Below are 57,061 nucleotides of genomic sequence, written 5' to 3'. Positions count from 1 at the left end.
CGGCACCAGCACGCTGGCGACAAAGATGATCATGGCGATGGGAAAGTCGCCCTCCTGGAGAAACAGCAGCACGCCACCGATAATGGTCGAAGGCGTGGTATCACCGAGCGAGGTGGTGATCATGATGGGGTAGAGGTTGGCCGGCAGGTACATCACCACAGAGGCGGCCAGCAGGGCCAGGGTTACCTGATTACCGGCGTGATAAGGGTGCAGCGGCTCGTCGCAACGCTGGCAGCGGCCCTTGCCGCTTTCCGGCAGACGATTGACCAGGCCGCAGGTGTGACAACCGCTGAGGCCCTGCTCGGCGGCGGCAAGGCCAACTTTGGAACCGGCGGGAGCCTGGGGTTCTTTATCGAGCGAAAACCACAGCCAGTCGCTGTCCACCGACTGGGTCGTCAGCAGCAGCAGCAGCGCATAGGCACAGAAGGACCAGAACGACAGCCCCAGCTCGACGTGGGCCATGCCCATGATCTTGATAAGGCTGACCAAGGTGCCGATCACGAACACATCCGCCATCATCCAGGGAGTCACATGGCGCAGGGTGCGGGCCAGCTGTCGGCTGCGGGGCAGGGGGTGTTGCAAGATAAGCCCCAGGCACAGCCAGGACAGACTCAGCAGATAGATGGCAGGCAGCACTATCACCGTCAGCAGCACGCAGAGGGCCACCAGTGGCTGATGCTGGCCAATGAGGGTCGAGGCGGTTTCGGTCAGCTCGATGCGGTTGCCGATGCCGCTGATATCGAAGCTGATAAAGGGAAAGGCCACCGACAACGCCAGGGTGATCAGGGTGGCAATGGCCAGGGCCAGGCTGCGTTCGGCCGGATTGGCATGACGGCGAACCAGAGTATGGCCGCAGCGCGGACAATCGGCTTTTTCACCCGATTTAAGTGAAGGTAACGCCAGTAGCAGGTCGCATTCGTGGCAGACACGCAAGCGCCGCCGCGACACGGTGGGCCGAGCGTGTCGATGAGCGACTGATGCCGATATGGTACTGTTTTCTTCAGGCAATGAGGGTTCGGCCAATGAGGACAATGCCTCCAGAATGCTACCAATGAGTGCTTGATACTACGACAGTTTTCTACCCTGCTCCAGCAAAGGATCGCGGCGTCCGTCACTTGTGGCGCATGGCTACACAACGATAACGTAACGAAAAAGGCCCCGCGATGCGGGGCCTTTGGGTCTGCGTTTGCTATCAAACCATCGGTCTATTAAACAATGGCAGCCAGGGCGTCACACAGGGCGTCGATGTTCGACTTGGTGATGCCGGCCACGCTGATGCGGCCGGAGCCGACGATGTAGATGCCGAATTCGTCCTTCAGGCGGGCAACTTGCTCCTTGTTCAGACCGGAGAAAGAGAACATGCCGTTCTGACGGGCAATAAAGCTGAAGTCCTTGTTCACGCCGCGGCTGGACAACTTCTCTACGAACAGGGTGCGCATTTCCTGAATGCGGTCGCGCATTTCGGCCAGCTCTGCCAGCCAGTCCTGATACAGCTCGGGATCGTTGGCGATGATGGCTACGACGTTGGCACCGTGAGAGGGCGGGTTGGAGTAGTTGGCGCGGATAATGCCTTTCACCTGGCTGAACGAGGTGTTGGCGGTATCCACGTCTTTGGCAACCAGGGTGAAGGCACCCACGCGCTCGTTGTACAGGCCGAAGTTCTTGGAGAAGGAGCTGGCAATCAGAAGCTCGATATTGTGCTCGGCAAACACCCGCAGGCCGTAGGCGTCTTCTTCGATTCCCTTGGCAAAACCCTGGTAGGCGAAGTCGAACAGCGGCAGCCAGCCTTTCTCGGCAGACAGCTTGGCCAGTTGTTCCCACTGGGCTTCGGTAGGGTCGATACCGGTCGGGTTGTGGCAGCAGCCGTGCAGCAGTACCACGTCACCCGCTTTGGCATGGGCCAGATCGGCCAGCATGGCGTCAAAGTCCAGATCCTTGGCATCGGCGTTATAGTAGCCGTACTCTTTCACTTCCAGACCGGCAGCGGTAAACACGGCTCTGTGGTTGGCCCAGGTGGGGTTGGAGATCCAGATGGTGTTGGTCTCGAGCTGGCGGGCGATAAACTCACCGGCAATGCGCAGGGCACCTGTGCCACCCGGCGCCTGGGCGGTGCGGGCACGCTGGCTGGCAATAATGGAAGAGTCTGCACCGAACAGCAGTTGTTGCACCACGCGGCCATAGGCCTCGATGCCTTCTATGCTGAGATAGTTTTTGGTGGTTTGCTCTTGCACCAGGCGGGCTTCGGCTTTTTTAACGCAGCGCAGTACCGGAGTCTGGCCGGCTTCGTCTTTATAGATGCCCACGCCCAGGTTGATTTTGTCGGTACGGGGATCTTTGCGGAAAGCATCGGTCAGGCCCAGGATGGGGTCGGCCGGTGCAGCAGTGACCTTCTCAAACATAGTCTTGTTAAATCCTTGTAGTAAAGAGTGTCTTCGGGTCGCAGAGGGCGACAGCCCCTAGTTATATCATCTGTGCCCTCATTAAAAAACGGCTTTTACTGTGGTATCTGGACTGACCTTTTCAGAGCTGGGTGCACCAGCAGCCAGTAACTGCCAAGCGCCACCCAGGTACAGAGCGTCATTACCGTTGCCATGGGCAGCGCCGAGGACACATGACTGGCGTTGACCGCGAAGGTGGCCACGGCCCCAAGGCCGAAGCGGCAGGTGCCCGCCAGGGCGGAGGCGGTGCCGGCTGTCTCGGGAAAATGACTGAGCAGGCCGGCCATGGCATTGGCGCCGATCAGACTTACCTGGGCGATCAGCAACGTGACCGGCAGGGCTATGCCCCAAAGGCCGCCAAAGCCGGTGCTGGCGTTGAAGATAAGGCCGATGGCGGCAATGGCCGCCAGGGTGAGACCGATTCTGAGCAGGCGATCACTGCCCAGGGTTTTGACCAGGCGGCTGTTGGCGAAGCTGAGCACCATCATCAGCAGAATATTCATGCCGAACAGCAGGCCGTAGTGTTGGGCCGGCACGTCGAACAGCTCGATATACACCAGCGGCGAGCCGGAGATAAAGGAGAACATGGAGGCGGTGGTGAGGGCGCCGCACAGTATATAGCCCTGTGCAGCCCGGTGGCGAAGTACCTTGGCGTAGTTGTGTAATACCGGCAACAAGCGAAAGGGCTGGCGCAGCTCGGGCTTGAGAGTTTCGGGTATCTTGAGGGCCAGCGCCACCGTTACCGCCAGGCCGATGGCGGCGAGCAGAACAAAGATGCTGTGCCAGCTCGCGACCAGCAGCAGATAGCCGCCCAGCAGGGGAGCGAGCAGCGGAGCCAGGGTCATCACGAGTATTACCATCGACATTACCTTGGCGAACATGTCCCGCTCGAACATGTCCCTTAGCAGGGCGTTAAGCACCACGGATCCCGCCGCGCCGCCGATGGCCTGCAGCAGACGAAAGGCCATTAGTGTTTCGATATCATCGGCGTTGGCACAACCCAGGCTTGCCAGGGTGAACAGCAGCAGCCCTCCGATCATCACCGGCTTGCGGCCTACCGCATCGGCCAGGGGGCCGTAAAACAGCTGTCCCCCTGCAAAGCCCGCCAGAAACACGCTGATGGTGAGCTGAGCCTGCGCCACTGGCACGCCAAAGTCGTGCGCTATGGTCGGCAGGCTGGGCAGATACATGTCTATGGCCAGGGGGGTGAGGCCGGCGAGGCAGGCCAGCAACAGCAACAATGAAAGGGGCAGACCCATGGATTGATCCAGATATAGTCAGGGGAGGCGATTTAAACATGATAATGATTATCATGCAAAAACCGGCGCCGATAGATGGCGCCTGGATCACAGATAAGCATCTGATTCATAGGGGAGATTTCAATCGACCCACCCTGCTGGTAGATACCATCAGTCGGCATATCCCGCTAAACACCACGGTTCCGTACCCTGTAGGATGTATGAGGAACGAATCCCAATGCACTGCTCCCCTTTGGCTACGGCACCACAGACATAAGGGTGGGGTTCTCAGGGCTGGGATTCACTGAATGCGTATCAAGACTCCGGCCGATAAGGATAGATATGCAGGCGGGGGATCAGCGGCTCGTCGGTGATGCGAGCGGCCCGGCGCTTGCGGGTAGTGGAGGGCGGGTAGTTACCGAGCGCGGTGACCGCCGGCAGCTCGTCCTGGCATAGCAGCAGCGGCAGGTGTGCCTTGACCTGTTGCTGGCGCGGGGTGAGCTCTTCGCTCCAGCGTACATTGACCATGGGATGGGTCTTGACCGGTCGACGCAGGCGCAGCTCGACGCCAGGCGGCAGCCGCTTCACGTCGTAGATTTCCCGGTCGACACACTGGATCCAGGTTTCGGCATCCGTCAACGGCGGGGGGGAGAGTCGGGCGTCGCTGAGCTGCTTGACGAGTTTGTCTTTATCTATTTTCTGGATGATCTGCTTGTTGGCCCAGGTAAAGCCCAGCCGCGACACAGAATGCGGCAGCAGCACCAGATGGCGGTAAACCTGCAGGGTAATGAGGCCGGGCAGGGTGTCGTGCACCAGGGCAAACTTCTTGTCGCGCCCCTCGGCCTCCTGCACTTGCGCCCGAAACTCTCCCTTGAGCCGGTTGATGTCTTCGGTCAGCGCCTGCAGTTCCGGCTTGAGGGCCGTTGGCAGCACCAGATAACCCGGCAGGCGAAAGCTGGCCTTGGTTGAGCAGCCGGGTCGGATATACCACTGACGATAACCGTCGAGCGCGGCCGTTATTGCCGCCGCATCGTCGAGCCGGGACACTTCGATTTGCGTGACCGGCTCGTGCTCGTTGCCGCTGGCCACATCGGGCAGGGGGAAGCAGCAGGCGTTGACCGGCACCGCGTCGGCCGCCTGTGTGATCAGACCAGACAAGGCCGCCATGGCGGATTCGAGTTCACAAAAGGTATGACGCAGTCGGGCCGCAGGAGTAAACATAATATTATGCCAACATACAAATGAAGTATTTGAATGTAGCAGTCGGCAAGGCCCGGCGCAACAGTTTGGCTTTGCAGGGCAAATATCGGTAGGTAGGTTTTTACTCTTGGAGGTTTTGCTCTTCACATTAAGTGAGGTTTCAAAGGAGATATATCGCCTTTATTTTACATAATGCATGCATGTGCGCATTTGTGTTTTTTTGCTCCCTCCCCTTAGCCTCGATATCACCGGGATAACAGCGAGGTGAAACGCAAGGGGAGGGGTTACTGTATTGGGTGTCCCGATAGCCGCCACTTCAGTTGGCGCCTACGGAGCTTAGGTATCGTCGTTTTTCGTAGGGTCGAATTTATTCGACCAAGAGGGCGGCAGGCAGGTCAGAATTATCTTTTTGGCCCGACTTCAGTCGGGAGATGTGTGCGTTTGAAGATTTATTTGCCCCACTAAAGTGGTCCTGCATAGGCGTTTGTGCCTGCTGCTGCAGGAGTGAGGTGAGCAGAGCCGATCACTCCCTACATTCGGCTCATGGCTAGCTTCAATTCATTGTCTTCAATTCGTCATCGAATCTTTACCCGATGTTCATCTTTGGCTTCTACAGTGGCTCTTTTGTTATCGAAGCAGAGAATGATATGAAACGACGCGACTTTCTTCAGGGTATGGCGGTACTGGGCGGGGGTCTGCTGCTGAGCAAAACGCCGGCCATGGCGGCCAGCGGCCGGCCGCAGCAGAAAAGCGGCATTCAGGTTGGCGATGTGCTCGCCAACAGCGCCATAGTGTGGGGCCGCAGCGATCGCCCGGCCCGTATGTGGGTGGAGTGGGACACCGACAACCGCTTTGCCAAGCCCAGGCGGGTGCGCGGACCCTGGGCCTTGTCGCCCAGCGATTTCACCAGCCGGGTAGAGCTGACCGGCCTGCCCGCCGGTCGTCGCATTCATGTGCGGGTAGGCTACAGCGATGCCGGTAATGGCGAGTTATCCGAGTGGGTGAGCGGCAGTTTTATGACGGCGCCCATCGCCGTTGGCCCGGTGCGCTTTCTCTGGTCCGGTGATACCGCCGGGCAGGGGTTTGGTATTAACCCGGAAGTGGGCGGCATGAAAATTTACCGCACCATGGCCGAGCAGGAGCCCGACTTTTTCGTTCACAGCGGCGACACCATCTATGCCGATGGCCCCATTCCCGAGCGCATCGAGGTGGAAGAGGGCAAGGTGTGGAAAAATCTGGTCACGCCCGAGGTCAGCAAGGTGGCCGAAACCCTCAACGAGTTCCGTGGCCGCTATCGCTATAACCTGATGGACGAGAACGTGCGGCTGTTCAACAGCCGGGTGGCCCAGATATGGCAGTGGGACGATCACGAAGTGGTGAACAACTATTCCGCCTCAAAAGACCTCACCGGCGATGCCCGCTACCAGGTGAAAAGCACCACCCTGTTACAGGCCCGCGCCACCCGGGCTTTTTTCGACTATGCGCCCATTCGCCGCAGCGGCCCCGAAGGCAGTGAACAAGTCTATCGCAGCCTGCCGTTCGGCCCGCTGCTGGACCGCTTTGTGCTCGACATGCGCTCTTACCGTGGCCCCAACACTGAAAACCTGCAAACAGAGCCGGGCACAGACACCGCCATTCTGGGAACAACCCAGGTGGACTGGCTGCTGGCGCAACTGAAAGCCTCAACCGCCACCTGGAAGGCGGTGTTCTGCGACATGCCGCTGGGGCTGCAGGTAGCCGACGGTGATACCAAATGGGAGGCGGTGGCCAACGGTGACCACGGCCCGGCAAAGGGCAGGGAGCTGGAAATTGCCCGGCTGCTCAAGGGCATTAAAGACGCCGGCATTAAGAACCTGGTGTGGTTTACCGCCGACGTGCACTACACCGCGGCACACTATTATGACCCGGACAAGGCCAGCTTTAATGACTTTGCGCCGTTCTGGGAATTTGTGTCGGGCCCGCTGAATGCCGGCAGCTTCGGCCCCGGCAAACCAGACGATACCTTTGGCCTGCAGGTGGTGTACGAGAAGTCACCCGCCACACAAAACCTGTCGCCCCTGGCCGGCCTGCAGTTCTTTGGTCAGGTGGACATCGACGCCCAAAGCCGGGCCATGACCGTTACCCTCAAGGATCTCAACAACGAAACCCTGTTTACCAAGGTACTGCAACCCGCCTGATCACCCCGCCAAAAGCATTTGGCCCGCACTGCGGGCCATTTTTATATAGGTCTCAATTGAAATAATCCGCCAGTGCGTCAAAATAAGACGCAAAATTATAGATTTGCAACCAGACCGATCGCCTGCTAGGTCCGGCGGTAGCGTGGGCGCTGTTTAAAACGATGGATTAATGTGATTGATTTTTATCCGTGCCGGCAACCCCCCCACCGGTAATGGGGTGCTTGCACAAACTGACGGACGGGAAAACAAACATCCAGGCCGGTTGCCGAAAGGCATTAGGATATTTTTTGCCAAGGGCGAAGGGGAGCGATGGGCCGACGCCTTTCAGGTTATCTGCCTGCTGGATCGACAAGGCGCTTTCTATCTGCTGGTGCAGCATGCCGTGAAGCCGGTGGCTTAACATGGTTTTTCGGTCTTTATTACCCTTGCCGTTACGCACTGTGACAGAGCCGTCGCTAAAGCCAATATCCTACACACGAAGCCGCAGGCACTCCGTGATTCTCAGTCCACTGCCATAAAGCAAAGAGAAAATCAGCTGGTTGCGTTCATCCAGATGTTTAAGGATTAATGCTACTTCGGCCTGGGTAAGCACGACAGGAAGGCTGCGATATTGAGTGGCTCGGTGAAAATCCAGCTCGCCAAGCTCAATATTCAGCACTTTGTGATACATAAAGGCCAGGGCATTGAGAGCGGTTTTCTGTGTGTTGACGGCAACATGACAATCGGCGGCCAGCCAGGTGAGAAAACTGCGCACCTCCGGCCCACCCATGTCGGCTGGATGTCGAAATCGATGAAACCGAATATACCGTTTGATCCAGTGCAGGTAGGTTTTTTCGGTTCTCATGCTGTAGCCACCCAGGCGCAGCTCCCGGCGAATGCGATTCAAAAAAGGACTGGCAGCCATAGCAGCTCCTTTTTGTTGGTGGCTGTATGTATATACAGCATATTGCAAGCTGTGAAGTTTGCATGCGCGTTATCAACAAAGCTTGCGCGTGTACAGCAGCCAGATGTAGAAAAATGTCGTAAATTGATGGTGTTAGAATGAAATGATTTAGATAACGTGTAAAGTAATGATGATTATGAGCATGCTCATTTTGATCGAGGATTTATTGCTCTAAAAGAGGAAAAAGGTCTTATTATCATTTGTTTATGGATTTTATTGGATGCATGCTCATGAACATATATGCGCATGCTCACTATTAAAATGTTAGGTGTTTAAAGGGTACTCACTCTCTTGTACACTTAGCACTCACTTTAAAAGGGGTTACCCGTGCATCCGATTAAAATAGATCACAGTATATCTAGTCAACTTTTAACTAAAATCTTCTCGGAGTATGTAGATAACCATGATACTCTCTAAGTAATTTAACTCATACTTCGTTTGCTGTAATACGTGATTACGATATACCTACGTTAAAGAAAATAACAAAAGGTACTGTTGGTTTTTATACTATCTCCTATTTTAAAGAGCTTGAAGCTCAAGGTTTTGTTATACAGGAAGGTATTGGTTATAAGTTAACAACTAATGGTTATTTTCAAGGTTATAAACAAAAGCACTATTTCAAATGCTTTTTGAAAACACACTACCCCTGTAATAATCACGACCCTATTAGTGGTGGTAGGTATGCTAAACTACTTAAAATAATAGCTACCCACATGATAACTTGTACAACTATTTCACCTGCATCTGTAGTATTTTTTGGTTGTTTTGGAACCACGTTCATTATCCTTATGGTGTATAAAGCACCTAACAATTCAATTAAAAGGATACGTAACACTCGCTACGCTCCTATCCGTACCTCTTATTGAGGTGTTATGTGGAAATCATGTATTAACCGAAAATTTGACTTAGGAGCAACTAGTGGCAACTGAATATCGTTCTTTTTTCAACATAGGCTTATATGATCCGACACATTTTGATAGGTGGCCTTATGGCCCTAATGAATATGATAGTGCGTTGTATTTATCAGCAAAAAAGAGAAAGTGTGGTTGGGGCAAAGCCGCTGAGTTTAGCTCAATTGATGAAGCGAGAGCATTTTTTAATGACTGGAATAATAGCTCAAAGCTTAAGATGCATATTGTTGAATTTAAGAAACATGTTGAAGTGCCTGACCCTATATATCCTGAGAATCATCCTCACAATTTGCTAAAGCGCATACATCAAGGTGAAAAATATAATGTTTGGCTTACTGCTGAACTGTGGTTCAGAGGTCAAATATCCAATCACTATGTATCTAAGCAAACGCTAAGACGTCATCGCGATATCCTAATAAACTATGGTATTGACATTGCTAATGAGCCTGAGCAAATTTACGAACCACCGAAAATTAAAAGAGATGAGATTTGGTATACAGCATCGCCCGAGTTAAAAACTGTAGATTAGGGGTGCTGATTGTAAATCAGAGCTGTTGTATTATTGTACAGCCACATAACAAAGCATTTAAGAATGATTCTCAACGCTTGGCATTTTCAGTTCTAGGTGGGTTTCGTGTTTATGGCGCAATGGTTTAGGTTTGGTGGTAGCGTTGCTCACACCTTAATGCGGCGTTAGGCTTTCCGATAAGGTTGGAGTTACATTGAAATTATTAAAATACCTGTTGCCAGAAATATTAGGCGTGTTATTTGGCATTGTAGTGCTGGCATTCGCATATCTTATATTTTCGCTAGTTATTAAAGTTTATAGTTCGAGCCAGTTCTTGAATCTATCGCAAGGGGTAGACGCAACTTCAATCAGTATAGGTGTTGCCATATTATTGTTTTTGGCAAAAGAAGTTATTGAGGTTATTCGAAAGCGCAATGCCAGATTTAGGAAAGAAAATGCATTAAAAACGCTTCTTTCCGAAGAGGTTGAGTTGAATCACTGGACTTGGCTGAAAGTTAGAAGCTTAATTGAAGTAGTCAAAGAGGAACCTGAAAGTACAGAATTTTCAATAATAACTTCAACGTCTGGTAAAGAGCTTTTTCAATATGTTCGTGAAGACAATGGCGGCGGTGGTCAGGCATTTCCTCCAGTATATGAAACGTTGATTAACAAACTAATCGTAGATGTTGCTGAGTTGGATAAGGAATTCTATGTTGCAGCTATTGATTATGAAAAAGCCTTAGCTGAACTTAGTCACTTAAGAGCTGGGGCATATGATTTCATCCATGAAACACAGCAAGGTAGGCATTATACTGATGGTTTTACTGAGTATGCATCGGATGAACTGCCTGATATATTTGATTCGATGGAAGCTTTTTATAGAGTCTGTGGTCACACTAAACTCGAGAAGCATCGGTTGAGATAAAAGCCTAACAAAGACATCCAGCTGACTTCACAGCGTCTCCCTTTTTTTGCTAAAGACACAGCAAGAACAGGCTAAACTGCTCCGCGGCTGATGGTAGCGTTATGTGCTTATTCGATCATTGATAATTTCGCACGATAAAATATATAGGATTAACAAAAGAGGCTCTACATGCAAAGACCTAGAATAAATGAATGTACACGCTGTAATGGAATTGGCTATATTGGCAAGTGGAAACACATTGCTAATGGGATCTGTTTTGAGTGTGAAGGTGTGAATGGCTATGTCAGATCTTCACATAAGAAAATAGGGCGAGTGGTGGAAAATAAAGAGAAATATCGCCAAGAAATTATGGCTTCAATTGCTAGCGATGACTCTGTTCTCTCTGGACGTATCGACCTATTGAATGAGCCTAAAATTCTTGATGGTATGGCGACTCTAGCAGAAGAAGGTTTTGATGACGAGATTCTTGCTGATTATGCACATCAAATGTCAAAACGCTAATTACATAAAAACAGGTAATTGGGTATATTAACAAGAGCACATAACAAGCTAATCAACTGGACGCGTAACGGTTGTCATCGTTTTTGCAAAAGGAAAAATATAGCAAAAACAACGCCAACCTACGCGCCAGTTATTAGGGCGTTATGTGTTCGTGTATTCAATAAGGGTCAGTTTGCAATTGTCGCCTTCGTGAAATCCATACATCTCAAGCGCACTCTCAACAAGAGTCTCAACATCATTGCAGCCGTTGTTTCCGTCTATTCCTTCCCAAAACTCGTCGCTGCCTTCTTCTATCACTAATTCAAACTTGTATTTCTTCATAAATTTCCCCATTCGTTCACACATAACAAGACATTCGTGCGGGACGTGTGCCACGCCCCACAATTAAATCGTTAGCTCTCAAAAGGAAGTCCTGTGATTCTTTATAAATACATGTCTTTTGAAGCTGCAATAGCAGTAATCGAAAATCAATCAATAGGATTTTCTTGCTTAGAAGATCTTAATGACCCTTTTGAGTGCACTGCATTTGGCTTTGCGGATGACGAAGATTCGAAGATAACAGCCAATTTAGCTGCATATGCATGTAAGAATAAATTTTCAAGAAATTACGGGGTATTGTCTTTAACGCGACAGCCTCTAAATAGCCTAATGTGGTCTCATTATGGCGATGAGCATCAAGGCGTTGTACTAGGCATTGATGTTGATATTGCAGGATTATCAAACCCCGAAAAATGCGTCATTCCTAGCCAATGCGGTGAAGTAATATATTCAGCTACCAAACCTCATAGGAACCTTTCCATTATCAGTGAGGACTCTCTAAGAACCATCGGAAAGGAGCTGGTATTTGATACCGAAGCATTTAATTTGGTAAAAAGAGCGTTTCTATACAAATCAATTGAATGGGGTTACGAAGAAGAGGTAAGGGTAGTCAAAAACATATCAGAGATACCATTTTGTTATCATTCTGGTCAAGGTCGGCATAATAAATGGACCAAAATCAGTGTTTCTGGTCGACCTCTGTATTGTTTCGATATTCCAGACTCTGCGATAAAAGAAATTTATTTAGGGCGGCATATTTATAAGAATGTGACTAAGAAAAATGCTTTTACCGACCAAGAACTAAAAAATATATTAAAGTCTTGGGGAGGAAAGGATATTAAACTTATGCAATGCCATCCTGATATACATTCATGGCAACTCATTGCAGAGCAATCAATTAACAAAAGCTAACAAATGCGTCAAAATGACGCCTGGCGGCGCATTTTACGCAGGCGTTACAGGGGGCAATCATCCTTTGAGGAGGAACTGCGGCTGCGAAGATATCAGCCCTGATTGCGACCCTATACGCGAATGCTAGAAGGTCCGCCAGTATGGAATATTCGGAGAAAATACTATGAAAACTTACCCAATCGGTACGCCCGGCACCCCCTGGGGCGAGGCGGAGCGCGCCGAGTGGCGGGCGTTGCAGCGCCGCCAACGCAGTTATGAAGCGGACGTATTGATCGTGATCGAGCGGCTGCGTTCGCGCTTTGATGTGCAGAAGTATGGCGAGTTGAATTATGGCGATGAACGTTACCCGTTGATGGCGATACGCAGCCGCGACTGGCGGGATGAGCTGCCGGTGGTGCTGGTAACCGGCGGTGTGCATGGCTATGAAACCAGTGGCGTACACGGTGCGCTGCAGTTTGTGGAACAGCATGCGGCGGATTACGCGGGCCGGGTGAATTTGCTGGTGTCGCCCTGTGTCAGCCCTTGGGCTTTTGAGCGCATTCATCGCTGGAATGCGAATGCGGTGGATCCGAACCGTTCATTCCGCCAGAACAGTCCGGCAGAAGAGTCGGCGGCACTGCTGCAACTGATGGCACCGGTGCGTGAGCGAGTATTGCTGCATATCGATCTGCACGAGACCACAGATACCGATGAAACCGAGTTTCGCCCAGCCCTGGCGGCCCGGGACGGCCAGCCGTTTGAACCTTGCGGCATTCCTGACGGCTTTTATCTGGTGGATGACAGCGAGAGCCCGCAGCCCGGGTTTCAGCAGGCGGTGATTGAGGCGGTAGAGAAAGTCACGCATATCGCGCCTGCGGATGACAACGGTGAGATCATCGGTTCACCCGTGGTGGCCAAAGGCGTGATCCAGTATCCGCTTACTGAGCTGGGTCTGTGCGCCGGCATAACGTCTGCCCGCTACAAGACCACCACCGAGGTCTATCCCGACAGCCCTAATGCCACGCCCGAGCAGTGCAATGCCGCCCAGGTAGCGGCCGTGTGTGCGGCGATGGACTACGCGCTGGCACACCGGTAGAACCGGGTAAATACGGTTTTCTTTTTTACATAAAGTTCGCCTGCACGAAGTTGGTTTAAACTGTTCGCGATCAGCGTTCCGTCGTTTGATGTTGGCTGATGATGATGAGCGCTATCTGCGGCTTTGAATTGTTTGTGAGAGATCGCAAATGGATTCCCGCCTTCGCGAGAATGACAAAGTAAGGGTCGCGGGAATGACGGCAAAGAGTTGCCGGCTTCTCAGGACTTACTTGAGAAGGGCGCGGGATGGTTGGTGCAACGCTTTTGTTGGGATTAGATCCCAACTCCCAAAGGGTAAAGAAAAGGCGGGCTTTTGCCCGCCTTTTGCGTTTATTTGCTGTGTCGTTCCTGCAGCTTGGCGACCACGTCGCTCAGTTGCAGGCCTTCCTGCTGCAGCAGTACCGTCAGGTGATACAGCAAGTCGGCGGACTCGCACACCAGTTCGTCGTGGTCGTGCACGGTGGCGGCCAGGGCGGTTTCTACCCCTTCTTCACCCACCTTCTGGGCGATGCGCTTGGTGCCGCTGGCGTACAGGCTGGCGGTGTAGCTGGACTTGGGATCGGCGCCCTTGCGGCTGGCGATCACCTGCTCCAGCTCGGCCAGAAAGCTCAGGTCAGGCACTTGCTGCTCGTTGAAGCAAGACACATTGCCCAGGTGGCAGGTAGGGCCGACGGGCTCGACAATGGCCAATAAGGTGTCGTTGTCGCAGTCGGTACTGATGTCGCGTAACTGCAGCACATGGCCTGAGCTTTCACCCTTGGTCCACAGCCGGTTCTTGGTGCGGCTGAAAAAGGTGACCTGGCGGGTTTCCAGAGTCTTGGCCAGGGCTTCCCGGTTCATGTAACCCAGCATCAGCACACGGCCGCTGTGGCAGTCTTGCACCACGGCGGGCATGAGGCCGTCGACCTTGTCCCAGTCCAGCTTGCTGGCATCAAACGCTTTACTATCAGTCACGTATTACCACTCCTTGCTGTTTCAGATACTGCTTGAGCTCACCCATGTTGATGATGCCCTTGTGAAAGACCGAAGCGGCCAGGGCGCCGTCTACATCTGCCTCGAGGAAGGCGTCACGGAAGTGTTCCATTTCGCCGGCGCCACCGGAGGCGATCAGCGGCACCTTGCAGATGGCGCGTACCCTGAGCAGCTGCTCTATATCGTAGCCCTGGCGTACGCCGTCCTGGTTCATCACGTTGAGCACGATTTCGCCGGCGCCCCGTTGCTGCACTTCTTCCACCCAATCGAAGGTGCTCCACTTGGTCACCTGGGTGCGGCTTTCGTCGCCAGTGAACTGGTGCACCTGATAAAGCCCGGTGGCTTCATCGAAGTACGAGTCGATGCCTACTACTATGCACTGCACGCCGAAGGTGTCGGCCAGCTCTGTAATCAGCGCAGGATTGGCCAGGGCCGGGGAGTTGATGGAAATCTTGTCGGCACCGAATTCCAGCAGGCGGGCTGCGTCTTCGACAGATTTGATGCCGCCGGCCACGCAAAAGGGAATGTCGATGACTTCCGCTACCCGGCTGACCCAACTTTTATCTACTACGCGGTCCTGACTGCTGGCGGTAATGTCATAAAACACCAGCTCGTCGGCGCCTTCGGCAGCGTAGCGCTGAGCCAGGGGCACTATGTCGCCGATGATTTCGTGGTTGCGAAATTTCACGCCCTTGACTACCTGGCCGTCCTTGACGTCCAGGCAGGGAATTATGCGTCTTGCCAGCATGTAATTGCCTCCGCCACGGTAAATTTACCCTCGAGCAGAGAGCGACCCAGGATCACCCCGGCCACGCCGGTGCCCTTGAGCGCGTCCACATCATCGATGTTGCCGATGCCACCCGAGGCCTGCCACAGAATGGTGGGGTAGCGGGCGGCCAGCTCGCGATAGAGCGCCACGTTGGAGCCGGTGAGGGTGCCGTCTTTGGAGATGTCGGTGCACAGCACATGGCAGAGACCGGCGGGTAGGTAGTGCTCGAGAAGGGCTTCGATGGTGATGCCGCTGTCTTCCTGCCAGCCGGCGATGGCGATTTTCTTCTCGCCAAAGGGCGTGATGTTGATGTCCAGGGCCAGCACGATGCGATCGGGGCCGTACTGCTTGATCCAGCTGGTGACCAGCTCGGGCTTTTTGACCGCGGTGGAGCCAATCACCACCCGCTGGGCGCCGATGTCGAGCAGGTCTTTCACGTCCTGCTCGGTACGGATGCCGCCGCCGATCTGCACCGGTACCGGGGTGTTCTCAATCAGGCTCTTGATAACTTCAAGCTGGCGCCGGCTGCTGTCTTTGGCACCGTCCAGATCCACCAGGTGCAGCTGGGTGGCGCCTTCGGCCACGTAGAGGTCGAACCGCGCTTGCGGCGAGTCGCTGTATTCGGTTTTTTGCTGGTAGTCGCCCTGATACAGACGTACTACCTTGCCACCAATCAGATCTATGGCAGGAATAATCATTTATAGCTCCAGGAAGTTTTTCAGCAGTTGAGCACCGGCGGCGCCGGAACGCTCCGGGTGGAATTGCACGCCAAAAAAATTGGCCTGGCCGATGGCGGCGCTGAAGATCTGGCCATGCTGGCTAGAGGCCAGGGTATATTCGCCGACCGGCACCGCATAGGAATGCACGAAGTAGAAGAAACTGCCTTCGGGGATGTCCTTGAATAGGGGATGACCCGGCATGGGGGTTATCTGGTTCCAGCCCATGTGGGGCAGGCGTATGCCCTCGCTGCTTTCCATGTGGGCGCAGTCGGCGTCGATCTTGCCGAGGCAGTCGACATCGCCTTCTGCCGAGCGATTGACCAGCATCTGCATGCCGAGGCAGATACCCAGCACCGGCTGCTGCAGCTGATTGATGAGATCGATCAGGTTACGCTCTTTCAGGTTCTTCATCGCCTCGCGGGCGGTGCCCACGCCGGGCAGCAGCAGCTTGTCGGCGGCCAGTACCACGTCTGGATCCTTGCTGACGGTGACGTCATAGCCCAGACGTTCGATGGCGTAGCGCACCGACGACAGGTTGGCGCAGCCGGTGTCGATGATGACGACGTTTATGGAATTGCTCACAGTACCCCCTTGCTGGAGGGCAGTTCGTTGCCTTCCACCTTGATGGCCTGGCGCAGGGCGCGGCCGAAGCCCTTGAACACGCTTTCCACCATGTGGTGAGTGTTGTTACCGGTCACCTTGAGGTGAATATTGGCGGCCAGGCTGTCGCTTAAGCTACGGAAGAAGTGAGGCACCATTTCTACCGACATATCGCCGACCTTGTCCTGACGGAAGTCACCTTCGAACTTCATGTAAGGGCGGCCCGAGAGATCCAGGGTGACGGCGGCTTCGCATTCGTCCATCGGCAGTACGAAGCCGAAACGGCCGATGCCGCGCTTGTTGCCGAGCGCCTTGCGCAGCGCTTCGCCCAATGCCAGGGCGGTGTCTTCCACCGTGTGGTGATCGTCTATGTGCAGATCGCCCTCGACCGCCACCTTGAGCTGAAAACCGCCGTGGGTGGCAATTTGATCCAGCATGTGGTCGAAAAAGTGCAGCCCGGAGTGGATCTGGTTGCCGCCCTGGGTATCCAGATCAAGCGCGATGCGAATGTCGGTTTCCTTGGTGGTGCGGGTCACCTCGGCGGTACGGCCGCGGCTTAGCAGGCGCGCTACGATCTGGGGCCAGCCCAGCTTTTCATGACCTACGTCACCGTGACCGTAATGCAGGCCCGGCAGACCCATGTTTTCGGCCAGTCCCATGTCGGTCTGACGATCGCCTATCACCCATGAGTCGGTAAAGTCGATACGGCCGGCCTGCAGATAGTCTTTCACCAGGCCCAGACGCGGTTTGCGGCAGGCGCAGTCGTCGTGCTGAAAGTGCGGGCAGACCAAAACGTCCTGGAAGCTCACGCCCTGAGAGCCGAGAATTTGCATCATCAGGTTGTGGGGGGCGTCAAAGTCGGCTTGCGGAAAGCTGTCGGTGCCCAGGCCGTCCTGATTGGTCACCATCACAAGCCGGTAGCCGGCGTCCTGCAGCTTGAGCAGGGCCGGGATCACGCCGGGCAGAAAGGCCAGCTTGTCGAGCCGGTCAAGTTGTTTGTCCACCGCTGGCTCTTCTACCATGGTGCCGTCGCGATCGATAAATAAGATACGTTCCTTAGTCACTTATTGCTCCTGTTGCAGTATCTGGAGTACCGCGTCCATTTCGGCGCTGTTGCCGATGGTGATTCGAATACAGTCGGAAAGCCCGGGTTTGCTGGCAAAGTCACGCAATATGATACCGGCCTTGCCCATGCGGGCAAAGACATCGCTGCCAGGCGTGAAGCGCACCAGCAGGTAGTTGCCGTTGGGGGCGAACACCTCTTTCACCTGAGCGTTCTGGCGTAACTGCCCGGCAAGCGTCGCCTTGAGGGCATTGATCTCGGCCACCCGCGCACGCATGGTCGCCAGCCCGCTATCGCTCAGGGCCTGGGCGGCAATCTGGGCTACCGGCTCGGGGATAGGGTAGGGGGCGATAACCTTGATCAGCAGGCCGATGACCTCGGGGTTGGCCAGCGTAAAGCCACAGCGAATCCCGGCCAGACCAAAGGCCTTGGACAGGGTGCGGATCAGTACCAGCTGCGGGTAGTCGGCCAGCAATCCGGCCTGAGTGGATTCGGGGCAGAATTCGATATAGGCCTCGTCCACTACCACCAGAGCGCGCTCTTTGGCGGCCTCGAGCAGACGCAGCAGCCCGGTTTTGTCTACCAGATCACCAGTGGGGTTGTTGGGCGAGCACAGGAACACCAGCTTGACGTTGTCGAGCTGTTTTATGATGCCGTCGAAGTCGGGCTGGCGGTCATCACGCAGCGGCACATCTATGATGCCCACGCCGTTGGTCTCGGCGCTGATGGCGTACATACCGTAGGTAGGCGTGCAGATCAGGATTTGGTCCCGACCCGGCTCGCAGAAAGTACGGATCAGCAGCTCTATGCCCTCATCGCCGCCGCGGCTGACCAGTACCTGCTCCGCGGTCACTCCCGCATAGCCCGCATAGCGGTTGATCACCTGGGGCGGCTGGCACTCGGGATAACGGTTCAGGCGTGCACAATCCAGTTGGTATTCACCGCTGTCGGCCGCTTCGTTGGCGTTGAGCCAGATGTGGCCCTGGCCGCCGATACGCCGGGCCGATTGATAAGGGGTCAGGGCCTGCACCTGGGCACGGGCCATTTTGGTGATGCTCATGCTTTCTTCTCCAGTTTGGCCAGCCGCAGGCTGACCGCGTTCTTGTGGGCATCGAGGGTTTCGGTAGCGGCCAGCAGCTCCACCGCCGGGCCGATGGCGCGAAGGCCTTCCGGACTCAGCTCCTGCACGGTAAAGCGGCGCTGATAATCGGCCAGCCCCAGGCTGGAATAGGTGCGGGCATAGCCGTAGGTGGGCAGAGTGTGGTTGGTGCCGCTGGCGTAGTCGCCCACTGATTCCGGGGTCCAGGCGCCGAGGAAGATCGAGCCGGCGTTTTTCAGGCTCGGCAGCAGGGCGCGCGGATCGGCGGTTTGCACTATCAGGTGCTCGGGCGCATAGGCGTTGGAGATGGCGGCAGCCTGTACCAGATCGTCACAGATAAAGGTACGGCTCTCGGCCAGGGCCTGACGGGCGATGTCGGCGCGAGACAGCTGTGCCAGCTGTTGCTCCAGCGCCACGTTGACCTTTTGTGCCAGCTCACGGCTCGGGGTGGCCAGTATTACCTGGGAGTCCGGGCCGTGCTCGGCCTGAGACAGCAGATCCGAGGCGATAAAGTCCGCATCGGCGGTGTCGTCGGCGATCACCAGCACTTCTGAGGGGCCGGCGGGCATGTCGATGGCCGCACCGTTCACATCCGAGGACACTTGGCGCTTGGCCTCGGTGACCCAGGTATTGCCGGGGCCGAAAATCTTGTCCACCTTGGTCACGGTCTCGCTGCCGTAGGCCATGGCCGCCACGGCCTGAGCGCCGCCTAGGGTATAGATGGCGTCCACACCACAGCGGCGGGCGGTATAGATGATGGCGTCGTTGATGGGCGGTGGCGAACACAGCACCACCCGTTCGCATCCGGCCAGACGGGCCGGAATGGCCAGCATCATCACGGTGGATACCAAGGGCGCGCTGCCACCGGGTACATAGAGGCCGACTTTTTCTATCGGCTGAAAGTGCAGTTCGCAGCGCACGCCCGGGCTGGTATCCAGCGCTATGGGTTGCGGCAGCTGTGCCCGGTGAAAGGTCTCGATATTGGTGATGGCCAGCTCGATGGCGGCCTTCAGCTCGTCGCCGACGCGGTCGGCGGCGGTGTCGATTTCCTCTTGTGACAGTTGCAGCGTGCTGCGCTCGGCGCGGTCCAGGGTGCGGGTCAGCTCAATCAGGGCGGCGTCACCGCCCTCGCGTACTTTCTGGATAATGTCGGCCACCTGGGCTTCACGTCCGCCCTGAGCCAAGGCCGGGCGTCGCAGCGCTTCTGCTTGCTCGGTGGTGTTCAGTTGATTCCATTCAAGAATATTCATGGCTTACTCCATCATCTTCTCGATGGGCAGCACCAGAATGGAGGAGGCGCCCAGGGCCTTGAGGCCTTCCATGGTTTCCCAGAACATGTCTTCGCCGCTCACCATGTGAATGGCCACCTGGTTGCTTTCACCGGCCAGCTGCATGATGGTGGGACGCTCGGCGCCGGGCAGCAGATCGATAACGGCTTCCAGCCGATCCTTGGGAGCGTGCAGCATGATGTATTTGCTCTCGCGCGCCTGTTGCAGGCCCTGGATACGGGGCAGCAGACGGTCGATAACCTGTTGTTTGGCGGTCGGCAGGGGGATGGCGCTCTGGATCAGCACTGCCTTGGAGCGGAAGATAACGTCGGTTTCGACCAGGCCGTTGGCTTCCAGAGTGGCACCGGTAGACACCAGATCGCAGATGGCGTCGGCCACGCCGGCACGCGGCGCCACTTCGACCGAGCCGTTCAGCATGACGCTCTTGAACTTGACGCCCTGACGGTCCATGTAGCGCTTGAGCAACCAGGGATAAGAAGTAGCGATACGTTTGCCTTCCAGGCTTTCCGGGCCTTGATAGTCGAACTCCTGAGCCACCGCCAACGACAACCGGCAGCCGCCGAAGTCGAGGCGCTTGAGCACGCTGTAATCGGAACTTTCGCCCTGAGCCTGGCGCTCCATCAGGGTTTCTTCCAACACGTTTTCGCCCACCACGCCGAGGTCAACCACACCGTCCATCACCAGACCGGGAATGTCGTCATCGCGTACCAGCAGTAAATCGATGGGCATGTTTTCGGCGTGGGCGATCAGGCGCTGCTCACGCAGGTTGAGTTTTACGCCGCAGCCCTTGAGCAGCTTCTGGCATTCGGTGCTGAGGCGGCCGGATTTCTGAATGGCGATGCGAAGACGATTTTGATCCAGTGTCATGATGTTGTGTTCCCTGTCTGTAGTCTGATAAATAAACTGTGTAAAAATGAAGCGGTAAAACGAAAAACCCCCGGAGCTATGCTTCCGAGGGTTTATGTATTCTGTCCTGCTGGAAGCCGCCAAGGTATAGGCCTTCCAGAATAAAATTCTGAAAGCCTAGTCGGGATGATGATGATGGTGCTTGGCGTTGTGCAGGAAGTTCATAATAGGGTGGCCTGTGTTTCTTCTAATAGGTCTGCGCCCACCTTAGCAAGCCGATCCGGATTTGCCAACCCCGGATTGCAAGAAACTTCCGGGCCAGTAGGCCGACCGCCGCGAGGCCGGCATTCTGGCTCAGGCGAAACCCTGGTGGACTATAGGGTAAATCTGGTTTCTTGCAGAAAATATAAATATTTATTCACGTTCTGCTGGTGATATATGTTGCGCTCTAGTGGGAAGACTGCATCACATAATCGGCAAACAAGCGGACTTTTTCTACCTCACCCAGCCGCTCCGGGTAGGCCAGATAATAGCCGTTGGCGCTGATCAGGGAATGAGACCAGGGCATGACCAGCTCCCCTCGGGCCAGCTCGTCTTCAATCAGAAAGCGGGGCAGCAGGGCGATGCCGGCTCCTGCCATGGTAGACCGGATCAGCATGTGGAAGGTTTCAAAGCGATTGCCCTGATAACTGTGCTCCGTGGTCAGGCTCTGGGAGGCGAACCAGTCGTGCCAGGCCTGAGGCCGGGTGGACAGGTGCAGCAACCGGTAACGGGTCAGATCCAGCGGTGAGTCCAGCGCCTGGCTGTTAAGCAGCACCGGCGCGCAGACGGGTACCACTTCTTCATCGAACAAGCGGTGACATTCCAGGCCGGGCCAGCTGCCGTGGCCGTAGAAAAAAGCGATATCAATGCCTTCCTTGTCGAGATCGAAGGATTCGACCTTTTCGCAGCAATCCAGGCTGATATGGGGATGACGGTCGAGAAAGGCGGTCAGTCGCGGAGTCAGCCAGCGGCTGCCGAAGGTCGGCAGGGTCGCTATCTTGAGCACATCGAGGTGGCTGTTGTAGGACATGATGTACTGGGACGACATTTCCAGCTGGGTCAGGATCTTGCGCACTTCGCCGATGTAAATAGCGCCTTCCGGCGTCAGACACAGGGAGCGCCGCACCCGCCGAAACAGCTTGCGGTTAAGGAAGGACTCCAGCTGGGCCACCTGCTTGCTGACCGCACTCTGGGTCAGACTGAGCTCGTCGGCCGCGCGGGTAAAACTCAGGTGCCTGGCGGCGGCCTCGAAACACTGCATGGCCGCAATGGAAGGTAGATAGCGCATGAATCCGTTCACCGATAGGAAATAGGTCGGCAGTATACCCGTGTCGTTCCGGAGCAGAAAGGAGGGCAAAGGGATCTGCTCCGCCGACCTTCTGTTTCGGGAATGAAAAAGAGGCAGCAGGGCTGCCTCTTTCCAATGCCTGAGTCAAAACTTGCGACGCAAGCCTGCGCGGGAGGTTAAGCGGTCACGGCTTGTTCTGGTCGCTGGCGCTGCAGCCAGTAGCTGAACGCAATCAGTGCCAGACCGGCGCCGGAGCTGATGGCGCCCGGCATCACCATGGCCAGGCCGGCGGCGAGCAGCAGGGCGCGTTCCGGCAGCGAGCTGGGGCGGATGAAATAGCCAATCAGCGAACTGCTGATGGCCATCATGCCGAGCAGTGCGAACGCCAGCGCCATCGCCAGTTCCGGCAGGTTCACGTCCACCATCACCAGTATCGGGTTATAGACGAACACATAAGGGATGATAAAGGCGCCGATGGCCAGCTTGACCGCGGTGACCCCGGTTTTCATCGGGTTGGCCCGGGCGATACCGGCCCCGGCATAGGCGGCCAGACAAACCGGCGGCGTAATGTCGGCCACTATGCCGAAATAGAACACGAACAGATGCACGGCAATGGGTGCCAGACCAAATTCGTTGATCAACGCCGGTGCCGCTATGGTGGCGGTCACCACGTAGTTGGCGGTGGTGGGCAAGCCCATGCCCAGCACGATACAGGCGACCATGGTGAAGATCAGCGCCAGGATCAGGGTACCGTCGGCCAGGTTGATGATACCGGCGGCAAACTTGGAACCCAGTCCGGTCATGCCCACCACACCGGCAATGATACCGGCGGTGGCGACGGCGGCGATCACCGGCAAGGCCACCCGCGCGCCCTGCTCAAGCAGAGACAACAGCGATTTGGGCGACAGCCGGGTTTCCTTTTTCACCATGCTGACGATCAGGGCGGCGGCAATGCCGAGCAGGGCGGCGCGCTGGGCGGTGAAACCGGCGAGAATGGTGCCGACCACCACCACCAGCGGCAGCAGCATATAACCCTGACGTTTGAGCAGTCCGAGTTTGCTCGGCAGCTGATCCTTGGGAATACCCAGAATGCCCTGTTTCTTGGCTTCGAAGTGGGCGCCGATGAAGATGCCGCTGAAGTAGAGTACGGCGGGAATGATGGCGGCCATCATGATCTCGGCGTAGGAGACACCAATATATTCCACCATGATGAAGGCGGCGGCCCCCATCAGCGGCGGCATGATCTGGCCGCCGGTAGAGGCGGCGGCTTCGCTGGCGGCGGCAAATTCGGGCTTGAAGCCGGCCTTCTTCATCATCGGAATGGTGAAGGAGCCGGACGCTACCGTGTTACCGACCGAGCTGCCGGAAATCATGCCCTGAAAGGCGCTGGCGATCACCGCGGCCTTGGCGCTGCCGCCGGTAAAGCGGCCGGTGCAGGCAAAGGCCAGATCGTTGAAGAACTGACCCACGCCGGTGCGGGTAAGTACCACGCCGAAGAACAGGAACAGGAAGATGAACTTGGCGGATATCTGGATCGGCGTGCCGAAGATGCCGCTTTCCCGGAACCAGAGGCTGACCGACACATCGGTCAGCTCGAAGCCCGGGTGAGACAGAATGCGGGTCGGAATGAAATTGCCGAACAAGGCATAGGCGATGGCGATCGAGGCGACGATGACGATGGGCATGCCTACGGTGCGACGGGTTGCTTCCAGCACGAACAGCACGCCCAGAATGGAAATGAACAGATCAAAGGTCGAGTAGCCGGTAATGCGGCCCTGCAGGATCTCGTTGAAGAACAGAATCTTGTAATAGGCGGCGAAGGTGGCGACGAAGGCCAGAATTACGTCATACCAGGCCACACCATTGCGATTGATACCGTGGCGACTGGCCGGATACAGCAAAAATATCATGCCCAGGGCCAGCCCCAGGTGCACAGCGCCCTGCTTCTGGGTGGGCAGGGTGCCGAAGTAGCCGGTGTAGAGGTGAAAGCTGGTCAGGGCGACCGCAAACAGGGTGACTATCCAGCCCCAGCGGCCGATGTTCTTTCTGAAGGCCGACTCTTTGTCGTATTTCTCGAGCAGCGCTTCCGGTGTTTGAGTGTTATCCATAGCAGATTTCCATTAACCAAATAAAAAGAGGCGGGCACGAATGCCCACCTCAATCCAGACCGGGATCGGTTACTTTGCCTTGATGCTCTCGAAAGAAGAGACTTTATTGCTGGCGCGGCTGACTATCTGAACCACTTCCGGGTAGATCTGGCCGATAAAGGCGGCGTTATCGACCGGTGAGCCTTCAAACTCGGCCTTGCCTTCGAGGGCGTTGCGGGCCGGAACATGCACAGACATCCCCAGGTCCATCTTGTCGTCGCGAATGCTGACCAGGTTTTCGATGGAGGCGCTGGTTTCCACGTTGGTGAAGTTGGCGCCCGGAATGTTGTTGTTCCAGGTGGTGGCAATTTCTCCGCCCAGCGGATAGTAGGTGCCGCCCTGGCTGCCGGTGCCGAGAATAAACTCATGCTTGGCAGTTACATTGCCCAGCTCGGCCACCGGCATATTGACGGTCAGGCCTTTCTCTTCATAGAAACGCTTGGCGCCCGGGTGGATCTTGAGTGCATCGGCACCGTTGAGGGCGTGTTCCAGGGTCAGGAACTTGGCTTGAGAGTGGGTGATCTGGTCGGCCTGATCGTACATGACCTTGGCCAGCTGGTAGCCCATTTCTTCGTTGATGGTGTTGGTATTGCCCATCATGACGGCGAAGGCGGCGATGGTCTGCACGTCGCTGTCCAGGAACTTGTAGCTGTCTTTGGAAATGATAAAGCGGCGGTAATCGCTGCTTTTCTCGATTTGATCGACTACTTCATCGGACAGGCTCAGCATTACCACATCGCCGGAGGAAGCCTGCAGGCTTTCGATACTGCCGGCCGGTAGACCCATGATGCCCATGGAGATATCGATGTTGCCATCCTGCACGCCGTCCAGGGCGTCACCGAAACGTTCCTGATAGGCATTGAAATCCGCGTCTTCAACGCCGTAGGCGCTTAGTACCATACGCGATACTTTCTGGGTGGTGCTGGCGGCGGGACCGATAGCGATATTGGCTTTGCTGCCACCGGCGTCACAACCGCTCAGGGCGGTGGTCAGAGTCAGGGTGGCGGCAACCAGTAATGTCTTTTTCATGGGTTCAATGTCCTTATCAGCCGAGAGTTCTGTCCGCTTCATCGTCAGTGTCAGCCGCTGGCTGTTGATGTCTCGCGTTCCCGGCCTTGCTGTATGGTCTTAAATGAGGGCGAAGCGTCTACCATTTTTTGTTCAAGATCAAACGAAAAATGGTAATAGATTCATTCCTGTTTCTCTGTTTTTCTGGTTCATTGTACCTTTATTGAGCTTATTGCTAGATGTTATTCATAATAATGGTGATCATATTTGGTAGTTTGTATTAAGGCTGGATCATGATGATAGAGAAAGCAGAAGTGTTATATGGATTCTTTCTGTCGCCGTGCGGCATGGTGCATCAACCCGGGCTTGACTAAGGTTAACGGTAAGGTGTTGTTCAAAAAATAACCAACTCAGGGAGGAGACATCACTTCGAAAGGACGAGTCACTCTGCTACTTACTGCCCCGTTCAACGCCTTGAAAACACGGCGCCTCACCCATCGGGTGATGGTTCTGTATCCAGGAATGCAGTGAAGCGAGAGGAGAGTCATCATGACCCATCAAAAAACACTACTGGCCACGGCCATTGTCTGCGCCATGGCCAGCGGGCCCGCATTGGCCCTGACCGATGCACAGGAACTGGATCAGCTCAAACGCCAGCTCGGCACCTTGCTTGAGCGGGTCAGTCAGCTTGAAACCAAAACACAGAATGCCGAAGCACGGGCCCTGGCGGCGGAAACAAAGGCCGAGACCATGAGTACGCACAAAGCACCGGCAGTCATCAGCTCGGGCAATGACAAGATAAGGGTCTCGGTGTCCGGTCATGTGAATAGGGCCCTGCTGGTGGTGGATGACGGCAAGGAAACCGATCTCTACCATGTTGATAACGACAGTTCCTCTACCCGGTTACGGGTGATTGGTGAAGGGGATGTCAGCCCCGAGCTGACCGTGGGGACCGCCATCGAGGTACAGCTGGAGTCCAATTCATCTTTCAATGTCAGCCAGGATAACGAAGCGGTGAGTGGCGACAGTATTTCCGACCGCCGGCTGGAGGTGTATTTCGATCACGACCGGCTCGGCAAGCTGTGGATGGGTAAAGGCTGGACCGCCAGTGAAGACAGCTCCGAAATGGACTTGTCCGGTACCGCTCTGGTCGGTTATTCCTCTACTGCCGATATTGCCGGCGGTATCAAGTTTCGCAATGGCGCCGGTAACCTGAGCACGACCCGAGTGGGTGACGTCTTTATCAACCTGGACGGTCTGAGCCGGAAAAACCGTCTGCGCTACGATACCCCGAGTGTGGCCGGTGTGAAACTGGCGGCCAGTGCGGTGGAAGACAGTGCCTGGGATACGGCGCTGACCTATGCCGCCGAGCATGGTCAGGGTACTGTGGCCGCCGCCGTGGCCTATTCGGATCAGCAAAGTAATGACGGCCAGGTGAACGGCTCGGCTTCCTTCCTGCATAACAGCGGGGTGAGTGTCACCCTGGCTGCGGGGGAGCGGGACAGTGGTGCTCAGGACCCCAACTTTGTCTACGGCAAGCTGGGGTATCAGAACCGGTGGTTTGACGCCGGTAAAACCGCATTTTCTGCCGACTACCATGTGGCCAATCATGCTCAGGTGAGAAGTGACAAGGCCAAGTCCGTCGGGGTACAGATGGTGCAGAATATCGACAGCTGGGCGACCGAGCTTTATGTGGGCTATCGCAACTACGATCTGGAGCGGGCGGGAGACAATCTGGACGATGCGGATGCGTTGATTGCCGGTGCCCGGATCAAGTTTTAGGAGTTGAGATGAAGATAAGCATCATGCTGGTGATACTGCTGTTGCTCGGCGGTTGTAGCGGGACCCCGGTTCAATACCACAGCGAACGGGAAATACCCGAAGGGCCGGGTCTGCTGACTGGCGCCGACGGGGCTTACCTGTACCAAAGGTAAAGGTTGGTTTCCAGCACTCGCCAACGCCGAACAAAGGGCCCGCTCCGCCGACTCGCCGTAAACCCTTCCATGGGGGCTCCACCGCGCCATCCCTGGCGCGGAGGGTCGGACGGAGCAGATCCCTTTGTTCTTCTTTATGCGTAGGTGTCGCCTGTTGGTGCTGTCTTCGGGCAACTCGGTGTTGCCTCTGGAACTCCGCCCCAGATATTAAATGGGATTATAATCAGGCGCCGAGCGCCTCACGTACCTGCTGGATGGAGTCGTCCTGTAGTTTGGTGTAGAGGGCGAACTCGTCCTGCACCGGGCAACCCAGAGCCAGCTCGAAGGCGGCCTGATTGGCATTCTGGGCATAGGCCTGATGCTGGTTGCCCCCCAGGTTGGACTGGAAGATACCGGCGGCGCTGACCGGCAGAAAGTCTTCATAGATGATGGGGGTGGCCTTTACCAGACCGGCCTCGATAAGTGTATCCAGCTCATGCTCATGGCTGGCGCTTTCCCCACCCTTTGCCTGCTGGCGCCCGGCCTCGGTCAGGCCATAGCGGAAATAGCCCAGCTGCTGTGCGCGCAGGCTGTCTTCATCGTCCGGAAAGTCGGCGAAAACCTCCGCCAGCTGGCGCTGATGGGCCTCGTTATCGATCTCGGCCGGCGCCTGGCGCGAGCGATTGAGCAGCTCGTCGTAGAGGGCGCGGCCCTTGGGCGTGAGCGCCATGCCGCGCTGTTCGATTTCACCAAAGCGAGCGGTATGGGTGCCGGTCTGCTCGCCGGCAAAGCGAACCGGCTCCTCCAGTGCGGTAAAGCTGGTCTGGCGCAGCAGTATGGGGCAGCGACGGCGGGGTGGGCCTTCGATCAGCGCCTTGGGGTTGATGCCCACGGCAGGCATTTGCTGCTGCACGCTGTCGATGTCCAGGGTTCTCGGCGTCAGGTGGTTGATATGGGGGCCGCGGAAGCAGACCACGTCGGCGATGAGCCGGTGGGCGTCCTGCAGGGCCTGGTAATTGGCCAGGCTGACGGTGGCCCCCTGGTGCCAGCGGAAGGTCTCCAGCACCTCGGCCACGAAGTGGCGGGCCTGTTCTTCGGTCAGGCCATCCTGAGCTTCGGCCTGGGCGACCAGTAACCTGGCTTGGGCGGTAAAGATATCGCGCCCGGCCAGTATTTCGGCCGCGCGAGCCCGAAGGGCATCATCTTCAATCAGCTCCAGGCGCAGCAACGAGGTGAAAATACGGAATGGATTGCGCCGCAGCGAGGCTTCATCGGTGGGGCGAAAGGCGGTGGAATGCACCGGCACCCCGGCTTCGGACAAGTCGTAATAGCTGACCGGGTACATGCCCATGATGGCGAAGACCCGGCGCAGCATGTTGAGCTCGGCGGCGGTACCCACCCGAATGGCCCCATGGCGTTCCAGACTCAGTCGGTCCAGCTCACCGTTTTCCTGCAATTGCTGTTGCATCGGCGGCTCGGCGGCCAGCACCTGGTCGTTTACCTCGGCCACCAGCTGCATCAGGGTGCCGTACTGGGGCACTTCCTGCTGGTACATGTGAGACATGGATTCGGAAAACAGGGTGCGGATATCGTCCGCGTGCAAAAAAGAGTCGTGCGCCATGATGCTGATGTCCTTTGACCAATGAGATGGTGATACCCAACCTTAATACCACATCAGGAGTGATGACAAACGGCGACTGCTCGCGAATGCATTCCATATTGGAATGCATGGCCGGGTTTATGGTCCGGGCTTGTGGTCGGGAGGGCCGAGTCCGCTCAGTATCGTTGCTGAACGGTGACAGCTCTGTATGCCTCTATGATGTGCTGAACGTCGGTTTCCCGGCCCCGTTGCACTCGTTGATAATGGCCGAGTGTTTTGCTCAGGTACCGGGAGGCGGTATCGGCCTGCTCCGGGCTGTGGGCTTGCCAGATCTGTTCGCCGACGGCACTCACCCTGCTCTGATCTTTCATGTCGTCGATCCGGGTCGAGACCAGCAACAGTTCGTAGAAGCGCCGGTTTTCTTCCAGCAGCCGCTCTTGTTGCAGATGAAAATTCAGCCGGATCAGTTGCTGCCGCAAGGTGAACTGATGATGGACAGGACACAGCAGAAAGTCGATGTCGGCATCCGGATTGGCCCCATGAATGGCGCTTACAAGTTGCACCATCAAGTCGCCACCCACACCGGCGATGATCACCAGCTGCTTGCCATCGTGTCGGGACAGGGGAAGGCTAGCCACGTCGATACAATGGACCTGCCATGCCGACAAAGCAGGTGAGGGCGATGCCGATGCCGATGACTGTGAGGCCATCGCGGGGTAAAAGCGGCGCAACCGGATTTCCAGCTCGACCATCAGCTCGGGCACGATATCGACGAAGTGAATAAAGGGCGCAGCCAGACGGGACAATAAAGAGGCGCCCAATAAACCGTGATCACAGCAACAATCCCAGATGTGGGTATAGCCTGTGGTGACCATGGCTTCGATGTGCTGGAGTCGTTTGCCGATTTTCATGATGAGCGCCTGCGGTACAAAGCGGCGCAGTATATCAGCGTCGGCTGGCCTTGCGTATTGGCCGTGCTCATGGCAATCCCGACGGAGGTATGATAACAAGGTCGGGATAACAACAGATTCATATGGGAGCGTTTATGTTTGAAGTCATGATGATACTGGGGCTGACGCTGGTGGCGGGCATGGCCATGCCGCTCGGGGCCCTGGTCGGCTGCAAGGAGCATATTCATCCGGACTGGCTGGAAAACGAATTTCGCCATTCGGTGGTCGCCTTCGGCGGCGGGGCTCTGCTGTCGGCGGTGGCGCTGGTGCTGGTACCGGAGGGCGCCTCTCATCTCGATATGACGACGGTTGCCTTGTGCTTCTGTGGCGGCGGCCTGACGTTCATGGCGCTGGATGTGTTGCTGTACAAGCTCAATACCCCGGCCAGTCAGCTGGCGGCCATGCTGTCGGACTTTATTCCGGAATCGCTGGCGCTGGGGGCGGCCCTGGCGCTGGGAGGAACAGGCAGCGCCCTGTTACTGGCCGGTTTGATGGCGTTGCAGAATATGCCGGAAGGGTTTAATGCCTACAGGGAGCTCGGCGCAACGTCTCGTTACAGTGGTCGCAAGATTATCACCCTGTTCGCGATGATGGCCTTGCTGGGACCAGTTGCGGGACTGTCCGGTTATATCTGGCTGGCGGACTCACCGACGCTGGTGGCCGGTATCATGCTGTTCGCCGCCGGCGGCATCCTCTATTCGGTGTTTCAGGACATAGCCCCGCAGGCGGTGCTGGAAAAACACTGGGCCCCGCCGATGGGAGCGGTACTGGGTTTCGTGCTGGGCATTATCGGACACATGCTGACAACACATGCGTGATGGGAAATTGGCTTATTGCACCGTACGCATCGGACAAAGGGCCCGCTCCACCGACCCGCTCAATGCGAATGACACTCACAGTTTCAGCCCACTGCGAACATTCACTGGATGTTCGGTCAGGCTGAAACTATTCGTCACGGCGAGACAAGCTCGCCCCCTCTGCGCTCAGCACATGACATCCGACCGCTATGGAGGGCGGGAGTGCCAGCATTGCAGGAACTTTTGCTGGCCCTGTCATGTGATAGTCGGATGAGCAGATCCCTTTGTCCTCCTGACTGCTCTGGCGTGGCCTGTTTGCGCCGTCTGTGTGCCACTAAGTGCTCCAGAAGAGGCAACAGAGAACGGCCCCCACGACCTGGAATTGGTATTACCTCTTGGACGACGACATAACAAAGCCGGATTGGTATTAACCTGGCTCCGATTTTTCCTCTGGGTTCAGCGCCTTGGGCGGCTGTTCTAACAGGTCGGCTTCAAACAGGGTTTCCAGCTCGGTCCGCGCCTGACGGTCGGTCTGGATCACGGCCGCCTCGTCGTCATACACCTTGTGCTGGTCGATCAGCACCTGTTCGTCGTGCTGGCGAAAACGGCGCAGGCGGGCCTCTATCTAGTGTCGCACGACCATGTTGAAAACGAAGTGCTAAAAACAGAATAGTCGGCTGCCGTGTCGCAACCGCTTTTGTTATCATGCCCTTTTCACATACGAGACTTGCCAGCCTTGGATCAAGACGACAGCAGCACGCTTTTTACCGAGCTCTTCACCGAACAAGGGCCGCTGGCCAGGGCTATCGACGGCTTTAAACCTCGTGCAGCTCAGGTAGAGATGGCGACGGCGGTAGGCCAGGCGCTGGATGACAAGATACCGCTGGTGGTAGAGGCAGGCACAGGTACCGGAAAAACCTATGCCTATCTGGCGCCGGTGCTGGCGGCGGGCAAGAAGGTGGTGCTCAGCACCGGCTCGCGCAACCTGCAGGAGCAGTTGTTTCATCGCGACTTGCCGACCTTGGTCAAGGCGATGAATTATCATCATCCGGTGGCCCTGCTGAAGGGCCGGGCCAACTACATCTGTCAGGAGCGGCTGGGGCTGCTGAACGAGAGCGTGCCAACGCTGTCGGCTGAGGGACTGGCCGACTTGCAGCGGGTGCGGCGTTTCGTGCCCATGACCCACAGCGGTGACATCGGCGATATTCCGGGTCTTGCCGAGCGCAGCGAGGTGTTGCCGCTGGTCACCAGTACCAACGACAACTGCCTGGGCCGTGACTGTAGTCATTATCAGGACTGCTATCTGGTCAAGGCCCGTAATCGGGCGATGGAGGCGCAGATAGTGGTGGTGAATCACCACCTGTTCTTCGCCGACATGGCGGTTCGCGACACCGGATTTGGCCAGCTGATCCCCGACGCCGACGCCTACATACTGGATGAGGCCCATCAGTTGCCGGAAATTGCCGGCCAGTATTTCGGTCAGAGTCAGTCCAGCCGCCTGGTGCTTGAGCTGGCGCGGGATCTGCGGCTGGCGCAAAAAGTGGAAGCCAAAGACATGGCCCAGCTGGGCAAGGCAGCGGATCAGCTGGAGTGTCATGCTCAGGACTTGCGGCTGGCCTTCGGTCATGACAGTAGCCGGGGGCAGCTGCGGCCCATGCTGGCCCGATCCGAAGTGGCGCAGGCGCTGGTTCGACTGAACGAGAGCCTGGCATTCAGTTACGAGGTGCTCAAGCTGGCGCTGGGGCGGGGCGAGCAGCTCGATCACTGTTTCGAGCGTCTGGTGGGGCTGCGTACCCAGCTGGACTCGGTCACGAGGGTCGAAGAAGACGGTTATTCCTACTGGTTCGACTGCTCGCGGCTGCATATCAGCTTTCACAAAACCCCGCTGTCGGTAGCCGAACGCTTCTCGGTAGAGCTGGCCAAAGATGCCGTGAGCTGGGTCTTTACCTCCGCCACCCTGGCGGTAGGGGACAGTTTTGCGCACTTTTGCGCCGATCTCGGGCTGTCAAAGTGTCGTACCTTGCAATTGGACAGCCCTTTTGATTACTCTCGCCAGTCCCGTTTGTGCGTGCCCCGTTACCTGCCGGAAACCAACGCCGCCGGTCGTGGCCGCTGGCTGGCCGAAAGCCTGGCCGACACCCTGGATGCGGTTCCCGGCGGCAGCTTTTTTCTCTGTACCAGTTACAAGGTGATGAACGAGGTCGCCGAGGTGCTGCGTATCCGGCTGGATCGCACCGTGCTGGTACAGGGTGAAGACAATAAGGTGCGGCTGCTGGAGCGTTTCAGTCAGGACGGCCGGGCTGTGCTGGTGGCCACCAGCAGTTTCTGGGAAGGCATAGACGTGCGCGGCAACGCCCTGCAATGTGTGGTGATCGACAAGCTGCCGTTCAGTGCCCCGGACGACCCGCTACTGAGCGCCCGGCTCGAAGATTGTCGCCGCCGGGGAGAAGATGGCTTTGCCCGGGTGCAGTTGCCCAAGGCCATCATTACCCTCAAGCAGGGGGTGGGGCGTCTGATCCGGGATGTACAGGACAAGGGTGTGCTGGTGATCACCGACGGCCGTCTGGTCAACCGGACTTACGGCGCCGACTTTATCAATAGCCTGCCAGCCATGCCACGTACCCGTAGTCTGCAGCAGGTGGCGGAATTTTTATCAACCCTGGAGTAATGAACACATGACCCGAATACTGGCCATCGACACCGCCACAGAGGCCTGCTCTGCCGCCCTTTGGCAGAACGGCGAGCTGTTGAGCCGTTATCAGGTGGCGCCTCGAGGCCATACGGACTTGATCCTGCCGATGGTGGCCGAGCTGTTGGCTGAAGGCGAATTGACCCTGAATCAGCTCGATGGGCTGGCCTTTGGTCGGGGCCCTGGCTCTTTTACCGGCGTGCGTATCACCCTGGGCGTGGCGCAGGGGCTGGCATATGGTGCCGACTTGCCGCTACTGGGCGTATCCAACCTGCAGGCGCTGGCTCAGGGTGCCCATCGCGCCTGCGGGGGCGAGCGGGTGCTGGCGGCCATCGATGCCCGCATGGGCGAAATCTATGTTGGGGCCTACCGGCTGGAACAGGGGCTCATGGTCGGCACCATTGAAGAGCGGGTACTGGCGCCGGAGCACTTTCTGGATACCACAGAGGCGGGCACAGATAGCTGGCAGTTGGGTGTGGGCTCGGGCTTTGTCACCTATGCTGAACTCATGAGTCGGGTAGAAGGACGATGTGAGGCGGTGCCCTTTCCCGAGGCCCGTGATCTGTTACCCAAGGCCGTGGAGTTATGGCGGACCGGAATGGGTGTTGCCGCGGCCGATGCGCGCCCTGTCTATCTGCGGGACAAGGTGACCTGGCAGAAACTGCCGGGTCGCTGACAGGAGCTGCAGTGAAGATTTTTTCAATCAGGCAGTGGGAGGACTCGGATTCCCCCCTGTTCTATCCCCAGCGGCCTTATCACCGCAGCCTGCAGTATCGCCAGCGCCGCCGGCGAAACAACCGGCGCTGTTTGCGGTTGTGGCATAATCGACGACGTTGACGATACGGTTATCGCACCTATGTCAATACCTTGTTGCATTCATCGACCCATGCGGATAGTTTTTAGAGTAAATGCTTTAATAAAGACGTGATAATGCAACGGGTATACTGCTTTCCCGTTCTGTCCCAGGAGACTGAAATGGAACACATCCTGTCCGGCCAGCAGCCGACGCCCTTTTCCGACAAGCCCTGGCTGAATCGTTATCCGGCGGACGTACCCGCCGATATCGATGCCGATAAATTTACCTCGCTGCTGGAGATGTTTGAACATGGCGTGAGTGAGTTTGCCGATTTGCCGGCCTACAGCAACTTCGGCAAGACGCTCACGTATCGGGATCTGGACCGGCTGTCCCGGGATTTTGCCGCCTATCTGCAACAGGGGCTCAAACTGGCACCGGGTGAGCGCATCGCGCTGATGATGCCTAATCTTCTGCAATACCCGGTCTGCCTGTTCGGCGCCCTGCGCGCCGGCCTGGTGGTGGTGAACGTCAACCCGCTCTATACCGCCCGCGAGCTGAAACATCAGCTGAGTGACGCCGGGACGAGCACCATCGTCATCGTGGAAAATTTTGCCCATACCCTGACCGAGGTGCTTGAAGAGACACCGGTGAAGCAGGTGATCCTGACCCGCATGGGTGATCATCTGGGGTTGGTGAAGGGCACCATGGTCAATGTGGTCGTCAGGCATATCAAGAAGCTGGTGCCCGATTACCACTTGCCGGCGGCCATTGCTTACAAGACGGCCATGGCCCAGGGCAGTGGTCTGCGTTATACCCGGCCGGAGCTGAATGGCGATACCCTGGCCTTTTTGCAATATACCGGCGGCACTACAGGGCGCTCCAAGGGGGCCATGCTCAGCCACCGTAATATGCTGGCCAATGTGGAACAGTGCCTGGGCGTTTATGGTCCGGTATTGAGCAAGGGGCAGGAAAAGGTGGTCACCGCGCTGCCGCTCTATCATGTGTTTGCGCTGACGGTAAACGGCCTGCTGTTTTTCCGCATTGGCGCCCACAACCTGCTGATCACCAACCCGCGCGATATCAAGGGCTTCGTGCGTGAGCTCAAGGGCTATGACTTCAGCTGTATCACAGGGGTCAACACCCTGTTCAACGCGCTGGTGAACAACACGGATTTTCAGGGGCATGATTTCAAGAGTCTGAAGCTGACCATAGGCGGGGGCATGGCGGTACAGCGCGCGGTGGCCGAGCAGTGGCAGGCCATTACCGGCAGCCGCTTGCTGGAGGGCTATGGCCTGACCGAGTGCTCTCCGCTGGTGACGGTCTGTCCCTATGACATGGACGGTTATAACGGATCCATCGGGTTGCCGGTGTGCTCCACCGAGGTTCGACTGGTCGACGATAACGGCGCAGAAATTCATCTGACTCATACCCCCGGCGAGTTGGAGGTGAAGGGGCCCCAGGTCATGAGTGGCTACTGGGGCCAGGCCGGCGAAGATGACGATGCCTTTCATGACGGTTGGCTACGCACGGGTGATATCGCCACCATCGACGGGCAGGGCTTTCTGAAAATTGTGGATCGCAAGAAAGACATGATACTGGTATCCGGTTTCAATGTGTTCCCCAATGAAATCGAAGATGTGGCCATGCAGCATCCGGACGTACTGGAGGCGGGGGCGGTGGGGGTTGCTCACAAGACCAGCGGAGAAATCGTCAAGCTGGTGGTGGTGAAAAAGCCGGGCGCCAGCCTGGGCGAAAAAGCGCTGCTCGTTCATTGTCGCCAATATCTGACTGCCTATAAGGTGCCTAAGGTGATAGAATTTCGCGACGAATTGCCCAAAACCAATGTCGGTAAAATACTGCGCCGGGAGCTGCGAGAACCCGCTTCCTGAGCCAAGACCCCGAGCCACCGGGGTTTTTATTATGCCGTCCACTCAGAGCGCCCATGACTTATACACTGATCACCGATAACCAGACCCTAGCCGACTTCTGTACCACCGACGCCACCTTGCTGGCGCTGGATACCGAATTTGTTCGCACCCGCACCTTCTATGCCAAACCGGGCCTTTACCAGCTGTTCGACGGTCAGCGCACGGCGCTGATTGATCCGGTCGCCGTGTCGGATCTGTCGCCGTTGTGGCGCCTGTTGCACGACCCGGCCCGTCTGTGTGTGCTACACGCGGGGGGAGAGGATCTGGAACTGTTCCAGCATCAGAGCGGTGCCTTGCCGGCCCGGCTGCACGATACCCAGCTGGCCGCCGCCTTTCTCGGTTATGGCACCCAGCTGGGTTTTGCGCCCCTGGTCGAGAAGTTGCTCGGCGTGAGCCTGGACAAGGCTCACGCCCGTACCGACTGGCTGGCCCGGCCCTTGTCGAGCGCGCAGCTGAGCTACGCGGCCGACGATGTGATTTATCTCTATCCTGTGTATCAAAAGCTGATGCAGCAGCTGCAGCAGAAGGGGCTGACCGACTGGTTCGAGCAGGAATGCGAGCGGGCGGTGAAGCGACGCAGCGAGAGTGTGGCCCCCGAGCTGGCCTATCTGGATATCAAGAATGCCTGGACCCTGGACCGTCAGGCCTTGGGTATATTGCAGCGGTTGTGTCAGTGGCGGTTGACCGAGGCGCGCCGTCGGGATCTGGCGGTCAACTTTGTGGTGAAGGAAGCTAATCTGTTTCGCGTGGCGGAGCGGGCGCCACAGAGTCTGGGCGATCTGAACCGTCTGGGACTGGAGCCGATGGAAATAAAGCGTCATGGTGACACCTTGCTGGCGCTGGTGCAGCAGGCGCTGGATGGCCCCGATAGCTGGCCGGAGCCGGTGCAGCGGCTGGTGGATTATCCGGGCTACAAGGCGGAGCTCAAGCGGATCAAGGGCATAGTGGAACTTGCCGGAGAGCAGGCCGAAATCCCGGCGGAATTGATCGCGTCCAAGCGATTGATCCATCAGTATCTGAGCTGGAAGTGGCGGCTGGAAGAAAGTAAGGACATGACGCCTACCCTGTTGCAAGGCTGGCGTGGAGAACTGCTCACATCACAGCTGTGATGTGATGAATAAAAGGGGGCGAATAAGCTCGCCCCTGGCTTTTACGGTGCGACCGGTTCTTCTTCTTTCTTGTCGTCCGGATTGGCTTTGTCGTCGTGATCGGGGAACATGATGTTGAGCTCCAGCACCGACAAATTGTCGCCTTTCTGGTCGAGCTGTACCGAGATATGCTCGATGTCGATCTTCACATACTTACGAATCACCTCCAGAATATCCTGCTGCATTTGCGGCAGGTAATCCGGGGTATCTCGCTGGCTACGTTCGTGGGCAACAATGATCTGTAGGCGCTCTTTGGCGAGCTTGGCGCTGTTCTGGGTCTTTTTTGAACGAAAATAGTCCAGTAGAGACATGGGTTAACTCCCAAAAAGTCGGCTAAAAAATCCCTTCTTCTCTTCATCGAGGAAACGGAAGGGGCGTTCTTCGCCCAGCAGGCGGGCGACGGTGTCGGCATAAGCCAGAGCGGCATCGGATTCGCCATCCAGGATCACCGGCTCACCGGCGTTCGATGCCTTGAGCACGGCCTGGTCTTCGGGGATCACGCCCAGCAGGGGTATGGCCAGTATTTCCTGCACATCGTGTACGCTCAGCATGTCGCCACGGCTGACACGCTCGGGAGAGTAGCGAGTCAGCAACAGGTGTTCCCTGATGGGCTCCATGCCTTTTTCGGCCCGGCGGGACTTGGACGAAAGAATTCCCAGAATGCGGTCGGAATCCCGAACCGAGGACACTTCCGGGTTGGTGGTGACGATGGCTTCATCGGCAAAATACAGTGCCATCAGGGCCCCGGTTTCGATGCCGGCGGGCGAGTCGCAGATAATGTACTTGAAACCCATGTCGGCCAGATCGTTGAGGATTTTTTCTACCCCTTCCCGGGTCAGGGCGTCTTTGTCCCGGGTTTGGGAGGCGGGCAGAATATAGAGTTGTTCGACTCGCTTATCTCGGATCAGTGCTTGAGTGAGGTTAGCGTCACCGTTAATCACGTTAACAAAGTCGTATACGACGCGACGTTCGCAACCCATGATCAGATCCAGGTTGCGTAAGCCGATATCAAAATCAACCACCACGGTTTTATGGCCAAGACTGGCCAAACCTGTGCTGATGGCTGCACTGGAGGTGGTTTTACCCACGCCTCCTTTCCCGGATGTGACGACGATAATTCGTGCCATAGTGTGTTCCTAAGATCGTAAAATTAGAGGCGATCGAACTTTAACTGCTCGCCCGCCAGAGAAATAGTGACTGGCTGTTCCCAGTTAACACCCTGTAATCCATCACTGAGTTGATAATGGCCGGCAACAGAAATCAACTCGGCCATCAACTGCTGACAATAAATGCGGGCCGATTCGTTGCCCTTGGCGCCGGCCACGGCTCGGCCACGCAACTGACCATAAATATGAATGCTGTCATCGGCGATCACTTCGGCCCCGTTACTGACTGATCCCAGAATAACCAGCGAGCCATTGGGTGCGTAGACCTGCTGGCCCGAGCGTACCGGACCACGGTGAACTTTGGTTCCGGGCTGGTTGAGCAGGGCGGCTGGTGCTGCGGTAGCTTCTTGTTGCATCGGAATTTTACCGGTGCTGACCACGGCCAGACCAGCAGCCCGGGCGGCGGCTCGGGTCGCATCATCTTTGGCGCCGGTAATACCGACCGGCACCAGATCCAGTGCCTTGAGGGCATCGGCCAGTGCGATGAAGTCGGGTATCTGTAACAGCTTTTCTATGTTGATGACCAGCGGTGCGGCGCGAAAAAACGCCGGAGCCAGTGCAATTTTTTCTGCCAGCTGTCGCTTTACCTGCTGAATATCGCTATCGGTCATATGCACTACCGACAGGGTAAAGCTACTGCCTTTTAATTCGATACCATGCTCCGCCATAAGCGGCTTTCCCCCGAGGATTCAATCCTTTTTGTTATTGGTCGTGCTGATGTTATAGTTTGCCATCTTAACTGGCAATAAACCCGACGGATTATAGCAATTTCCATGTTGTGTGTAGTGTATAAAAGCCCTAAAAAGGCAGAGACTTATCTTTTTGTCGAGCGGCGCGACGACTTTTCGCGTGTGCCGTCCCCTTTGCTGGATACCTTCGGTACGCCCAGGCTTTCGATGATCATCAACCTTGCAACAAAGACTCACCTGGCACAAGCCGATTTGACCAAGGTCAGACTTGCGTTAAAGACTCAGGGGTATTACCTGCAATTACCACCACCGCCGGAAAACCTGCTTAAACAACATCGGGCGTCTCAGGCTGACCCTTCCGCCTGAATTCTTCTTTCATACGTTGCGTATCAGTAAGGAGCTTCTCATGTATCAACATATGGACTTACAGGGGCAGCCCTTGCCCTATGCCGTGGGCAAAGTGGTGTGCGTGGGCCGCAGTTATAAAGATCATGCGGCGGAGCTGAACAATCCCGTACCCGAAGAGCCGCTGTTGTTCATCAAGCCGTCTACCAGCCTGACTGCTCTTGATGCACCACTGCTGCTACCCAAGGGGCAGGGGGCCGTGCATCATGAGTTGGAAGTAGCCTTGTTGATCGGCCGCCGTTTGTGCCATACCGAACCGGGTCATGCGCTGGAGGCGGTCGTCGGCGTGGGGTTGGCGCTGGATTTGACCCTGCGCGATGTGCAAGACCGGCTCAAGGCGCAGGGTCATCCCTGGGAACGGGCCAAGGCGTTTGACGGTAGTTGCCCGGTTACTCCCTTTGCCCTGCCCGAGGTGCTCAACGATTTGCAGCGCCTCGATTTTTCCTTGCGGGTCAATGGGGAGCAACGGCAAAACGGTAATACCACCATGATGATGTGGTCCATTGGCGAGCTGCTGGCACAGATGAGCCGCTGTTTCACCCTTAATCCCGGCGATGTGGTACTGACCGGCACCCCCAAGGGCGTGGCTGAACTCAAACCGCTCGATGAACTCGATATGCAACTGGACGGTCAGTACCGGTTCAGTGCTAAAGTAGCAGGATAAATTTATGCAGGCCGATTTCTGGTATACCAAGTCTCTGGAGGAGATGTCCGATGGAGAATGGGAAGCCTTGTGTGACGGCTGCGGCAAGTGCTGCCTCAACAAGCTGATTGATGAAGACACCGACGAGCTGGTGCATACCAATGTGGCTTGTGAACTGTTGAACACCCATAGCTGTGCCTGCAGCGATTATGACAATCGCTTCGCCAAGGTGCCGGATTGTCTGAAGATTACCCGGGACAAACTGGACGATTATTTCTGGCTCCCTTCCACCTGCGCCTATCGTTTGCTGGCAGAAGGGCAGTCGTTGCCGTCCTGGCATCCGCTGCGCACCGGCTCCAAGAGTGCCATGCACAAGGCCGGTCAGTCGGTACGCGGCAAGGTAGTACCGGAGTCCAAGGCCGGTAACTGGGAAGACCACATCATTACCTGGGCCAGTTAACAACAAGCTTTAAGCGCTAATACTAATTCTATTAAGTATCTGATCGTATTGAGGCTTGCGGTACTAGAGGTAACACAGCCGACCATCCGCGCCAGGGATGGCGCGGTTGAGCCTACAGGAAGGTATTCACGGCGTGTCGGAGGAGCTGACCCTTTATCCGACCTTTACAGAGCAGCCAAATCACGCCTCATGCCGGTTATCCGCACGATAATAAAGATAACCGCCAACGCTGCCAGCAGGGCGAAAATGCCCATCAGCCACTGGGGCATGCTAAAGCCCAGCCAGGCCCAGGAGGCATCGGCGCAGTCGCCGGTGGGATGAAACAAGGCCGGCCACCAGAGGTCCAGTGCCAGCCAGTCCGGAAATTCCGCGAAACTGGAGCACTGATTAAAGGGAGAGGGGTTGAGTTGATAACCGACATGCACTTTCGCCAGCCAGAATCCCTTGACTGCCGCCGCCAGCCAGCCGGCCAGGGCAAGGCTGCTCGTCCATCCGTTGCGCGGTGCCAGCCAGCCGAGCATGCCTGCCAGTATCACTCCGGCAAGAGCCGCTCTTTGATAGACGCACATCACACAGGGATACAATCCCTGCACGTACTGAAAAAACAGTGCCGTCGCCAGCAGCGAGGTGGCGGCGAGGGTCAGCAGACCCCAGGCAAAACGAGTGTGTGAAAAGGCGTACAGCATCGGTTCCTCATGACGTTCGGGATGACTGACTATTGGCAGGGTTAGGGTTGTGAGAAACTGGTCAGCTCTGTTATTATCGACCATTAATCTTGCCTGCCGTAACAAATTTAACAGAGTGGTTTCATGGTCATCAAGGCACAAAGCCCCGCCAATTTTGCAGAACAATATATCATAGAATCCATTTGGAACAGCCACTTTCCCCCAGGCTCCATACTACCCGCCGAGCGGGAATTGTCGGAGCTGATCGGGGTGACCCGCACGACCCTGCGTGAGGTGTTGCAGCGCCTGGCGCGGGACGGTTGGCTGACTATACAGCACGGTAAACCGACCCGGGTGAATAACTTTTGGGAAACCTCCAGCCTCAATATTCTGGAAACCCTGGCTCGCCTCGATGAAGACAAGATGCCGGAGTTGATCGATCATCTGTTGTCTGCCCGTACTCATATCAGCAGTATTTTTATTCGTGGTGCGGTAAAAAATGATCCCGAACGGGTAATGGCCGCCATCGCCGAACTGGAACAGCTGGCAGACGAGGCCGATGCCTTTGCCGCCTATGACTATGAACTGCATCATCAGCTGGCTTTTGCTTCCGGTAATCCCATCTATGCCCTGATCCTTAACGGTTTCAAGGGATTGTACTGCCGGGTGGGGCGTTATTACTTTTCACAGCCGGCGGCGCGTCAGCTGGCGGCGGATTATTACCGAGCCCTTGCCAGCCTGGCGGAAAACGGCAACCTCGATGAGGTGGCCGAGCTGGTCCGAGACTACGGTAAAAATTCGGGTAAGCTGTGGTTTGATATGCGTGAGCATTTACCGGACACCCTGGTACAGCACTGATAGGTACAGCACAGATAAGAACGCCTCCTTTAAGGAGGCGTTTTTTTATTCGGTGGGTGACCGCTCCGGGCAGCGTCCTATGATGATGGCGTTGCCATCCGGCTCTTCCTGCTCCAGTACCACATTAAAGCCCCACAGGCGATGCACGTGCTTCAGCACCTGATGGCTTGAGTCTGCCAGCGGAATGCGGTTGTGTGGTACATGACGCAGGGTGAGAGAGCGGTCGCCTTTCACTTCCACGTTATAGACCTGAATGTTGGGCTCGAGGTTGGACAGGTTGTACTGATTTGATAGAGTTTGGCGCAGCTGGCGGTAGCCCTGCTCATCATGAATGGCCGAAATTTCCAGGTAATTGCGGGTATCGTCGTCGGCCACCGCGAACAGATGGAAATCGCGCATCACCTTGGGTGACAAAAACTGGCTGATAAAGCTCTCGTCCTTGAAGTTCTCCATCGCAAAGTGCAGGGTCTTGACCCAGTCGGACCCGGCAATGTCCGGAAACCAGGCCCGGTCTTCGTCGGTGGGATGCTCGCAGATACGGCGCAAGTCCTGAAACATGGCAAAGCCCAGTGCATAAGGGTTAATGCCGGAATAATGCTTGCTGTTATAGGACGGCTGAAAGATGACGTTGGTATGGTTGTGCAGCACTTCCATGATGAAACGGTCGGTCACCAGCCCTTCGTCGTACATATGCTGGGTAATGGTGTAGTGCCAGAAGGTGGCCCAGCCCTCGTTCATCACCTGGGTCTGCTTCTGTGGATAGAAATACTGGCTTATCTTGCGCACTATGCGCACGATTTCCCGCTGCCAGGGCTCGAGCAAGGGCGCGTGTTTCTCGATGAAATACAGAATGTTTTCTTCCGGCTCCCGGGGATAACGGTGTTTCTTTTCCTGTTTGGCATCGTCCATGCGTGGCAGGGTTTTCCATAGCTCGTTGACCTGGGTTTGCAGGTAGGCCTCGCGAGCTTTCTGCCGCCTGCGCTCTTCGGCCAGAGACAGTTTCTGTGGTCGCTTGTATCGGTCCACCCCGTAGTTCATCAGCGCATGGCAGCTGTCGAGGATGAACTCTACCTCGGCAACACCATACTTCTCTTCGCATTCGGTGATGTAGTGTTTTGAAAACAGCAGGTAGTCGATAATGGACTCGGCGTCGGTCCAGGTCGTGAACAGATAGTTGTTCTTGAAGAAGGAATTATGACCGTAGCAGGCATGGGCGATGACCAGGGCCTGCATCGGCATTGTGTTTTCTTCCATCAGATAGGCGATGCAAGGGTTGGAGTTGATGACGATTTCATAGGCCAGGCCCATCTGACCACGCTTGTAATGTTGTTCGGTCTGAATGAATTTTTTGCCGTAAGACCAGTGATGGTAGCCAATGGGCATACCGATGCTGGAGTAGGCATCCATCATCTGCTCGCCGGTGATGATTTCTATCTGGTTGGGATAGGTGCTCAGGCCATAACTCTCGGCAATACGGGCTATTTCCTTGTGGTAGGTCTCGAGTAACTCAAAGTTCCAGTCGGGACCGTCACTGAGCGGTTTAATATTGGTTATAGCTTCAGTCATGGTCACCTCATGCCGCTTGTTTCTTGAACAGTTCCCTGAATACGGGATAAATGTCTTCTACCGCACGAATATGCTCCATGGCAAAGTTGGGAAACTTGCGGGCGATGGACTCGTATTCGTGCCAGAGAGTCTGATGCGCCCGGTTGGTAATTTCTATGTAGGCGTAGTAACGCACAAAAGACATGATGTCGTTTTGCAGCAACTGTTTGCACAGCGGAGAATCATCGGCCCAGTTATCACCATCGGATGCCTGCGCCGCATAGATGTTCCACTGATCCGGAGGATAGCGGGCTTCCATGACTTCTTTCATCAGCTGCAGGGCGCTGGAGACAATGGTGCCCCCGGTTTCCTGAGAGTAGAAAAATTCCTGCTCGTCCACTTCCTTGGCCTGGGTATGGTGGCGGATAAACACCACCTCGACGTTCTTGTAGGTGCGGGTCAAAAACAGATAGAGCAACAGATAAAAGCGTTTGGCCATGTCTTTGGTGGCCTGATCCATGGAGCCCGATACGTCCATCAGGCAAAACATGACCGCCTGGGTGGAAGGAATGGGACGCTGCACAAAGTTGTTGAAGCGTAGATCGAAGGTGTCGATAAAGGGCACCGCTGCAATGCGCCGTTTAAGCTCGACGATTTGTTCCTCTATGTCCTGTATACGGGCAAAATTTTCGGTCGGATGCTTACCGAGTTCGGCGAGCTCCAGCTCCAGCTCGGCCACGGTTTTTTTCTTGCCTACCTGCAGCGCCATGCGCCGGGCCAGAGACTGGCGCAGAGAGCGCACTATGTTGATGTTGGCCGGCACCCCGTCCGCGGTGTAACCGGCGCGGAAGGTTTTCATTTCGCTTATCTTGTTGAGCTTGTTTTTCTCCAGGTTCGGCAGCTCCAGGCCATCGAACAGCAAGTCCAGATATTCTTCTTTGGAGATCTGAAATACGAAATCGTCTTCACCTTCGCCCTGGTTGCTGGCGTCGCCCTTGCCGCTCCCCCCACTGCCGCCACCGGCGGGGCGATCGACCCGGTCGCCGGTGATAAACTGATCATTACCCGGGTGCACCTGATCCCGGTGGCCGCCCTTGCCCTGATGAAACACAGGCTCGGAGATATCGCGGGTAGGAATGGAAACACTCTCTCCCTTGTCGATATCCTGAATGCTGCGTTTGAGTACCGCATCTGACACCGCTTTTTTCAGTTGTTGTTGGTAGCGGCGGATAAAGCGCTGCCGGTTAACAGCGCTTTTGTTGCGGCCATTTAGTCGTCTGTCGATAAAATGCGCCATAATTTCCCCCAACACTCATCTCGTTAAGTTGACTTGCGTACCCGCAGATACCATTCAGACAGCAATCGCACCTGCTTGCGGGTGTAGCCTTTTTCCATCATCCGGGCGACGAAGTCGTCGTGCTTCTTCTGCTCGTCGGCACTGGTCTTGGAGTTGAAGGAAATGACTGGCAGCAACTCTTCTGTATTGGAGAACATTTTCTTCTCGATAACGGTTCTGAGCTTCTCGTAACTGGTCCAGTTGGGATTTTTACCGGCATTGTTGGCCCGGGCCCGCAGCACGAAGTTGACGATTTCGTTGCGGAAGTCCTTGGGGTTGCTGATGCCAGCCGGCTTTTCTATTTTTTCCAGTTCGGCATTGAGCGCCGAACGGTCGAACAGCTGGCCGGTTTCCGGGTCTCTATACTCCTGATCCTGAATCCAGAAGTCGGCATAGATGACGTAGCGGTCGAAGATGTTCTGACCATATTCGGAGTAGGACTCCAGATAGGCGGTCTGAATCTCTTTACCGATAAACTCCACGTATTTGGGGATAAGATAGCCCTTGATGAACTCCAGATAGTGGTCGTGGACATCCTGAGGGAACTGTTCCCGCTCTATCTGCTGTTCCAGCACATAGAACAGATGCACCGGGTTGGCGGCGACCTCGGCGTGATCGAAGTTGAACACCCGAGACAGGATCTTGAAGGCAAATCGGGTCGAGAGACCATTCATGCCTTCGTCTACCCCGGCGTAATCACGATATTCCTGATACGACTTGGCCTTGGGATCCGTGTCTTTCAGGCTTTCGCCGTCATAGACGCGCATCTTGGAATACAGGCTGGAGTTTTCCGGCTCCTTCAGGCGCGACAGCACGGTAAACTGACCCAGGGTCTCCAGGGTGCCTGGAGCACACTTGGCGTGGGCAAGCTCACTGTTGGTCAGCAGCTTCTGGTAGATGTCCACTTCTTCGGTAACACGCAGGCAGTAAGGCACCTTGACGATGTAAACCCGATCGAGAAAGGCTTCGTTGTTCCTGTTGTGTTTGAAGTGCTGCCATTCCGACTCGTTGGAGTGAGCCAGAATAATGCCTTCGAAGGGCAGGGCAGAGAGTCCCTCGGTACCGTTGTAGTTACCTTCCTGGGTGGCGGTCAGCAGCGGGTGCAGTACCTTGATGGGTGCCTTGAACATCTCGACGAACTCCATCATGCCCTGGTTGGCCTTACAGAGTGCGCCGGAGTAGGAGTAGGCGTCGGCATCATCCTGGGCATAATGCTCCAGCTTGCGGATATCGACCTTGCCCACCAGAGAAGAAATGTCCTGGTTGTTGTCATCTCCCGGCTCGGTTTTGGCGACCGCAATCTGGTCGAGCACCGAAGGATAGACTTTCTCTACCTTGAAGCGGGAGATGTCACCGCCGTATTCATGCAGCCGCTTCACCGCCCAGGGCGACATGATGGGACGCAGATAGCGGCGTGGAATGCCGTATTCCTGCTCCAGCATGGGGCCGTCTTCTGTGGCATCGAACAGGCAGAAGGGGTGGTCATTGACCGGTGATCCCTTGAGCCGGTAAATAGGTATCTTCTGCATCAATCCCTTGAGGCATTCGGCCAACGAGGATTTACCGCCCCCCACCGGACCCAACAGATACAGTATCTGTTTCTTTTCTTCCAACCCCTGAGCGGCGTGCTTCAGATAGGACACAATTTGCTCGATGCTTTCTTCCATACCGTAAAATTCGGCGAAAGCAGGATAGCGGGCAATCACCCGGTTAGAAAAGAGTCGGCTGAATCTGGGCACCTGTGCGGTGTCGATCATCTCCGGCTCGCCAATGGCCATTAACAGGCGCTCGGAGGCAGAGGCATAACAGGCTTTGTCTTCCCGACACATATCCAGGAATTCCAGCAGGCCGTATTCCTCTTCTTTTGCCTTCTCATAGCGCGTTTGGTAATGCTCGAATATACCCATGGTTTTATCCCCTATAAATCCCGGCTCTGACGTTCACAACAGAAGAAAGAGCCTAGCGCACACATATTTCATTCCCTTAGTGAAAGGTTAGACAGGATTTCTCTATTACGCTTGTGTAACGTTCAGAAATGACGAAGATTTTGTGACATCGACCCTGTTGAACTCTCTGTAAGACAAGGCTTCTTTTGCCAGAAAACAGGGGGGGCGGACTTGGAGTCGATTGACCCACACCGGGAGGTGTTTTTGATATACACTTACGTTAACGTAAGCATTGTGCTTGTTTGCTGCTCAATTGAGTAATTTGTGATTTTTTTACGTTGACTTCACATTTTCGTCCGGTTAGATTGGACTGACATTAAGGCCTGGCCATTTGCTACAGCTGAGTAGGCAACTTGTTAGGTGTGATGTGTAGCTCTGTTTAAGCACGTTTCCGTTTGTTTTACCCTCGCTTGCGAGGGTTTTCTTTTTTCTGCAGATCAATAAATCACTGTTTACGTTTACGTAAGTAAGTGGTGGAGATGTCCACGCATTAAAAAATTGATGTTGTTGTGCGTTAATTTCCGATTTATCTCCCTGCCTTAAAGTAAGGCCACTGCCTGACGTGTACACAGTGTGATGATGGCAACAGCTTGAGACCCTGCTCGAGACCGTCTTCTGTGAAGGCGGGAATCAAGTGCCCTATGCCAATGGATCTCCGCCTTCACGGAGATGACCCATCCTGAATTGACATCAACCAAAAAGGGACTGCCATGGCAGTCCCTTTTTCATGTCACCACTCTGTATTAATACCCAGTATCAGCCAAAGTGTTGCTTGATGCTGCGCTCAAGGATACCGATGGTCTGATCGACATGCTGCTTTTCGATGATCAGCGGCGGCGACATGGCGATGGCGTCGCCCAGAGAGCGTAACATCATGCCCTGTTCCCAGGCGGCAGTCTGGATAAGTCCCCCGGTGGCGCCGGGCTGGCCTGACCGCGGCTCGAATTCGACGGCGGCAATCAGCGAGTAGTTGCGAACATCTACCACGCCCGGTAGTCCCTTCAGGCTGTGCAGGCCCTGTTCCAGGTAACGGGCTATTTCGCCATCGGCGGCCCCACGTTGATACAGGCCTTCCTGCTCATATACGTCCAGAGTGGCCATGGCGGCGGCACAGGCCAGCGGGTGGGCCGAATAGGTGTAGCCGTGGAAGAATTCCACGCCGCTGCCGGCCCCTTCTACCACGGCTTCATAGATATGGTCACCGGCCAATACCGCGCCCATGGGGGCGGCGCCGTTGGTCAGGCCTTTGGCGGTGGTCATGATGTCCGGCACCACATCGAAGGTCTGGCTGGCAAAAACGTCGCCGGTACGACCGAAGCCACAGATCACCTCGTCGAAGATCAGCAGTATGCCGTGCTGGTCACAGATTTCCCGAATGCGCTTCAGATAGCCGAGCGGGGGCGGCAAGACACCACCGGCACCGGTGATGGGCTCTATGATGACGGCGGCGATACGGCTGGCATCGTGGCGCTTGATCAGTTTTTCCAGCTCATTGGCCTTTTCCACGCCGCCATGCAGGGGCAGACCACGGGAGAAGGCGTTCAGTTCCAGATCCTGGGTATGGGAGAGGTGGTCGTTGGGGATCCACTGGCCGAAGGCCTTGTGATTATTGGTGAGCCCCCCCACAGAGATACCGCCGAAGTTGACGCCGTGGTAGCCACGCTCCCGACCGATAAACAGCTGTTTGCCACCATTGCCTTGAGCGTGGTGGTAGGCCAGCGCCATCTTCATGGCGGTTTCCACCGACTCGGAACCGGAATTGGTATAAAACACCTTGTTCAGGTTGCCTGGCGCCAGTTTGGCCAGGCGCTCCGACAGCTCGAACGACAGTGGATGGCCGAAGCCGAAGCAGGGCGCATAATCCAGGGTTCTGGCCTGCTGGGCGATGGCGTCGGCGATATGTGGATGACCGTGGCCGGCGTTACAGCACCAGAGACCGGCGGTCATGTCCAGCACCTGGCGCTGATCATCCGTGGTCCAGTACATGCCTTTGGCGCCGGTGAGCATACGCGGCTTTGCCTTGAATCCCTTGTTGGGGGTGAATGGCATCCAGTGGGCGGCTAATTCGTTGGTATTCATTGTGGCACTCCCTCAGACTCTGGTTATCCGCTTGTAGTGCGGCTTACCTGTGCGGCTTGTTTTTCGGTTTTGTTGATGGGAGCAGTGTGCGAAATTTAAAAAGTTTGAAAAATCATGGCGTTTCAATGTTCAGTTTGACCGGCTTCAACATGAACAGGCGGATAACAGTGACAGAAAGGGTTTTTTTCGATGATAAAGTTTCAGCAGCTTAACGCCTTCAAGGCCGTTTATGAGCTTGGCACCATGATGGCGGCATCGGCGCATATTCATGTTACCCAGCCGGCCATCAGCCGATTGGTGGCAAGCCTGGAGCATCAGCTCGGTTTTGCCCTGTTTCAGCGCATACGGGGGCGTCTGGTGCCCACCGACAAGGGCACGGCCTTCTACCTGGAGGTAGGCAAGGCGTTCTCGGCGCTGGAACATCTCGAACACAGTGCGCGGGACATTGCCGAGCAGCATCATGGCAGCCTGCACATCACCGCCTTTCCCATGCTGTCCAACAGCTTTTTGCCGGCGATTCTAGGGCGGCTGATGCGGGAAACCCCCGGGCTCAAGGCATCGCTGAAGAGCTATCGGTCGGAAGAGGTGCTCAGACGCACCGAGATCCAGTCTTGTGATCTGGGTTTTGCCGATACCGATATCACCAGTGCCAGCGTAACGGCCATTCCGGTGTGGGGTGATTGTGTCTGCATTGTGCCTGCCAACAGCGAACTGGCGGCGGTGCCCTGCCTGACGCCTGCGGATCTGTCTGGAGTACCTTTTATCCGCTACGAAAACAGCGACTCGGCCCAGCAGGCACTGGACAGGGAGCTACAGCTGGCCGGTATTCACAGTCTGGATGTGGTTGAGGTCTCCTTCGCCTCGGTCGCGGCCTTGCTGGTGGCCGAAGGGCTGGGGGTGGCGGTGGTCGACCCCTTCACCGCCCAGCATGCGCAGCTCAGTGGCTTGAACATCGTCATTCGCGACTTTCATCCTCGCATTCCCTATCGGTTTCAGATCCTGTATCCCGCCTTTCGTCCGATATCCGAACTGGCGCGTGCCTTTGTCGACTCCCTGTTCAGTCAGGCAGAGGACGCCGGGATCCGCCTGCGTTATGACAGGAACGACGACCTATAACATTAGAACATACCCTGAGCGGCAAACGGCATTGGTACCCGGCGACCGGCCCACTTATAAATTGAGCACTGACAAGCGTCTGTCACCTATGACAAGGAGTTCACGATGAATATGAAGATGATTGCCCTGGCTGCGGCCACCATGATGACCACAGGGGCGGTTACCGCCAAGGAATGGAAGCAGGTGCGGATTGCGGTAGAGGGTGCCTATCCCCCTTATAGCTGGACCACCACGGAAGGGGAGCTGAAAGGGTTCGATATCGACATGGCCAACGCCCTTTGCGAGGAGATGCAGGTTAAATGCACCATGGTCACGCAGGAATGGGACGGCATGATTCCCTCGTTGCTGGCGCGAAAGTTCGACGCCATTGTCGCCTCCATGTCGATTACCGAGGAACGCAAGCTCAAGGTCGACTTCACCGATAAGTACTACCAGATATCGTCCCGCTTTGTGGCGAAGCAGGGAACCGAATTCAGTTTTGACAAAGCGGGTCTGAAAGGAAAATCAGTGGGCGTACAGGGCTCCAGCACCCATGAAAAATACGTCGCCGATAATTTCGAGGGCGTGGATGTCAAACGTTACGGCTCTCCGGAAAATGCCTTTCTGGATCTGATTTCCGGTCGTGTCGATCTGGTGTTCAATAACATCCCGGCCATCGAAAGTGGCCTGCTGGAGAAGGAAAACGGCGGCGACTTCGCCTTTACCGGTCCTCTCATTACCGACAAGGAATGGTTTGGTGAGGGCGTGGGTATCGCCGTTCGCAAGCAGGATGACGCGCTGCGCGAAAAGTTCAATGACGCCATCAAGGCCATCCGCAGCAACGGCGTCTATCAGCAGATCCAGGACAAGTATTTCGAATTCGATATCTATGGTGGCTGAAACAAGGGTGGCTAAGCATGGCGGCTGCATTCATGGTGAAAACGCATGAGGGATAGCCGGGTAGTCGTTATCGGTGGCGGCATGGTAGGGGCGGCGCTGGGTTATGGCCTGGCCCGCCAAGGCATAGAGACGCTGATGCTGGATGAGGGAGACCAGGGGCTGCGGGCGGCCCGGGGCAACTTCGGGCTGCTGTGGGTGCAGGGCAAGGGGGCGGAGTTTCCTGCCTATGCCCGCTGGACCATGGACTCCTGTCGGCTGTGGCCGGACTTTGCCGCCGAACTGGCCGAGCTGACCGACATAGATGTGCAGTTTCGCCAGCGCGGCGGTATTCATTACTGCCTGGACGAGCCGGAGCTGGAGGCCTATCGGCTCGAGCTGGCGCAACAGGCTGAAGTCAGTGGCGGCGACTTCGAGTATCAGTTTCTGAGCCCCACCCAGCTGGCCAGGCTGGAGCCTCATATCAGCGCCAATATTCCCGGAGCCTGCTACTCGCCCAACGACGGTCACGTTAACCCGCTGTTTCTTCTGCGTGCTTTGCATGCGGGCTTTCTGGCCAAGGGTGGCCACTACCGACCCCGTCATCATGTACTGAACATAGAAACTACCCATGATGGCTTTATGCTGCATACGGAGCAGGGGCCGATACGGGCCGAGCAGCTGGTGCTGGCGGCGGGGCTCGATAATCGCCGGCTGGCGCCCATGGTCGACTTGTCGCAACCCCTTATTCCCCAGCGGGGCCAGCTGCTGATCACCGAACGCTTGCCCAGGTTACTGAATTATCCGTCCATCTATCTGCGTCAGACCGGGGAGGGATCCATCCAGATTGGCGATTCATCCGAGCAGGTCGGTCTGGATGACGGCAATACCCCGCAGGTGATGGCGCGGCTGGCCCGGCGTGCCATTTCGTTGCTGCCCGCGTTGCGTCACCGGCACATAGTGCGAGGCTGGGGTGCGCTCAGGGTGTTGAGTCCGGATGGTTATCCGGTGTATGAGCAAAACCGGGATCCGGGGCCGCGGGTCCATGCCTTCAGCTCTCACAGCGGCGTCACCCTGGCGGCGGTGCATGCCCTGACGCTGGCGCCGATGCTGATGGCCCCTCGTTTAAGCCCGTCACTGGAAGCCTTCACTCCCCAACGATTCAAGGATTAAGCCATGTTCAAGGATGTCAGCGGGCAGCCGCGCCCCTTGCAGACCCTGTATGTCGACGATCAACCCCGGCAGATTCCCGCCGGCTATACGGTCGCCGCCGCCTTGCTGGCGCTGGGGTACAAGGCCAATCGGGCCAGCCCGGTTTCCGGCAGTCCGCGGGGCCCTTATTGCATGATGGGGGTCTGCTTCGAATGCCTGGTGGAAATCGATGGCATCCCCAATCGACAGGGGTGCCTGACCGAGGTGCAGCCGGAGATGCGCGTGCGTTTGTCCTTGTCGCCAGAGCAGGTTCCAGGAGAGGAGGTCGATGATGGATACTGATCTGGCCATTGTCGGCGCCGGGCCTGCGGGCATGGCGGCGGCCATCGAGGCGGGTCGTCTGGGTCTGAAAACGGTGCTGCTGGACGAACAACCCCGGGTTGGCGGGCAAATTTATCGCAACATAGGCCAGCCCTCGATGGCCGACCCCCGCATTCTGGGACCCGACTATTATGCGGGACGTACCCTGGCCGACGACTTTATTGACAGCGGCTGTCGGTATTTGCCGAACACCCAAGTGTGGCAGCTCGATCGTGATGGCCGGGTGTATTACAGCCGGGAAGGAAAGGCCGCTTCACTGCAGGCACGTCAGGTGATGATTGCCAACGGTGCCCAGGAGCGGCCCTTTCCCATCCCCGGCTGGACCCTGCCCGGAGTCATGACCGCCGGATCGGCGCAAATACTGCTGAAAACCCCGGGGCTGGCGGCCGATGGCGCCGTGTTTGCCGGCTGTGGGCCCTTGCTTTATCTGGTGGTGTGGCAATATCTGCAGGCCGGGGTCAAGGTCGCGGCGGTGCTGGATACCACGCCGGCCGCCAATTATCGTCAGGCCCTTGTCGCCCTCGACGGCGTCTTGCGCGGGGTCGGTTATTTGTGGAAGGGACTGAAACTGCTGCGGGACATTCGCGCCGCCGGCATCCCCTTTGTGCGCGGGGTCACCGAGCTGGCCGCCAGCGCCGAAGACGGCGTGCTGAGCCGGGTGACCTACCAGGCCGGCGGGCGACAACAGCAGCTTGAAACCGAACAGCTGTTCCTGCACCAGGGCGTGGTGCCCAGTGTAAACCTGGCCATGGCCAGTGGCTGTGAACACGAGTGGAGTGAACAGCAACTGTGCTGGCAACCGGTGCTGGATGACTGGGGGCAAAGTACACAGCCGCACATCCGCATTATCGGCGATGGCGGGGGCATAGGTGGCGCCGTGGCGGCGGCGCTGAAAGGGCGGCTGGCGGTACAGCAGCTGGCGGTACAGCAGCTGGCTCATACCCTGGGCCGTCAAACCCTGGCCGAGCGCGATGAAGGGGCCAGAGCGCTTCGTCGCCAGCTGAAGCGGGAAATGGCCTTTCGTCGTTTTATCGATCTGCTCTATCGCCCATCCGACGCCTTGCGCCTGCCCCAACAGGACGAGGTGCTGGTGTGTCGCTGCGAGGAGGTGAGCCTGGGCGAGATCCGCCGTGCCGTTAATCAGGGCTGCATGGGGCCCAACCAGCTAAAGAGCTTTACCCGCTGCGGCATGGGGCCCTGCCAGGGCCGTCAGTGCGGGCTGGTGGTCTCGGAGCTGATGGCCCGATTGCAGGGGCAAACAGTAGAGCAGGGCGGCTATTATCGCTTGCGCGCCCCAATCAAGCCCCTCACCCTGAACGAGCTGGCCAGCCTGGTTCAGCCTCCGGAGCCGGGGTTGCGGGAGTAACGCAGTACTGTGTTTTCCGATGGGAGTCTTTTATATGTCAACTTTATTATGCCAACATACAAATGCATTGTTCACTACAAACCCGCAGAGTTTCCGAATCCGGATTCACACCAGGTCAGGCAGAAAACGTATCATCTTGATTAGAGTGGACAGAAAATAGTCGGCAGGGGAGGGATAAACGAAAAAAGCGCACTCAAGTGAATGCGCTTTTTTGGAATTTGGTGCGTCCTAGTGGATTCGAACCACCGACCCCTACCATGTCAAGGTAGTGCTCTAACCAGCTGAGCTAAGGACGCAGGGTGTTGATGTTAACCTGTTGTCTCAGGCCGCTTTCGCAGACTTTTGCCGGTCAAAAGTGGTGCGTCCTAGTGGATTCGAACCACCGACCCCTACCATGTCAAGGTAGTGCTCTAACCAGCTGAGCTAAGGACGCAGAATGTTGATGTTAACCTGTTGTCTCAGGTTGCTTTCGCAGACTTTTGTCAGGCAAAAGTGGTGCGTCCTAGTGGATTCGAACCACCGACCCCTACCATGTCAAGGTAGTGCTCTAACCAACTGAGCTAAGGACGCTTATTGCCTTGAAGCGAGCGGTATACTAGCCAAGGGCTCGAAGAGGGGCAAGCGTTTTTTCTGCCGAAACAAACGGATGAAGAACTATTGTTCAAGTCGGCGAAATATCACACCGTTGCAGAAAGTGTTGCCACCGCCGGGCGTGCTCCAGGGTCAGGGCGCGGTAGCGACGATAGACTTCACTGTTCAGTCCTTCGCCAACATAGTCACGATAACTGGCAATCTGCTCCTGCCTTGATAGCGGCGGGTTCAGCGTGCTTTGCAGCAAGGGCGCCAACTGTACAAACTGTCGGTCGATCTGGCCGAAATAACCTTGAATGCCTTCGATATAATAGCGCTGCATGGCATTACGCAGTCGCTCGGCCCGAATCCTGCCACTCCGGTGGCAATCAAATTGTTCCAGCTGTTGCAGAAAAGCCAGACTCTGGTCGAGATAGTGAGCGGCGCTGTGCAGGGAATAAAACAACCGGCCGAGATACTCATTGCGATAGAGGCCGCTCAGCGCCTGGTTTAACTCCTTCAGGGTCGCCTGGTTGACGCTGTCCTGCCCTTGAGTCTGAACCTGCAGCCGTGCGAACAGGCTGAAAGCATTGACCGTTTCCTGGTAGCCATCTTGCTGTGCGAAGGCCAGGGTGCGCTGGCGAGGAGTGAGGGCGGCACGAATATCCGGCTCCGCCACCATCATGTTCCAGTGATAACCGGGTAACAGCGGTGCCTTTTGGGCGGCAATGTTATGCAGCCAGCCGGCTAATTCCGGATCATCGGTGCTGGCCAGACAGCGTTGTAGCCCCTGTTGAAATTGCAGATGATAAAGCAGCTGAGCGGCGGCGGTCTGGCTCTTGCCGACCGGACTGTTGTGTTCACCAACGAGGTCCAGCAAGCCGCACCGGCCCAGCTTGAGGGCGTCAAGCAGCCCGGTGCTGACTCTGGGTTGCTGCTGTTGTAATGCTCGCTGGGGCGGTAGCAGCGGCAGGGCTGACGCCCGGCTCAAGCTGGGCTCCGCCACCTCCAGCACATGAGCAACCCGTTTCAGATAGGTCTGAAAGTGGTCTTCGAGTTCATTGGGGGGACTACAGGCCGTCAACCAGAGGCAAGCCAGCCCGATTACGATGTTCGACCCGTACATAGATAATCCGTAACCGCCATATCAACATCAGTGCCGCTACCGACAAGCCTATCAGAAAACCAACCCAGAAGCCGTGTGGCCCCATGGCCGGTACCAGCCAGTCGGTCAGGCCCAACACCATGCCGGCCGGCAGGCCGCACAGCCAGTAGGCCACGAAGGTAATATAAAAGATGGCCTGGGTATCTTTATAGCCGCGCAGCGCCGCGGCGGAAATAACCTGAGCCGAGTCGAAAATCTGATAAAAAGACGCCAGCAGCAGCAGACTGGCGGCCAGCTGCTGCACGGCGGCATTGTCGGTATAGAGGGCGATGATCCAGTGACGTCCCAGAATGGTCGCCAGGGCGGTCAGTACCGCCAGCAGAGCGCCGAATACGATGCCGGCGATGCTGATGATTCTGGCCTGATCGGCTTTGTTCTCACCCAGACTATGACCCACGCGGATGGTCATGGCCATGCCCAGACTCAGGGGGATCATGAAAATCATGCTGGAGAAGTTGATGGCAACCTGATGGCCGGCCACCACCTCCGAACCGAGGGGGGACAACAATAGCGCCACCACGGTGAACAGCGTCACCTCGCAGAAGATGGCCATGGCAATGGGAAAGCCCAGGCGAAAGAGGCGACCAATCTGTGGCCAGTCGGGGGCGCTCAAGCGGGTAAAGATAGTAAAGGATTGCAACAGGGGAGAGCTGCGAGTGTAGACGACCATGGCCACCAGCATGGCCCAGAACACCAGGGCCGAGGCATAACCACAGCCCACGCCGCCCAGGGCCGGCATCCCCAGCTTGCCGTGGATCAGGATATAATTGGCGGGAATGTTGACCGCCAGGCCGATAAAGCCGATGACCATGGTGGGCATGGTATGAGACAGCCCCTCGCTGAAGTTACGTAATACCTGATAGAGCGCATAGGCGGGCATGCCCCACAGAATACCGTGCAGGTAACCTGTGGTTTTTTCGGCCAGCAATGGCTCCACGTCCATCCAGTGCAGGGCCTGCGGCGAGTAATACAGTGCCAGCATGACAGGCAGGGTAACCAGAATGGTCAGCCAGAACCCCTGATGCACGGCGGCGGCGACGTCGCCATGGCGACGAGCGCCATTTAATTGCGATATGATGGGCGTTAACGCCATGATGACGCCCTGCACCAACAGGATCAGCGGCAGCCAGAAACTGGTGGCTACCGCCACCGCCGCCAGATCGGTGGCACTGACCTGACCGGCCATGACGGTATCGACAAAGCTCATGGTGGTTTGCGCGACTTGCGCCACCATGATGGGGCCGCACAGCCGTAACAAACGGGGAAGTTCGGCAATATAAGGCTTCAAGGCCATCTTGTTCTCGCTTGCAGTAACAGGGACAAGGTTGTCGAAAACAGGGTTCGGCAACCGATAAAGAGTGGAAAATACATGGGGTATCGTCAATATGTGGGAATATAGCCTTGATGAAGGCATATTCCCACTATCTTCAACTGAAATTTTAGATGGAAAAGACTCATGTTCACCGGAATAGTACAAGGGCAGGGCACACTGCTCGACATCATCGATAAACACGACTTTCGCACTCACCTGGTGCAACTGCCTCAGGCCATGCTGCCGGGGCTGGAGCTCGGCGCTTCGGTGGCTCACAACGGCTGCTGTCTGACGGTTACTGCCATTGAGGGCGACCGGGTCAGTTTTGACTTGATGCAGGAAACCCTGCGGGTAACCAACCTGGGTCGGTTAACGGTGGGCGACAGCGTCAACCTGGAACGAGCGGCGCGTTTTGGCGACGAGATCGGGGGCCATGCCATGTCCGGCCATATCATGGCCCAGAGCGAACTGCTGGAACGGCGGGTGACTCAAACCAATACCACACTCTGGTTTGCGCTGCCGGCCGGCCTTGCCAAATATGTCT

54 protein-coding genes, 3 tRNA genes and 1 other annotated feature (2 of these 58 running past the window's edge) are annotated in these 57,061 nt (G+C 56.4%); of the genes, 23 read left to right on the top strand and 34 right to left on the bottom strand.

Features of this window, described 5'->3' with window-relative positions; translation table 11 throughout:
- From UN63_RS02650 to UN63_RS02635, 4 genes are all read right to left on the bottom strand, one after another.
- Positions 1-933, bottom strand: the 5' portion of a protein-coding gene (locus UN63_RS02650) for a paraquat-inducible protein A (protein ID WP_229793452.1). Its footprint begins 354 nt before the window's first position; the window shows 933 of its 1,287 coding nt (coding positions 1-933); the start codon lies at positions 931-933; the stop codon falls past the left edge of the window.
- Between the two features lie 275 nt (positions 934-1,208).
- A complete protein-coding gene (locus UN63_RS02645; protein ID WP_104485224.1) occupies positions 1,209-2,399 on the bottom strand; it encodes an amino acid aminotransferase in 1,191 nt (396 codons plus the stop codon).
- Between the two features lie 95 nt (positions 2,400-2,494).
- Positions 2,495-3,697, bottom strand: a complete 1,203-nt coding sequence (locus UN63_RS02640) for a Bcr/CflA family multidrug efflux MFS transporter (protein ID WP_104485223.1) — start codon at positions 3,695-3,697, stop codon at positions 2,495-2,497.
- Between the two features lie 294 nt (positions 3,698-3,991).
- Positions 3,992-4,897 carry a DNA replication terminus site-binding protein gene (locus tag UN63_RS02635; RefSeq protein WP_104485222.1) on the bottom strand — a complete coding sequence of 302 codons (906 nt, stop codon included), beginning with the start codon at positions 4,895-4,897 and terminating at the stop codon, positions 3,992-3,994.
- Between the two features lie 626 nt (positions 4,898-5,523).
- On the opposite strand from UN63_RS02635, the gene UN63_RS02630 reads away from it, so the two are divergent.
- On the top strand, positions 5,524-7,053 hold the full coding sequence (locus tag UN63_RS02630) for an alkaline phosphatase D family protein (RefSeq protein ID WP_104485273.1): 1,530 nt from the start codon (positions 5,524-5,526) through the stop codon (positions 7,051-7,053).
- Positions 7,054-7,219: 166 nt separating this feature from the next.
- Here UN63_RS02630 and UN63_RS16900 read toward each other — a convergent pair whose 3' ends face one another.
- Positions 7,220-7,492 carry a site-specific integrase gene (locus UN63_RS16900; RefSeq protein ID WP_146084705.1) on the bottom strand — a complete coding sequence of 91 codons (273 nt, stop codon included), beginning with the start codon at positions 7,490-7,492 and terminating at the stop codon, positions 7,220-7,222.
- 30 nt (positions 7,493-7,522) lie between these two features.
- Positions 7,523-7,957: a phage integrase N-terminal SAM-like domain-containing protein gene (locus UN63_RS02620; protein WP_104485220.1), complete on the bottom strand. Its 435-nt coding sequence runs from the start codon at positions 7,955-7,957 to the stop codon at positions 7,523-7,525.
- Positions 7,958-8,914: 957 nt separating this feature from the next.
- On the opposite strand from UN63_RS02620, the gene UN63_RS16895 reads away from it, so the two are divergent.
- The 3 genes from UN63_RS16895 to UN63_RS16890 all read left to right on the top strand — a co-directional run bounded on the left by UN63_RS16895 (position 8,915) and on the right by UN63_RS16890 (position 10,841).
- On the top strand, positions 8,915-9,436 hold the full coding sequence (locus tag UN63_RS16895) for a hypothetical protein (protein WP_146084704.1): 522 nt from the start codon (positions 8,915-8,917) through the stop codon (positions 9,434-9,436).
- A 193-nt stretch (positions 9,437-9,629) separates the two neighbouring features.
- A complete protein-coding gene (locus UN63_RS02605; RefSeq protein ID WP_104485218.1) occupies positions 9,630-10,340 on the top strand; it encodes a hypothetical protein in 711 nt (236 codons plus the stop codon).
- Positions 10,341-10,508: 168 nt separating this feature from the next.
- On the top strand, positions 10,509-10,841 hold the full coding sequence (locus UN63_RS16890; protein WP_146084703.1) for a hypothetical protein: 333 nt from the start codon (positions 10,509-10,511) through the stop codon (positions 10,839-10,841).
- 141 nt (positions 10,842-10,982) lie between these two features.
- On the opposite strand, the gene UN63_RS02600 is transcribed toward UN63_RS16890, so the two are convergent.
- Positions 10,983-11,162, bottom strand: a complete 180-nt coding sequence (locus tag UN63_RS02600; RefSeq protein WP_104485217.1) for a hypothetical protein — start codon at positions 11,160-11,162, stop codon at positions 10,983-10,985.
- A gap of 93 nt (positions 11,163-11,255) precedes the next feature.
- Between UN63_RS02600 and UN63_RS02595 the strand changes: the two genes are divergently transcribed.
- Both UN63_RS02595 and UN63_RS02590 read left to right on the top strand, forming a co-directional pair.
- Positions 11,256-12,071, top strand: a complete 816-nt coding sequence (locus tag UN63_RS02595; protein WP_104485216.1) for a DUF2971 domain-containing protein — start codon at positions 11,256-11,258, stop codon at positions 12,069-12,071.
- 163 nt (positions 12,072-12,234) lie between these two features.
- Positions 12,235-13,146: a M14 family metallopeptidase gene (locus tag UN63_RS02590; RefSeq protein ID WP_104485215.1), complete on the top strand. Its 912-nt coding sequence runs from the start codon at positions 12,235-12,237 to the stop codon at positions 13,144-13,146.
- A 329-nt stretch (positions 13,147-13,475) separates the two neighbouring features.
- Here UN63_RS02590 and hisIE read toward each other — a convergent pair whose 3' ends face one another.
- The 11 genes from hisIE to UN63_RS02535 all read right to left on the bottom strand — a co-directional run bounded on the left by hisIE (position 13,476) and on the right by UN63_RS02535 (position 25,008).
- A complete protein-coding gene (gene hisIE / locus UN63_RS02585; RefSeq protein ID WP_268244977.1) occupies positions 13,476-14,099 on the bottom strand; it encodes a bifunctional phosphoribosyl-AMP cyclohydrolase/phosphoribosyl-ATP diphosphatase HisIE in 624 nt (207 codons plus the stop codon).
- A complete protein-coding gene (gene hisF / locus UN63_RS02580; RefSeq protein WP_104485214.1) occupies positions 14,092-14,865 on the bottom strand; it encodes an imidazole glycerol phosphate synthase subunit HisF in 774 nt (257 codons plus the stop codon). Before hisF ends, hisIE begins: the two co-directional genes overlap by 8 nt.
- The gene (gene hisA / locus UN63_RS02575; RefSeq protein ID WP_104485213.1) at positions 14,847-15,584 is read right to left on the bottom strand and encodes a 1-(5-phosphoribosyl)-5-[(5-phosphoribosylamino)methylideneamino]imidazole-4-carboxamide isomerase; all 738 of its coding nucleotides are present in this window, start codon (positions 15,582-15,584) and stop codon (positions 14,847-14,849) included. Before hisA ends, hisF begins: the two co-directional genes overlap by 19 nt.
- Positions 15,585-16,175 carry an imidazole glycerol phosphate synthase subunit HisH gene (gene hisH, locus UN63_RS02570; protein WP_104485271.1) on the bottom strand — a complete coding sequence of 197 codons (591 nt, stop codon included), beginning with the start codon at positions 16,173-16,175 and terminating at the stop codon, positions 15,585-15,587.
- An 8-nt stretch (positions 16,176-16,183) separates the two neighbouring features.
- On the bottom strand, positions 16,184-17,269 hold the full coding sequence (hisB, locus tag UN63_RS02565; RefSeq protein WP_104485212.1) for a bifunctional histidinol-phosphatase/imidazoleglycerol-phosphate dehydratase HisB: 1,086 nt from the start codon (positions 17,267-17,269) through the stop codon (positions 16,184-16,186).
- On the bottom strand, positions 17,270-18,328 hold the full coding sequence (hisC, locus tag UN63_RS02560) for a histidinol-phosphate transaminase (RefSeq protein WP_104485211.1): 1,059 nt from the start codon (positions 18,326-18,328) through the stop codon (positions 17,270-17,272).
- On the bottom strand, positions 18,325-19,617 hold the full coding sequence (hisD, locus tag UN63_RS02555; protein ID WP_104485210.1) for a histidinol dehydrogenase: 1,293 nt from the start codon (positions 19,615-19,617) through the stop codon (positions 18,325-18,327). The genes hisC and hisD overlap by 4 nt, the downstream gene beginning before the upstream one ends.
- Positions 19,618-19,620: 3 nt before the next feature.
- Complete coding sequence (gene hisG, locus UN63_RS02550; RefSeq protein ID WP_104485270.1) at positions 19,621-20,517, bottom strand: ATP phosphoribosyltransferase; 897 nt, start codon at positions 20,515-20,517, stop codon at positions 19,621-19,623.
- Positions 20,518-20,581: 64 nt separating this feature from the next.
- Positions 20,582-20,701: a sequence feature (His leader region), on the bottom strand.
- Between the two features lie 249 nt (positions 20,702-20,950).
- The gene (locus UN63_RS02545; RefSeq protein WP_104485209.1) at positions 20,951-21,832 is read right to left on the bottom strand and encodes a LysR substrate-binding domain-containing protein; all 882 of its coding nucleotides are present in this window, start codon (positions 21,830-21,832) and stop codon (positions 20,951-20,953) included.
- Positions 21,833-22,008: 176 nt separating this feature from the next.
- Positions 22,009-23,940 carry a TRAP transporter permease gene (locus tag UN63_RS02540; RefSeq protein ID WP_104485208.1) on the bottom strand — a complete coding sequence of 644 codons (1,932 nt, stop codon included), beginning with the start codon at positions 23,938-23,940 and terminating at the stop codon, positions 22,009-22,011.
- A 69-nt stretch (positions 23,941-24,009) separates the two neighbouring features.
- Positions 24,010-25,008 (bottom strand): TAXI family TRAP transporter solute-binding subunit, encoded by a 999-nt coding sequence (locus UN63_RS02535; RefSeq protein ID WP_104485207.1) that lies wholly within the window; start codon positions 25,006-25,008, stop codon positions 24,010-24,012.
- A gap of 528 nt (positions 25,009-25,536) precedes the next feature.
- Between UN63_RS02535 and UN63_RS02530 the strand changes: the two genes are divergently transcribed.
- On the top strand, positions 25,537-26,769 hold the full coding sequence (locus UN63_RS02530; protein ID WP_104485206.1) for a porin family protein: 1,233 nt from the start codon (positions 25,537-25,539) through the stop codon (positions 26,767-26,769).
- Between the two features lie 8 nt (positions 26,770-26,777).
- Positions 26,778-26,921, top strand: a complete 144-nt coding sequence (locus UN63_RS17025; protein ID WP_181068152.1) for a hypothetical protein — start codon at positions 26,778-26,780, stop codon at positions 26,919-26,921.
- Between the two features lie 223 nt (positions 26,922-27,144).
- On the opposite strand, the gene hglS is transcribed toward UN63_RS17025, so the two are convergent.
- Together hglS and UN63_RS02520 are read right to left on the bottom strand one after the other, a co-directional pair.
- Positions 27,145-28,521, bottom strand: a complete 1,377-nt coding sequence (gene hglS, locus UN63_RS02525) for a 2-oxoadipate dioxygenase/decarboxylase HglS (protein WP_104485205.1) — start codon at positions 28,519-28,521, stop codon at positions 27,145-27,147.
- Positions 28,522-28,676: 155 nt separating this feature from the next.
- Complete coding sequence (locus UN63_RS02520; RefSeq protein ID WP_104485204.1) at positions 28,677-29,411, bottom strand: tRNA (adenine(22)-N(1))-methyltransferase; 735 nt, start codon at positions 29,409-29,411, stop codon at positions 28,677-28,679.
- A 134-nt stretch (positions 29,412-29,545) separates the two neighbouring features.
- Here UN63_RS02520 and UN63_RS02515 point away from each other — a divergent pair, with 134 nt between their 5' ends.
- On the top strand, positions 29,546-30,268 hold the full coding sequence (locus tag UN63_RS02515) for a ZIP family metal transporter (RefSeq protein ID WP_104485203.1): 723 nt from the start codon (positions 29,546-29,548) through the stop codon (positions 30,266-30,268).
- Positions 30,269-30,674: 406 nt separating this feature from the next.
- Here UN63_RS02515 and UN63_RS02510 read toward each other — a convergent pair whose 3' ends face one another.
- Complete coding sequence (locus tag UN63_RS02510; protein WP_219821050.1) at positions 30,675-30,830, bottom strand: hypothetical protein; 156 nt, start codon at positions 30,828-30,830, stop codon at positions 30,675-30,677.
- Between the two features lie 153 nt (positions 30,831-30,983).
- On the opposite strand from UN63_RS02510, the gene yoaA reads away from it, so the two are divergent.
- From yoaA to rnd, 4 genes are all read left to right on the top strand, one after another.
- Positions 30,984-32,915 carry a DNA repair helicase YoaA gene (gene yoaA, locus UN63_RS02505; RefSeq protein ID WP_181068151.1) on the top strand — a complete coding sequence of 644 codons (1,932 nt, stop codon included), beginning with the start codon at positions 30,984-30,986 and terminating at the stop codon, positions 32,913-32,915.
- Positions 32,916-32,922: 7 nt separating this feature from the next.
- Positions 32,923-33,612, top strand: a complete 690-nt coding sequence (gene tsaB, locus UN63_RS02500; protein WP_104485202.1) for a tRNA (adenosine(37)-N6)-threonylcarbamoyltransferase complex dimerization subunit type 1 TsaB — start codon at positions 32,923-32,925, stop codon at positions 33,610-33,612.
- A gap of 299 nt (positions 33,613-33,911) precedes the next feature.
- Positions 33,912-35,621: a long-chain-fatty-acid--CoA ligase FadD gene (gene fadD / locus UN63_RS02495; RefSeq protein WP_104485201.1), complete on the top strand. Its 1,710-nt coding sequence runs from the start codon at positions 33,912-33,914 to the stop codon at positions 35,619-35,621.
- A gap of 53 nt (positions 35,622-35,674) precedes the next feature.
- A complete protein-coding gene (gene rnd / locus UN63_RS02490; RefSeq protein WP_104485200.1) occupies positions 35,675-36,769 on the top strand; it encodes a ribonuclease D in 1,095 nt (364 codons plus the stop codon).
- A gap of 41 nt (positions 36,770-36,810) precedes the next feature.
- Here rnd and minE read toward each other — a convergent pair whose 3' ends face one another.
- The 3 genes from minE to minC are packed head-to-tail and all read right to left on the bottom strand — an operon-like array spanning position 36,811 to position 38,642.
- Positions 36,811-37,119, bottom strand: a complete 309-nt coding sequence (gene minE / locus UN63_RS02485) for a cell division topological specificity factor MinE (protein ID WP_104485199.1) — start codon at positions 37,117-37,119, stop codon at positions 36,811-36,813.
- Between the two features lie 3 nt (positions 37,120-37,122).
- Entirely contained in the window at positions 37,123-37,935 is an 813-nt protein-coding gene (gene minD / locus UN63_RS02480) for a septum site-determining protein MinD (protein WP_104485198.1), read from the bottom strand.
- Between the two features lie 23 nt (positions 37,936-37,958).
- Positions 37,959-38,642 (bottom strand): septum site-determining protein MinC, encoded by a 684-nt coding sequence (minC, locus tag UN63_RS02475; RefSeq protein ID WP_104485197.1) that lies wholly within the window; start codon positions 38,640-38,642, stop codon positions 37,959-37,961.
- Between the two features lie 105 nt (positions 38,643-38,747).
- Between minC and UN63_RS02470 the strand changes: the two genes are divergently transcribed.
- The 3 genes from UN63_RS02470 to UN63_RS02460 are packed head-to-tail and all read left to right on the top strand — an operon-like array spanning position 38,748 to position 40,171.
- On the top strand, positions 38,748-39,029 hold the full coding sequence (locus UN63_RS02470) for a YcgL domain-containing protein (RefSeq protein ID WP_104485196.1): 282 nt from the start codon (positions 38,748-38,750) through the stop codon (positions 39,027-39,029).
- Positions 39,030-39,069: 40 nt separating this feature from the next.
- A complete protein-coding gene (locus UN63_RS02465) occupies positions 39,070-39,732 on the top strand; it encodes a fumarylacetoacetate hydrolase family protein (RefSeq protein ID WP_104485195.1) in 663 nt (220 codons plus the stop codon).
- A gap of 4 nt (positions 39,733-39,736) precedes the next feature.
- The gene (locus UN63_RS02460) at positions 39,737-40,171 is read left to right on the top strand and encodes a YcgN family cysteine cluster protein (protein ID WP_104485194.1); all 435 of its coding nucleotides are present in this window, start codon (positions 39,737-39,739) and stop codon (positions 40,169-40,171) included.
- Positions 40,172-40,335: 164 nt separating this feature from the next.
- On the opposite strand, the gene dsbB is transcribed toward UN63_RS02460, so the two are convergent.
- Positions 40,336-40,857, bottom strand: coding sequence for a disulfide bond formation protein DsbB (gene dsbB / locus UN63_RS02455; protein WP_104485193.1), 522 nt, complete (start codon positions 40,855-40,857; stop codon positions 40,336-40,338).
- A gap of 123 nt (positions 40,858-40,980) precedes the next feature.
- Between dsbB and fadR the strand changes: the two genes are divergently transcribed.
- Positions 40,981-41,694, top strand: a complete 714-nt coding sequence (gene fadR / locus UN63_RS02450) for a fatty acid metabolism transcriptional regulator FadR (protein WP_104485192.1) — start codon at positions 40,981-40,983, stop codon at positions 41,692-41,694.
- Positions 41,695-41,739: 45 nt separating this feature from the next.
- Here fadR and UN63_RS02445 read toward each other — a convergent pair whose 3' ends face one another.
- From UN63_RS02445 to aptA, 4 genes are all read right to left on the bottom strand, one after another.
- Positions 41,740-43,260, bottom strand: coding sequence for a SpoVR family protein (locus UN63_RS02445; protein ID WP_104485191.1), 1,521 nt, complete (start codon positions 43,258-43,260; stop codon positions 41,740-41,742).
- A gap of 7 nt (positions 43,261-43,267) precedes the next feature.
- On the bottom strand, positions 43,268-44,536 hold the full coding sequence (locus tag UN63_RS02440) for a YeaH/YhbH family protein (protein WP_104485268.1): 1,269 nt from the start codon (positions 44,534-44,536) through the stop codon (positions 43,268-43,270).
- Between the two features lie 23 nt (positions 44,537-44,559).
- On the bottom strand, positions 44,560-46,482 hold the full coding sequence (locus UN63_RS02435; protein WP_104485190.1) for a PrkA family serine protein kinase: 1,923 nt from the start codon (positions 46,480-46,482) through the stop codon (positions 44,560-44,562).
- A 795-nt stretch (positions 46,483-47,277) separates the two neighbouring features.
- Positions 47,278-48,600 (bottom strand): omega-aminotransferase AptA, encoded by a 1,323-nt coding sequence (gene aptA / locus UN63_RS02430; RefSeq protein ID WP_104485189.1) that lies wholly within the window; start codon positions 48,598-48,600, stop codon positions 47,278-47,280.
- Between the two features lie 189 nt (positions 48,601-48,789).
- Between aptA and UN63_RS02425 the strand changes: the two genes are divergently transcribed.
- The 5 genes from UN63_RS02425 to UN63_RS02405 all read left to right on the top strand — a co-directional run bounded on the left by UN63_RS02425 (position 48,790) and on the right by UN63_RS02405 (position 53,470).
- A complete protein-coding gene (locus UN63_RS02425) occupies positions 48,790-49,716 on the top strand; it encodes a LysR substrate-binding domain-containing protein (protein WP_104485188.1) in 927 nt (308 codons plus the stop codon).
- A gap of 105 nt (positions 49,717-49,821) precedes the next feature.
- On the top strand, positions 49,822-50,595 hold the full coding sequence (locus UN63_RS02420; RefSeq protein ID WP_104485187.1) for an ABC transporter substrate-binding protein: 774 nt from the start codon (positions 49,822-49,824) through the stop codon (positions 50,593-50,595).
- Between the two features lie 45 nt (positions 50,596-50,640).
- Positions 50,641-51,744: an NAD(P)/FAD-dependent oxidoreductase gene (locus tag UN63_RS02415; protein WP_104485186.1), complete on the top strand. Its 1,104-nt coding sequence runs from the start codon at positions 50,641-50,643 to the stop codon at positions 51,742-51,744.
- A gap of 3 nt (positions 51,745-51,747) precedes the next feature.
- Positions 51,748-52,065, top strand: a complete 318-nt coding sequence (locus tag UN63_RS02410; RefSeq protein ID WP_104485185.1) for a (2Fe-2S)-binding protein — start codon at positions 51,748-51,750, stop codon at positions 52,063-52,065.
- Positions 52,052-53,470: an FAD/NAD(P)-dependent oxidoreductase gene (locus UN63_RS02405; protein WP_104485184.1), complete on the top strand. Its 1,419-nt coding sequence runs from the start codon at positions 52,052-52,054 to the stop codon at positions 53,468-53,470. The genes UN63_RS02410 and UN63_RS02405 overlap by 14 nt, the downstream gene beginning before the upstream one ends.
- A 219-nt stretch (positions 53,471-53,689) precedes the next feature.
- On the opposite strand, the gene UN63_RS02400 is transcribed toward UN63_RS02405, so the two are convergent.
- The 5 genes from UN63_RS02400 to UN63_RS02380 all read right to left on the bottom strand — a co-directional run bounded on the left by UN63_RS02400 (position 53,690) and on the right by UN63_RS02380 (position 56,499).
- Positions 53,690-53,766: transfer RNA gene (locus tag UN63_RS02400), tRNA-Val, on the bottom strand.
- A 60-nt stretch (positions 53,767-53,826) separates the two neighbouring features.
- Positions 53,827-53,903 (bottom strand) — tRNA-Val (locus UN63_RS02395).
- A gap of 60 nt (positions 53,904-53,963) precedes the next feature.
- Positions 53,964-54,040: transfer RNA gene (locus UN63_RS02390), tRNA-Val, on the bottom strand.
- Between the two features lie 91 nt (positions 54,041-54,131).
- Positions 54,132-55,124, bottom strand: coding sequence for a DUF3080 family protein (locus tag UN63_RS02385; RefSeq protein ID WP_229793451.1), 993 nt, complete (start codon positions 55,122-55,124; stop codon positions 54,132-54,134).
- Positions 55,111-56,499: an MATE family efflux transporter gene (locus UN63_RS02380; RefSeq protein WP_104485183.1), complete on the bottom strand. Its 1,389-nt coding sequence runs from the start codon at positions 56,497-56,499 to the stop codon at positions 55,111-55,113. Before UN63_RS02380 ends, UN63_RS02385 begins: the two co-directional genes overlap by 14 nt.
- Positions 56,500-56,661: 162 nt before the next feature.
- On the opposite strand from UN63_RS02380, the gene UN63_RS02375 reads away from it, so the two are divergent.
- Positions 56,662-57,061: the 5' portion of a riboflavin synthase subunit alpha gene (locus UN63_RS02375; protein ID WP_104485182.1), read on the top strand. 206 nt of this gene lie beyond the right edge of the window; only the first 400 of its 606 coding nucleotides appear in the window; its start codon is at positions 56,662-56,664; its stop codon lies off the right edge, out of view.

The sequence above is a fragment of the Oceanisphaera arctica genome (assembly GCF_002936955.1).
Lineage (GTDB): Bacteria > Pseudomonadota > Gammaproteobacteria > Enterobacterales > Aeromonadaceae > Oceanimonas > Oceanimonas arctica.
Note: the sequence above shows the minus strand (reverse complement) of the source record. Positions and strands in the feature narration are given on the sequence as shown.

Excerpts from the sequence above, each read along its gene's own strand:
- UN63_RS02645 (WP_104485224.1), bottom strand. The coding sequence starts at position 2,399 with ATGTTTGAGAAGGTCACTGCTGCACCGGCCGACCCCATCCTGGGCCTG.
- UN63_RS02640 (WP_104485223.1), bottom strand. The coding sequence starts at position 3,697 with ATGGGTCTGCCCCTTTCATTGTTGCTGTTGCTGGCCTGCCTCGCCGGC.
- UN63_RS02635 (WP_104485222.1), bottom strand. The coding sequence starts at position 4,897 with ATGTTTACTCCTGCGGCCCGACTGCGTCATACCTTTTGTGAACTCGAA.
- UN63_RS02630 (WP_104485273.1), top strand. The coding sequence starts at position 5,524 with ATGAAACGACGCGACTTTCTTCAGGGTATGGCGGTACTGGGCGGGGGT.
- UN63_RS02620 (WP_104485220.1), bottom strand. The coding sequence starts at position 7,957 with ATGGCTGCCAGTCCTTTTTTGAATCGCATTCGCCGGGAGCTGCGCCTG.
- UN63_RS16890 (WP_146084703.1), top strand. The coding sequence starts at position 10,509 with ATGCAAAGACCTAGAATAAATGAATGTACACGCTGTAATGGAATTGGC.
- UN63_RS02600 (WP_104485217.1), bottom strand. The coding sequence starts at position 11,162 with ATGAAGAAATACAAGTTTGAATTAGTGATAGAAGAAGGCAGCGACGAG.
- UN63_RS02590 (WP_104485215.1), top strand. The coding sequence starts at position 12,235 with ATGAAAACTTACCCAATCGGTACGCCCGGCACCCCCTGGGGCGAGGCG.
- hisF (WP_104485214.1), bottom strand. The coding sequence starts at position 14,865 with ATGCTGGCAAGACGCATAATTCCCTGCCTGGACGTCAAGGACGGCCAG.
- hisA (WP_104485213.1), bottom strand. The coding sequence starts at position 15,584 with ATGATTATTCCTGCCATAGATCTGATTGGTGGCAAGGTAGTACGTCTG.
- hisC (WP_104485211.1), bottom strand. The coding sequence starts at position 18,328 with ATGAGCATCACCAAAATGGCCCGTGCCCAGGTGCAGGCCCTGACCCCT.
- hisD (WP_104485210.1), bottom strand. The coding sequence starts at position 19,617 with ATGAATATTCTTGAATGGAATCAACTGAACACCACCGAGCAAGCAGAA.
- UN63_RS02545 (WP_104485209.1), bottom strand. The coding sequence starts at position 21,832 with ATGCGCTATCTACCTTCCATTGCGGCCATGCAGTGTTTCGAGGCCGCC.
- UN63_RS02540 (WP_104485208.1), bottom strand. The coding sequence starts at position 23,940 with ATGGATAACACTCAAACACCGGAAGCGCTGCTCGAGAAATACGACAAA.
- UN63_RS02535 (WP_104485207.1), bottom strand. The coding sequence starts at position 25,008 with ATGAAAAAGACATTACTGGTTGCCGCCACCCTGACTCTGACCACCGCC.
- UN63_RS02530 (WP_104485206.1), top strand. The coding sequence starts at position 25,537 with ATGACCCATCAAAAAACACTACTGGCCACGGCCATTGTCTGCGCCATG.
- UN63_RS17025 (WP_181068152.1), top strand. The coding sequence starts at position 26,778 with ATGAAGATAAGCATCATGCTGGTGATACTGCTGTTGCTCGGCGGTTGT.
- hglS (WP_104485205.1), bottom strand. The coding sequence starts at position 28,521 with ATGGCGCACGACTCTTTTTTGCACGCGGACGATATCCGCACCCTGTTT.
- UN63_RS02520 (WP_104485204.1), bottom strand. The coding sequence starts at position 29,411 with ATGAAAATCGGCAAACGACTCCAGCACATCGAAGCCATGGTCACCACA.
- UN63_RS02515 (WP_104485203.1), top strand. The coding sequence starts at position 29,546 with ATGTTTGAAGTCATGATGATACTGGGGCTGACGCTGGTGGCGGGCATG.
- tsaB (WP_104485202.1), top strand. The coding sequence starts at position 32,923 with ATGACCCGAATACTGGCCATCGACACCGCCACAGAGGCCTGCTCTGCC.
- fadD (WP_104485201.1), top strand. The coding sequence starts at position 33,912 with ATGGAACACATCCTGTCCGGCCAGCAGCCGACGCCCTTTTCCGACAAG.
- rnd (WP_104485200.1), top strand. The coding sequence starts at position 35,675 with ATGACTTATACACTGATCACCGATAACCAGACCCTAGCCGACTTCTGT.
- minE (WP_104485199.1), bottom strand. The coding sequence starts at position 37,119 with ATGTCTCTACTGGACTATTTTCGTTCAAAAAAGACCCAGAACAGCGCC.
- minD (WP_104485198.1), bottom strand. The coding sequence starts at position 37,935 with ATGGCACGAATTATCGTCGTCACATCCGGGAAAGGAGGCGTGGGTAAA.
- minC (WP_104485197.1), bottom strand. The coding sequence starts at position 38,642 with ATGGCGGAGCATGGTATCGAATTAAAAGGCAGTAGCTTTACCCTGTCG.
- UN63_RS02470 (WP_104485196.1), top strand. The coding sequence starts at position 38,748 with ATGTTGTGTGTAGTGTATAAAAGCCCTAAAAAGGCAGAGACTTATCTT.
- UN63_RS02465 (WP_104485195.1), top strand. The coding sequence starts at position 39,070 with ATGTATCAACATATGGACTTACAGGGGCAGCCCTTGCCCTATGCCGTG.
- UN63_RS02460 (WP_104485194.1), top strand. The coding sequence starts at position 39,737 with ATGCAGGCCGATTTCTGGTATACCAAGTCTCTGGAGGAGATGTCCGAT.
- dsbB (WP_104485193.1), bottom strand. The coding sequence starts at position 40,857 with ATGCTGTACGCCTTTTCACACACTCGTTTTGCCTGGGGTCTGCTGACC.
- fadR (WP_104485192.1), top strand. The coding sequence starts at position 40,981 with ATGGTCATCAAGGCACAAAGCCCCGCCAATTTTGCAGAACAATATATC.
- UN63_RS02445 (WP_104485191.1), bottom strand. The coding sequence starts at position 43,260 with ATGACTGAAGCTATAACCAATATTAAACCGCTCAGTGACGGTCCCGAC.
- UN63_RS02440 (WP_104485268.1), bottom strand. The coding sequence starts at position 44,536 with ATGGCGCATTTTATCGACAGACGACTAAATGGCCGCAACAAAAGCGCT.
- UN63_RS02435 (WP_104485190.1), bottom strand. The coding sequence starts at position 46,482 with ATGGGTATATTCGAGCATTACCAAACGCGCTATGAGAAGGCAAAAGAA.
- aptA (WP_104485189.1), bottom strand. The coding sequence starts at position 48,600 with ATGAATACCAACGAATTAGCCGCCCACTGGATGCCATTCACCCCCAAC.
- UN63_RS02425 (WP_104485188.1), top strand. The coding sequence starts at position 48,790 with ATGATAAAGTTTCAGCAGCTTAACGCCTTCAAGGCCGTTTATGAGCTT.
- UN63_RS02420 (WP_104485187.1), top strand. The coding sequence starts at position 49,822 with ATGAATATGAAGATGATTGCCCTGGCTGCGGCCACCATGATGACCACA.
- UN63_RS02415 (WP_104485186.1), top strand. The coding sequence starts at position 50,641 with ATGAGGGATAGCCGGGTAGTCGTTATCGGTGGCGGCATGGTAGGGGCG.
- UN63_RS02410 (WP_104485185.1), top strand. The coding sequence starts at position 51,748 with ATGTTCAAGGATGTCAGCGGGCAGCCGCGCCCCTTGCAGACCCTGTAT.
- UN63_RS02405 (WP_104485184.1), top strand. The coding sequence starts at position 52,052 with ATGATGGATACTGATCTGGCCATTGTCGGCGCCGGGCCTGCGGGCATG.
- UN63_RS02380 (WP_104485183.1), bottom strand. The coding sequence starts at position 56,499 with ATGGCCTTGAAGCCTTATATTGCCGAACTTCCCCGTTTGTTACGGCTG.